Raw genomic sequence first — 54869 nt, 5'->3', positions numbered from 1 at the left:
CGCCGGCAGCGCGACTCCGCTGCCCACCGCGACCCCGGCCACCGCCCTGCTCCCCTGCGAGGACCTGCTCACGGCCGAGGAGGAGGCGTCGCTCGCCGAGGACGGTCTCGCCCTCTCGCCCGAGGCGACGGTCTACGACGTCGACTACCCCGTCGTGCAGGAGATCGCCGAGGACGGGGTGCTCTGCCGGTGGAGCGGCCAGGGCGACGTGTCGGTCGTGGTCGGGCAGCTGGCGGTCCCGGACGCGGAGTGGCCGGATCGGAGCGCCGCGCTCCTCGCGGATGGGTTCACCGCCGACGACACCGCGGCTCCGGGCTTCCTCGACGGGCCCGACGGACCGGACGAGAGCTACCCCGGCCGCGGCGTCCTCCACCGCGACGGCGTCCTCTACTACGTGAGCTACTCCGGGATCGTCGGCTCGATCGTGCCGCTCTCCGACTGAGGCGGCGGATCGAGAGCCCAGGGCGGGCGCCCGTGGTCGGCGCTGCTCCCCGTCGTCAGCTGCTCGCCGTGGTGGTCGAACGACAGCGGGACTCCCGCCTCGGCGCACTCACGGCCGATCAGGTCCATGGCGTTCCAGAAGTACTCGCTCGCTCGTCGATCCCCGGAGATCGCGGAGAGCAGATTGCTCGTGGCGAGACGAGCAGCGTCGGACGCGATCGAGTTCGAGGAGCTCTCGTCGAAGCCCTCGAGGGCTTCGCGAAACGGTGGACGCAGAATGGGATCGAGTTCCGGCGCGTAGTCGTTCCACGTGCGCTCGAGCGGGACACAGGGAGCGGCCTCCTGATCGCCTCCCGGCTCGGTGCAGCCCACGAGGAGCAGCACGGATACGAGTACCGCCGATGAGGCGGTCGTGCGGTCCACCATCGTTCATCGCTCGATGTGCATCGTCCCCGTCGTGACCCAGACCGCGCAGGCCTTCTTGCGATGTTCCGGGGCACTGGTCTCGAAGATGTGATCGCAGGTCGAGACGCCGGTGTACCACTTCACGCACCCCCCTTGGAACTCGTACTCGCAGTTCTTGTTCGGCTGAATCGGAGCGGCCGAGGCCACCTGCGCCCCGAGAACCGACGTCAGCGCCAGCGCGACGACAGCGAGACCGGACCCGAACCACAGAGAACTCTTCATGACGTCTCCTCATTCGCCGGCAGATCCATCGGGTCCTGGGACCGTATCCATCGCGGAGAGGGTGTCGGACGGTCGGCGCGAACTCGACACATGGAGGCGCGGGCCGGGCCCTCGAGAAGGGGTAGCGTCGACAGGTGCGATTCCCGTGGCGTTCCCGAGACAGCGAGCGACTGCCGCGGGACGTGCTCGTGCTGGGGGTCGTCGCCTTCTTCGTGATGCTGGGGTTCGGCGTCGTCGTGCCGGTGCTGCCGACCTACGTGCGCAGCTTCGGCGTCGACTACACGGCGGTCGGCGCGGTCGTCTCGGCGTTCGCGCTGATGCGGCTGGTCGCGAATCCGTTCGTGGGGCCGCTCGTCGACCGGTTCGGCGAGCGGGTCGTGCTCGCCGTCGGCATCGGCATCGTCGCGCTCTCCTCGGCGCTGGTCGGCTTCGCCTCCGACTACCCGCACCTCCTCCTGCTGCGCGGAGTCGGCGGCATCGGCTCCGCGATGTTCTCCGTCGCGGCGATGACGCTCCTCCTGCGCACCGCGAGCCCGGAGCGGCGCGGCCGCTCGATCGGCTTCTACCAGGGCGGTTTCCTGCTCGGCGGCATGGCGGGCCCCGCGGTGGGCGGCGTGCTCACGGCGATCTCGCTCACCGCCCCCTTCTTCTTCTACGCCGGCACGCTCGCGATCGCGGGGCTCGTCGGGCTGATCCTGCTGCAGCGGCCGGAGCGCGACGCGGCACCGTCCGCCGCGGCGAGGACGAAGCCCCTGCGCGAGGTCGCCCGCGACCGCCGGTACCAGAGCGCGGTGCTGGCGAACTTCGCCCTCGGCTGGTCGGCGATGGGAGTCCGCGCGACGCTCGTCCCCGTGCTCGTCGTCGAGGGGCTCGGCGGGCAGCCCGCCTGGACCGGCATCGCGTTCGCGATCGCCGCGGTGGTGCAGACGATCGCGCTAGCGCCCGCCGGCCGCTTCGTCGACACGGTCGGCCGGCGCCCGGCGCTGATCGGCGGATTCTCCGTCGCGGCGGTGGCGATGCTGGCGATGCCGTTCGTCTCGGAGCTGTGGCTGCTCGTCGTGCTGCTCTGCGTCTACGGAGCGGCGGCCGCCTTCATGGGCACGGCCCCGGGTGCGCTGGTCGGTGACGCCGCGGGCGAGCGCGGCGGCAAGCCGGTCTCGGTGTTCCAGGCCGCGTCCGACCTGGGCGGCGTGATCGGGCCGCTGCTCGCAGGCGCTCTCGCCGACGCCGCATCGCCGACCGCGGCCTTCGCCTCCGCCTTCGTGCTGCTGGCGGCGAGCGCGCTGCTCGGCCTGCGGATCCCGCGCTCGCGGATCGCCTAGCTGTTCCGCCCGCGGGCGTCGACGGGCCAGACGGCGCCGCCGCCGTCGCGGAGGAGGACGCGGTACTTTTCGGCCAGGTTCACCGCGACGCAGACGTGGTTCGGCGCGATCCGCACCCGCGTCCCCACGGGCAGGTCGACACCGGTGATCGTCGCATGGTGCTCCGAGAGCACCGGGATGCGCGCCTCCGGGTGCTCCGGGAGGCGGCCGAAGCCGCTCGAGGCCGCGCCGCGGTCGGAGGAGAGCACCTTGCTGCCCGCGTCGGCGATCAGGTGGTCGCCGCGGCGGGACACGATCGTGGCGAGGACGGTGACGGCGATGTCCTCGGGCGTCATCGTGCCGATCTCCCACTGCTGGGCGTCGCCGAGGGCCGAGACCCCGGGGCGCAGCTCCGTGAGCACCGAGGAGTCGGCGAACGCGGCCGAGGGGGTCGAGCCTCCGCTGACCACGCGGGCCTCGACTCCGGACGCCGCGAGCGACGCGACCGACTCGGCGAGCGCGCGCGCCTCGTCGCGGGCGGCCACCGCTCCGTTGCCGGCCGCGTAGCTGTGGCCGGGGAAGGTGAAGACGCCGGCGACGTCGAGCCCGGCGGAGACGGCGGCCGCGGCGATCGCGCCGGCTTCGGCGGGGAGCACGCCGCTGCGGTGGTGGCCGGAGTCGATCTCGACGACGACCTCGAGCCCCTCGCGCTCGGGCAGGGCCGCGGCCAGGCGCTCGGCCGACTCCGCCGAGTCGACGCCGACCCGCACACGGGCGCTCGCGAGGACGTGGCGGAGCCGCCCGGCGCGCTCGGCGTCGAGCCAGAGCGGGTAGGCGATGAAGAGGTCGCGGATCCCTCCCGCGGCGAAGACCTCGGCCTCCGAGACGGTCGCGACGGTGAGCCCGACGGCCCCCGCGGCGAGCTGGCGCCGGGCGATCTCGAGCGACTTGTGGGTCTTCGCGTGGGGGCGGAGCGCCAGACCCCGCTCGCGGGCAGCCGCGGCGACGGCGGCGATGTCGCGGTCGAGCACCGCCTCGTCGAGCACCAGCGCCGGAGTGGCGAGAGCGTCGAGCACGGCGGAGCGGGCGGAGGAGTCGGCGGCGGCGGCGGCGGTATCGACGGTCACGCGCCGAGCCTAGGCCGCACCACCGGCCCGCGTCCCGCCGTGAGGGCGGCCTCGGGCCGGTCCGCCGCCCGGTCGTCGAGCCCCGCGGAAGGCCCCGCGGAAGGATCCCGTCGAGCAGGACACGTCGTCGACCTCGGAGGCGGCCGCGCCGCTCCGACACCGTCTTCCGGATCGCCCACCTCTCCGCCGGGACGCTCTCGACGACGCTCCTGGGCTTCGGCGTGGTCGGGCTGAGCACTCTCGTCCACTGACCGTTCATCCTCCGCGGGATGCGGGAGGACCCCGGCGCTGCCAGGCTGAGCGGATGACTCCGCAGTCCTCCCGCCTCCGGCCCTTCGGCCCGTCCGGCGCCACCGTCACCCGGCTGACCCTCGGCACCTCCTGGCGCCCCGAGCGCGTCGCCGACCTCGACCGGGTGCCGGCCCTCGAGCGCGTCCTCGACTCCGACGCCGCCACCCGCGCCGTCTCCGTCGTCGACACGTCCAACGAGTACGCCGGCGGCCACAGCGAGCGCCTGATCGGCGAGGCCCTGCAGGCCCGCGGCGGCGTCCCCGAGGGGATCACCGTGGTCACCAAGCTCGACCGCGACCCGAGCACCGGCAGCTACTCGGCCGAGCGGATGCGCCGCAGCCTCGACGAGAGCCGCGAGCGCCTCGGGATGGACGTCCTCCCCCTCCTCTACCTGCACGACCCGGAGCGCATCTCGTACGACGAGGCCTTCGCCGAGGACGGCCCGGTCCGCGCGCTCGTCGCGATGAAGGAGGCGGGCGTCGCCCTCTCGATCGGGATCTCGGGCGGACCCGCGCCGATGCTGCGCCACTACGTCGACACCGGCCTCTTCGACGCCGTGATCACCCACAACCGCTTCACGCTGGTCGACCGCTCCTCCGAGGAGCTGATCGACGCGTCCGTCGACCGCGGCGTGATCGTCGTCAACGCGGCGGTCTACGGCGGAGGCGCCCTCGCGCGCTGGCCGGAGCCGGTCGCCTCCTACGCCTACCGGCCGGCGCCGCGCGAGATCGTCGATGCCGTCGCGGCGATGGGAGCGGCCTGCGACCGGGCGGGCGTGCCGCTCGCCGCCGCCGCGCTGCAGTTCTCGACGCGCGACCCCCGCGTGACGACGACGGTCGTCGGCGCCACCTCCGCCGAGCACTACGACTCCTTCGTGGCCGACGACGCGCTCGAGATCCCCGACGCCCTGTTCGAGGAGCTGGAGTCGCTCGCTCCGCCGAGCACCGTCTGGCAGGACGCGCCCGGGGCGACCTGGCCGCGCTGATCCGGGCATAGCCGGGCTCTCCTCCCGGTTGGAGCACGTGACCCCCTCCGCGAGATGCCGCCGGCGTGCGCCCTCACCGGCGTATCGCGTACCGAAGCGGCGTTCCGCGGAGAAGCACGACAGGAGAGACATGACCGACACCGCCTTGTTCCAGCCGCTGACGCTCCGCTCCAGGACCGCGCGCAACCGCCTCTGGGCGGCACCGATGTGCCAGTACTCGGTGGAGGCGCAGGACGGGGTGCCCACCTCGTGGCACCTCGTGCACCTCGGCGGGCTCGCGCGCGGCGGATCGGGCGTCGTCATAGCGGAGGCCACCGCCGTCGTCCCCGAGGGGCGGATCAGCCCCTGGGACACGGGGCTGTGGAACGACGAGCAGCGCGACGCCTGGGCTCCGATCGTCGATTTCGTGCACGGACAGGGCGCGCTCGCGGGCGTGCAGCTCGCCCACGCGGGCCGGAAGGCGTCGACCTACCGCGAGTGGAGCGGACGCGGATCCGTGCCGCTGGAGGACGGCGGCTGGCCGACCGTCGCTCCCTCGGCCGTCGCGTTCGAGGGCTACGCGGAGCCGCGCGAGCTGGCCGCGGAGGAGCTGCCCGGCCTCGTCGAGGCGTTCCGCGCCTCCGCCCGCCGCGCCGCGGACGCCGGCTTCGACGTGATCGAGCTGCACGCCGCGCACGGGTACCTGCTCCACCAGTTCCTGTCGCCGCTCTCGAACACCCGCGAGGACTCCTACGGCGGCTCGCTCGAGAACCGGGCGCGCCTGCTGCTCGAGGTCGTCCGCGCGGTCCGCGCCGAGATCGGGGAGCTCGTTCTGCTCGTCCGCTTCTCCGCGACCGACTGGGCCGAGGGCGGCTGGACACTGGAGGAGACGATCACCGTCTCGGAGTGGGCGCGCGCCGAGGGCGTGGACCTCTTCGACGTGTCGACCGGCGGACTCGTGCACGCCAGCATCCCGGTGGCGCCGCTCTACCAGGTGCCGTTCGCGCGCGACCTGCGGAAGGCGACCGGTGCGCTGGTCGGCGCCGTGGGACTCATCACCACGGCTGAGCAGGCGGAGGGCGTGGTCGCGAACGGCGACGCCGACGTCGTGCTGCTCGCCCGCGAGCTGCTGCGCGACCCGAACGCTCCGGTGCGGATGGCGCACGAGCTCGCCGCGGACCTGCCGGTGCCCCCGCAGTACACCCGGGCCTGGCGCTGAGCCTTCAACCGCGAGATGCCACCTGTGCGCACGCCTCGCGGCGTGTCGTGTGCACAAGTGGCATCTCGCGGAGGAGAGCGGTCGGGCTCCCCGGAGGAGAGCGTCAGCTCTCGGAGGGCTCCTCGGGAGCGTCCTCCTCGGGGTTGAAGTGCGAGTCTCCGGAGACCCCCACCGCCAGCCCGTCCTCGGAGTGCGGGATGGTCTCGTCGTCGCCGAGACCGTTCGCCTTCTTCTCGCCCTCGGACGAGGTGGCTGCGTCGGTCACGGCTCAGGCCTCGACGTCGCCGCGCCAGGCACCGTCGGGGGTGCCCTGCTTCTCGATGTACTCCTTGAAGTTGTTCAGGTCCTTCTTCACAGCGTGGCTGCCGGCGCCGACGAGCGAGCCGAGCGTCTCGAGGAAGCCCTTGGGCTCCCAGTCGAGCTGCACGGTGACGCGGGTCTCGGTGTCGGAGAGCTTGTGGAAGGTGACGACGCCCGCGTGGTCGGTCTCGCCGCCGGTGCTGTTCCACGCGACGCGCTCGTCGGGGTGCTGCTCGGTGATGTTCGCCTCGAACTCGCGCTCGACGGGGCCGACCTTCACCTTCCAGACGGTGAGGGTGTCGGTGACCTGCTGGATCGACTCGACCTCGTCGAGGAAGCGCGGGAACTCCTCGAACTGGGTCCACTGGTTGTAGGCGACGGACACGGGGACGTTGACGTCGACGGTCTCGATGATCTGCGGCACGGTGGTGCTCCTTGCTGTCTCACTCGGTGTGCGGCGTTCCGCTGCTGCGGTCGTCACGCTCGACGTTAGGCGGGAGCCGCCTGGGAACGCACCGGGTTGCGGACTGACCCGAACGTGGTAAACGGAGGCGGTGCTGCGGTGCGCGCGCCGGGACGTCCGCGGGAGGGCGGCGTCCGGACGGCACGGCGGCGTCTCGGGAGCGGCAGCGCCGCTCAGCCGGCCGGCTCCTCCATCGGTCGATCGCCCTCGGCATCGAACCTGACCGCGGAGAACAGCAGGTCGCTGGCGAAGAACGGGTTGTGATGACGGCGGAGGGGGCTGCCGCCTCGCCGCATCAGCGTCGTATTGAGCTTGTATGCGGCCTCGACGAACGGCTCGAAGTCGAGCGCCTCCCAGAACTGCTCCCACGACTCGAACTCCCAGGCGCTGACCTCCGCGCTCTTGTAGCTGGTCGAGTACTCGATGCCGAAAGCGGGCGGGAGCTCACTGACTCCCTGCTGACCCAGCCGCTCCGCGAACGTCGGTGCATCGACATTGACAGCGATGACGATCTCCCCGGTCTCCAGGTCCTCCTGAACGAAGACCGTCTCCAGCACTCCGCAGCTCAGAGTGAGGAGGCGGCGCCGCTTCTTCGTCCGCCTCGTGGACGGCAGAGCGGACACCGTCCACAGGATCTGCTGTGTTCCGAACGGATCGGGGACCGTTTCGCCGATGTACCTGCCCAGGGCGGCGGAGAGGTCGAGGTAGTCCTCGCGGCGGACCAGCTCCCAGAACCGGCCCGGCATCGTCGCCTCGCCCTCCTCGCCCACACGCGGACGGTCGGCCCTGTTCCAGGGCAGAAGGACGCTCCGCCCCTCCTCCAGGGTGACACCGAGGTCGTCGACGCCTCCCGGCCAGCCGGTGAGCGCGAGGTTGCGCAGGCTGTGCTCGGCCTCCTGCCTCCGGATCTCGGCCACTTCCGCGCGGTCGAGGTCGTCACGTCGACACGGAGCGAAGCGGAAGGCGACGACGTCGCCGTGGTGGCGTCTGTGCGTCGCGTACCGGCTCACGATGTTCGTGGTCTGACCGACGTACCGCTGGCCGTTCTCGAACTCCAGGACGTAGATCCCGCAGAGAGTGGTGCGGTCGAGGAACAGCGATGCCGCCGATCCTGCGGCGCTCATGTCGTAGCGGGTGAAGGAGAGCACGGGGACGAGGGGTTCGAGCACCCTCGAACCCTACGACCCGGGCGATCGAGGGACGCCGGCCCGTCGAAGCGACTCGCCGCACCCGGACACCGCCCTCAGCACCGAGACACCGCGTCGTGGCCGGTGCCTCGGCGCTGGAGCGGTGTCTCGGAGCAGGCCGCGGTCAGCGGTCCTGCGGGTCCCCGCCGAGCTGGCCGATGGCGGGGAGGGGGCCGCCGTCGTCGGCGCCGGTGCGGCGCCAGCGGGCGATGGCGTTGCCCAGGTGGTAGATCACGAGGGCGGCGCCGGCGCCGAGGACGATGCCGCCGAGCTCGAAGCCGCCGGAGGAGAACGAGAAGCCGGCGATCGCGATCACGAGGGAGACCGCGGCGGTGTACTGGTTGACCGGGCGCGAGAAGTCGACGCGGTTGTCGATCCAGATCTTGATGCCGATCACGCCGATCAGGCCGTAGAGCGCGGTGGTCGCGCCGCCCAGCACTCCGGCCGGGATCGAGTTGAAGACGGCGCCGACCTTGGGCGAGAGGCTGAGCAGGATCGCGGTGACGCCGGCGACCCAGTAGGCGGCCGTCGAGTACACGCGCGTGGCCGCCATCACTCCGATGTTCTCGCCGTAGGTCGTGGTGCCGGAGCCGCCGAAGGCGCCGGAGAGGGTGGTCGCCACACCGTCCGCGATCAGGGCCCGGCCGGTGCTGGCGTTGGCGGAGGCGTCGGTCATCGTCGCGACGCCGCGGACGTGGCCGACGTTCTCGGCGATGAGGACGAGCACGACCGGCAGGAACATCGCGATGCCCGACCACGTGGATCCGGAGGCGAAGTCGGGGAAGGTGAACGGCGGCAGCCCGAACCAGTCGGCCGCACCGACCGCGGAGTAGTCGATCTCGTTCCGCAGCAGGGCGACGACGTAGCCGATGACCACGCCGAGGAAGATCGAGACGCGGCCGAGGAAGCCGCGGAGGAACACGCTCGACAGGATGATCGCGGCGAGCGTGATCGTCCCGGTGATCGGCGCCTGCTTGAAGCTGAGGTACGCGGTCGGAGCCAGGTTGAACCCGATCAGGGCGACGATCGCGCCGGCGACGACCGGCGGCATCAGCCTGTCGATCCAGCCGAGGCCGACGACCTGCACCAGGACGCCGACGGCGGCCAGGAGGAGGCCCACGGCGACGACTCCAGCGAGCGCCGACCCCGTCCCTCCGACGGCGGTCGCGGCTGTGACGGGCGCGATGAACGCGAAGCTCGAGCCGAGGTAGCTGGGGAGCCGGTTGCGCGTGATCAAGAGGAACAGCAGCGTCCCGACTCCGGAGAAGAGCAGGGTCGTGGCGACAGGGAACCCGGTGAGCACGGGCACGAGGAACGTCGCTCCGAACATGGCGACGACGTGCTGGATTCCGATGGCGATCGTCGCCGGCCAGGCGAGCCGCTCGCCGGGGGCGACGACGGCGCCGGGCTCGACGGTGCGGCCGTCTCCGTGCAGGGTCCAGATGGGCATGGGGCTCCTCGGCGGGGAAGGGAGGCGGGGGTCGACGTTCACAGTAGCGAGGGGTCTGGCCGTGCCGCGGCACCCGACCTACGATCGGGCCATGGACGGAGCGCGGCGTCTCGGCGAGGAGGAGTTCTCCGCGCACCTCGCCGAGCGGGTCGCGCGGATCCGCGGGTCGTTCGGCGACCTCCCGCTCTGGGCGGTCTCGGGCTGGAGCGGTCCGCGGCTGCTGGCGGAGTGGACGCTGACGGGCGGCCCGCGGGGGCTCTCGTTCCTCGCCGACGACGCGGTCCCGGGCGGGCCGGGGCCCTCCGTCGAGATCCGCACGACCCTCGGCGATCCGCGGCACGACGTCGCGCTGCTCTGCTGCCGCGAGGAGGCGCCCGTCTCGTTCGTGCAGCCGGAGGCGCTGCCCGCTCCCACGCGGATCGCGGAGATCCCGGTCGACGGGGCTCCGGAGCCCTTCGAGGTCTGGGAGGGAGCCGGGGCCGTGCGCGCGGCCGCCTGGGTGCGGGGGCACGTCCTCACGCTGGAGTGCCGCGGAGTCGATCTGGACGCTCTCGCGCTGGACGAGGTGGACGACATCGAGCCGTTCGTGGCCGGCTGGCTGGAGTTCGTGGGCGCCTCGCGGCGTTGAGCGCCGACCCGCGCTCCCGCGCTGCTGGGAGAGCGCGGAGTCCCGCCCGGCGCGCCGGTGAAAGATGTGCGCCGATCCCGGACAGGAGGGAGCATGAGGCACATGCCAGCTCCCCTCGCGGGTCCCGACCGGTTCGCCGCGGTCGCCGCCGCGGTCGCCGATCCCGTCCGCCGCTACCTCTGGCGGCGCACCGACTCCGCCACCGCCGACGACGTGCTCGCCGCGACGCTCTCGGTGCTCTGGCGCCGCAGCGCCGACGTGCCCGAGGACGACCCGGTGCCGTGGGCGATCGGCGTCGCCCGGCTCCAGCTGCAGAACGCCCGGCGGATGCAGCGCCGCCAGGTCATGCTCGCCCAGCGGATCGCGGTCGTCGATCCGCCCCAGGTGCAGATCGACGAGGGCGAGGCGTCGGGCGCGGAGGAGACCGTGCGCCTCGTGCTCGCCCGGATGCGCGAGCAGGACGCCGAGCTGCTGCGCCTCTGGGCGTGGGAGGAGCTCGACGTCCGCGGGATCGCCGCGGTCCTCGGAGTCACGGCGAACGCCGTCTCGATCCGCCTCCATCGCGCGCGGCGCCGCTTCGCCGAGCTCTACGACTCCACCGACCCGCATGCACCCGAAGGGGGACTCCGATGACCGGAACCGACGACGAGGACGTCCGCCGTCTCCTCCGCACGGTCGACCCCGCGCGGAGCCTCCCCGCGCTCGACCGCGACGAGCTCGCCGAGCAGATCGCCGCCGCGACGGGCGAGGGCACGCGGACGGTGCACTCCCGCCGCCGCTCCCCCTGGCTGATCGTGGGAGTCGGCGCGCTGAGCGCCGGGGCCGCCGCCTCCCTCCTGCTGCCCTTCGCGCTCGGAGTGGGCGGGGGCAGCACCTCGACGCTGATCCTGCCGAGCACGGGCGGGCCGATGGCCGCGTGCTCGCCGGTGACGGCCGCCGCGCTGGCCCCCGCTCAGCTCGCGTTCCGGGCCGAGGTCCGCTCGATCGACGGGAGCACCGTCACCCTGCACGTGCTCGAGCGCTACGCGGGCGAGGTCGGCGACGGCGTCACGGTCACCCAGGGCAGGGAGACGGCGGTGGACGGGGCCCCGATCGTGTTCGAGACCGGGGTCGACTACCTGGTCGCGGCCGACGGCGACACGATCCTGACCTGCGGCCTCAGCGGCGAGAGCTCCCCCGAGCTCGCGGCGCTGTACCAGGAGGCGTTCTCGCGGCAGTAGGCGGAGGCGGGTAGCGGCCCGCGCGGGCGGTGGCAAGGGCCTCCCCGATCGGGGGGAGCGCCGCGCAGGCTGGGGCATGGGCCTTCCGGCCCTCCCCCTCCGGTCGCCCGGCGGCGCCCGCGGGCCCTCGGCGACACCGCCCCGCCCGCCCCGCAGGAGGCCCGCATGCCGGTGTTCCGGCTCCTCGAACCGCTCCACGCCGCCGGTGTCGCGCTCGCCGACCTCGCGAGCGATCGGCTCCGCCTCCACGGCGACGGCTCCGACGTCCGCATCACCGCGGTGACCGTCGCGCACACCGAGGCGGGCCCCGGCGCCCTCTTCGCCGCGCTCCCCGGCAGGAGGAGCCACGGGGCCCGGTTCGCGGCCGACGCGGCGGCGGCAGGAGCGGTCGCCGTGCTCACCGACGCGGGCGGGCTCGACGAGGCGCGCGCCTCCGGACTGCCCGTCCTCCTCAGCGACGACCCCCGCACCGCCCTCGGCCCGGTCGCGGCGCGGGTGTACGGCACGAGGAGCGGACCGGTGCTCCTCGGCGTGACCGGCACCAACGGCAAGACCAGCACCGTGCACCTCCTCGACGCGGTGCTCCGGCAGCTGGGCGTCGTCTCGGGGCTGAGCTCCACCGCCGAGCGCCGCAGCGCCGACCACGTCGTCGCCAGCCGCCTCACCACGCCCGAGGCCTCCGAGCTGCACGCGCTCCTGGCCCGGATGGCGGAGGACGGCGTCGAGGCGGCGGCCATCGAGGTCAGCGCCCAGGCGCTCGTGCGCTCCCGGATGGAGGGGATCGTGCTCGACGTCGCCGGGTTCACCAACCTCAGCCACGACCACCTCGACGACTTCGGCGACCTGGACGAGTACCTCCGCGCCAAGCAGCGCCTGTTCACGCCCGAGCGGAGCCACCGCGGCGTCGTGGTCGTCGACACCGAGGCGGGGCGCCGGGTCGCCCGCGAAGCCTCGGTCCCGGTCGTCACGCTCTCGGCCGGGGACGGAGCCGACTGGCGGATCGACGTGCTCGAGACCGCGGTCGACCGCACCCGCTTCCGGCTCACCGCCCGCGACGGCTGGTCGACGACCACCTCCGTCCCGCTCCTCGGACGCCACATGGCCTCGAACGCGGCCCTCGCGCTGGTGATGCTGATCGAGGCGGGCCACGCGCGCGACCGGGTGGCCGCGGCGGTCGGCTCCGGGATCGACGTCACCGTGCCCGGGCGGACGCTGCTCGTGTCCGGCGCCGACGGGCCGCGGGTCTTCCTCGACTTCTCGCACACGCCCGACTCGGTCGCGCGCACCGTCGACGCCCTCCGCGAGGTGACGCCCGGCCGCGTGCTCGTCCTCCTCGGCGCCGACGGCGACCGCGACCCGAGCAAGCGCGCGCCGATGGGCCGGGCCGCCGCCGAGCGCGCCGACCTGGTGATCGTCACCGACCACCATCCGCGCTTCGAGGACCCGGCGCGGATCCGTCGCGCCCTGGTCGACGGCGCCCGCCGCGTCGAGCGCTGCGAGGTGCTCGAGATAGCGGAGCCGGCCGACGCCGTCCGCGCCGCGCTGCACCGGGCCGGCCCGTCCGACTCCGTCCTCTGGGTCGGCCCCGGCGACACCGACTACCGCGTGGTCGGCGCCGACGACCTCCCATACTCCCCCCGCGCCGACACGGCCCGCGCGCTGGCCGAGGCCGGCTGGAGCGTCGACCTGCTTGACTGACCGGGTGTTCTCGACCCTCCCGGTGCGCCGCGTGCAGGCCCGACCCGAGCACCCCGCCGACCTCGCGCGCTGGCCCGCGACGCTCGCGCCCGTGCGGCAGGTGCTGGCCGAGGGCTGGGATCTCGGCCAGGTGACGGTGATCACCGGCGAGAACGGCTCGGGCAAGTCGACGCTGCTCGAGGCGGTCGCCCTCGCCTACGGGCTGAATGCGGAGGGCGGATCCACGGGTGCGATGCACTCCTCCCGCGCCTCGGAGTCGGACCTGGCCGAGCACCTCCACCTGGTCCGCGGGGCCGGGGCGTCCAAGCGCGGCTTCTTCCTCCGCGCCGAGACGATGCACGGCTTCTTCAGCTACCTGGAGGATGTGGGGATCGACGGCGGGTACCACGAGCGGAGCCACGGCGAGTCGTTCCTCGACATCGTGGCGAACCGCTCCCGGATCAGCGGACTCTGGCTCCTCGACGAGCCCGAGTCGGCCCTCTCGGTGTCGGGCTGCCTTGCCCTGATCGGGCAGCTGCGCGACCTGGTCGCCGGCGGCTCGCAGGTCGTCCTCTCCACGCACTCGCCGATCCTCGCCGCCCTCCCCGGAGCCGACCTCTTCGAGCTCGACGAGACGGGCCTGCGCCTTTGCCGCTACGACGACCTCGACCTGGTGCGGACCTGGCGCGGCTTCCTCGACCAGCCGGCCCGCTTCCTGCGCCGGCTGGAGTAGGTCGGCGGGCGCTCGGCCGCGCCGGAACGGGCCGTTCGTGTTCGCCACGAAGGGAGGTACGTCGGCAGGCCGCCTCGATCTCGCGCATCCCGAGCCGCCCGGGCGAAGCCCTCCTCCGGCACGAGCACTGTCAGGCCGCGGAGGCCGCCGTCGGCCGGGCGACCCGGGGCGCCCAGCCCACCGCGATCGCGGCGCCGGCGAGCGCGAGCTGTCCGAGCGGCGGCAGGACGGCCGAGACCAGGGAGCCGTCGCCGCCGGACGTGACGAAGGTGTCGGCGACCGACATCCCGAAGCCGAACCCGGCGAAGAAGCGGAAGACGACGGCGCCGGCGACCAGGGCGAGCATGAGCACCGCGATCCGCCGCGGAGTGAGCGGCGACCTCCGGCCGACGAGGGCGCCGACCGTCACGACGATCGCGGCGGCCGTCCAGAACGCGGCCCAGCCGGTGACCCAGATCGCGTGGGAGCCGAACTCGAAGCCGTCGCGCTCGGACATGGTCGCGTAGATCTCCGCCAGGGCCACGCCGGGGACCTTCGCCTGCGGATTCCAGACCAGCAGATCCACCGCGCCCACCACCGTGACGCCCGCCATGAGCGCGAGGCCCGCGAGGGCGACGGGGAGGCGCTGAGCGCGGGTCGCCGTCCGCGGTGCGAGAGCGATGGTCCGCGAGCCGCCGAGGACGATCGCCCCGCAGACGAGTCCGGCGAGGGAGACGGGCAGGCCGACGAGGGCGAGGGGTCCGGGGAGGAGGAGGCCGGCCGCGGTGAGCACCGGGCCGACGACGGCGCCGACCAGGGAGATCCGCGCGAGCACCGTGCGGGCCGACGCCGCGGCGCCGAGGAGGTGGACCGCGCCGAGGACCGCGACCGCGACGGCGGCGACGAGCACCGCGGTCTGCACGGCGCCGACGGCGGCCAGGGCGGTGTCGGAGGCGGCACCCGGCTCGGGGACGATCCCTCCGCCGGTCAGCGCGATGCCGCTGAGCATCAGCGCGGCCGCGGCGAAGAGCGCGAGTCCGCGGCGGGCGAGGCGGCGCGGGAGCGTGCCCCGCGCTTCGCCGGTGTGCGCGGGCAGGTCGCGGTCGACGCTCACCAGCAGGGCGAGCGCTCCGAGGACGACGCCGCGCCGGGGCAGTCCCAGCTCGGCGGCCCCGGCCAGGTCGGCCCGCCACTCCTCGAGGTAGCGCTCGCGGGCGAGCGGGGGCAGGAGCAGCGACAGGAGCCGCAGGAGCGCGCTCACGCGGTCGCCTCCGCCGCTCGCGGCGCCGTCCGCGCGGTCGACCGCATCCGCTCGACGGCGGCCCGGGCTGCCGGGGCGCCCTCCGCGGTCAGCTCGTAGAGCCGGCGACGCGGGCCGCTCCGCTCGCTCGCGGCCTCCCACTCCGAGACCACCCAGCCCGCTCCCTCGAGCCGCTCCAGGATCGGGTAGACGCTGCCCGCCGGTCGCCCGGTGGCCTTGATCACGACCATGCCCCAGGTCGGGCCGTCGGCGTCGAGGAGGGTCCGGAGGACGTCCGCGGTGGCGGACGTGAGGCGAGGGAGTGGCTGCACACGGATGACGCTACCTATGTAGAGATAGCGGGGTCAACACAGGCGGGACGGCATCTCTAAGCAATACCGCTCTCTGGATTCTCAGCTGCCTGTCAGCCTCTGACATACTCCGCAGATGACCGAGTTCAACCCCGCCGTATTCCCCGGCTCCGCCCCCTCCGCTCCGAAGAAGACCGGCAACGGGCTGGGCCTCGCCTCCCTCATCATCGGAATCCTCGCGCTCATCGGCGCCCTTATCCCGATCGTCAACTACGCCTCGGGCTTCCTCGCCTTCATCGGACTCGTCCTCGGCATCATCGGCCTCTTCCTCAAGGGCCGCTCTCGCGGCACGGCCATCGCCGGCACCGTCCTCAACGTGATCGCGCTTGTCCTCTCGATCATTCTCGCCATCGTCTACACGGCCGGATTCGCGAGCGGCGTCTCGAACGCGATCGCCACCGCGCAGGCCGAGAGCTCCGAGGCCGCTGCCGTGCCGCGGACGCTCGTCTATGAGGTCACCGGCTCGGCTACCGCGGCCTCCATCACTTGGTCGACCTACGACGGAGGAACCTCCGGCTCCGAGCAGGCCACCGGTCAGGCGCTCCCCTTCACGAAGGAGCTGCAAGTCCAGACCGGAGGCGACTTCACCTTCCAGAGCTTCACGCTGACCGCCTCGAACGGCATCGATGACGAAGGCGAGATCAGCTGCCGAATCACCCTCGACGGCGAGGTCATCGCCGAGCAGACCAGCACCGGGGCCTTCGCGTCGGCGCTCTGCTCGGCGACCCCGGAGTAGCCGCCGTGCGTAAAGCCCTTCTCCCTGCAGCTCTCAGTGCGGCAATGCTCCTCCTGACTGCCTGCACGGCTTCCCCGCCCGCAGCAGCTCCGGCCGAGTCGACGACCCCTGCACCTGCGGCGCCCGCGACACCTGCGTTCGTCGAGCTCGACACCGCACAAGCGGCGTCCCGTTATCTCGATCTCGTCTGCCCCAACAACATCGCGATCAAGAATCTGAGCGACGCCTTCTCATCCGGCGAGGACGAGCTTCTTAACGGTGGCGACCCGGACCCTTCCGGCGTGCACGCCGCTGCGTCTGCTCGGCTCGATCTGACAAGACGGACACTCACGCTCCTGGACGACTCGTACTACCACTGGCCGAGCGATGTCTCCGAGCAGATCGCGACGATCCGCGGCTCCTACATCGCCGAGATGTCCACTCTCAACACGATGGCCAACTCGGCCGATTTCAGTGACGCCTATTACTCGACGTTCCCTGAGGCCACGACTGAACAGCAGAGCGCCGGACAAGAGGTCCGCTACGCGCTGGGCATCGATCCGGACACGGTCGCCAGCTGTGTCGGGCACGAGAACGGGATCGACGCTCTGACGTCCGAGAAGGAGCAGCGGGATGCCGGAGCGTAGCGCCTGATCGAGAGGCAGCGATCGGTGGGCGCGTGTTCCCGGAGACGGTCGAAAAGGGGACCGAGGGCTCCGACGCCGACCAGGCGACGTGTTCGCAAGCGGGAGCCCTCGCGCTGACCGTCCGCCGCCGGCCCTCGCGCCGCTAGCCGGACCCCGCACGCAGAACGTCGGCCGAGAGCAGCCGCCCTCCACCCTCGGGGGGACGGCGGGCACTCTCGGCCGACGTTCTGCGCGCGAGCGCGGGGACTACTTGCGGAACATCCGCGCCGTGGTCTCGAAGAGGCCCTTCACGGGGCGCTGCTGCTCGCCCTGCTGGGCGCCGAGGACGATGATGACGGCGGTCAGCACGGGGATGGCCCACTGGGTGACCTTCTGCACGCGGAGGGCCGTGGTCAGCTCCTGCGAGTTCTGCTCCGACGCCTCGGTCACGCCGGGGGCGCCCTCGTCGGCGTGCTTGGCCTGCGTCGCTCCGGCGACCGCGGCGATCACCGAGGCGGCGCCGGCGAGCCCGGTCACGACGGTCTTGACGACGGTGTTCGTGCGGCTCTCCTGCTGGTTGGCCAGGCGGGTCTTGTTGGCGAGGACGAGTCCGATGCCGCCGACGCCGTGGGCGGCGATCGCGGCGAGCTGCACAGGGGTCCAGCGGGCCCAGCCGTTCGAGGAGAGGCGGAGGCGCTCCGCCGGGTCGGACGAGGTGGACGCGGCGCCGTTCAGGCCGACGGCGCCCATGAGCGAGCCGCCGAACCAGGCGGCGGCTCCGAGGTCGTGGAGACTGCGGACGAGGGTGTTGCGGGAGGGCATGTGGGCCTCTTCTCTGCCGGCGGCGGACGCCGGCGGTGGTCGGCTGGTGCGGACTCCTCCGACGCTACGCGCGCCCTGGAACCGCGCACGGGGCTTGACCTCTCCCCCTCCGACAGGCTCCGCTGGAGGTCACCGACCGACCCGGACCGACCGACCCGAGGAGCCCCGCGATGCCCACCGACGACGAGAAGCGGACGACCCGCGACGAGTTCCACGACGCCGTGAACATGACCGCGAAGGAGCTCGAGGAGTGGCTCGGCACCGACGAGTCGAAGGAGGTCGGCCAGAAGCCGGAGGGCGGCGGCGAGTCCGTCGGCCACGAGAGCGGGCGCCGCATCGTCGAGCTGCTGGGCACGAAGCAGGCCGACCTGAGCGAGGACGACTACGCCCACATGACGAAGGTCGTCGGCTACGTGCACCGGCACGCGAAGCAGCGTCCCTCGGGCGATGTCACCGAGACGAAGTGGCGCTACTCCCTGATGAACTGGGGCAACGACCCGCTGAAGGGCTGACCCGGTCCGAGAGCTGCGCTCAGCACATCCCGAAGAGGTTGCAGAGGGCGCCGCGGTCCTGGATCGACTCCATGCCGCCCGGCTTCTGCACCTTCGGCAGCTCGTAGGAGGCGGCGACCGTCTGCACGCCGGCGGACGAGGCGGCCTGCACGGGAGCGGCGGCAGGAGCAGCGGCGGGAGCGAGGACGGCTCCGAGGGCGAGTGCGGCGGCGGCGAGGATCGGGGCCATGGTCGTTCTCCTGTGATCAAGGGGTGCGATCGGCTCGACCGCACCACCAGCATGGCGACGCCCCGTCGCACCGCTCCTGTACGAAAGACCAGTCCGCCCTTGTACGGAAGGCCGACGGGGCTCGGAGAAGGCTTCGGTACCCTGGTCCCGTGGTGGGGACGACGCGGTGGACGAACGACGTGCGGACGCTGCCCGGCGGCTGGATCACCCGGTCCCTCCTGCTCGGCTCCTTCACGCTCCTCGTCGTCATCGACCTGATGGGCGGCAGCGTCGACCTCACGTCGGTCCGCGGCTGGATCGAGCTGGCGCTCCCCTACCTGCCGCTCCTGGCGCTGCTCGCCGGCGCGATCCCCGCGGCGGTCTCGCTCTACCTCGTCTACGCCGTCGTCCTGATGCTCGGCGCCCCGCCGCTGCTGCTCGCGGCGCTGATCTTCCCGACCATCGTGGTGGTCGGCTTCGTCACCTTCCTCCTCCCCTGGCGCGCGGGGCTCGTCTTCGTGCTCGGCACCCTCGTCCTCCTGCCCGCGGTGCTGCTCGTCGACCGCGCCATGGGCACGGCCGTCTACGTCCTGGGCGCGTTCGTCCTCTTCGGCGGCACCGCCGGGCTGGGCCTGAACGCCTTCCGGGGCCGCAGCGAGCGGAGCGAGCGCCGGGCCGACCGCATCCAGGAGGAGCAGGCGCGGATCCGCAACGAGGAGCGGACCCGGCTCGCGCACGAGCTGCACGACATCGTCGCGCACGAGGTGACCATCATCGCCATGCAGGCCCGCCGCGCGACCTCGGTCGAGGACCCGGCCAAGACCGAGCGCATCCTCGAGAGCATCGGCGACGCGGCGCAGCAGGCGCTGCAGGATCTGCGGAGCCTCGTGACGCTCCTCCAGGACGAGGACGAGGCAGGCGCTCCCGCCCGCGGCGACTCCGACCTGCTCGGGACCCCGGAGGTCTCGGGCGCCACGACCACCGCCGTCGGCTTCGTCCACGACGTGCGGAACGTCGCCGACGCGATCGAGCGCGCGGGCTTCCGAGTCCGCCTCGACGTGGCGGGCTCCGTGGCGCAGGTGCCCGCGAGCCTCCGCCAGGTGCTGCGGCGCACGGTCCGGGAGCTTGGCACGAACGTGCTCAAGCACGGCGACACCGCCGGTGAGGTGCAGCTCCGGCTCGAGGTGTCGGGGGGCGAGGTGCAGCTGAGCTCCTCCAACGCGATCGCCTCCGCGGCTCCGATCGTCTCCTCGCACCTCGGGATCGAGGCGATGTCGGCCCGCTGCGCCGTCTTCGGCGGGCGGCTGGACGCGGGAGCCCGCGGCGGCCGCTGGACCACGACCATGACCATCCCCCTCGAGGGCCGGGCGTCCGGTGCGCTCGTCGCGGGGGCGACCGACGAAGGACGAGAGCGATGACCCGCGTGCTGCTGGTGGACGACGAATCGATGACCCGCGAGATCCTCCGCGACTACCTCTCGCAGGACCCGGCGATCGAGGTGGTGGGCGAGGCCTCCGACGGGAGGATCGCGGTGCAGCAGGCGGCGACGCTCCAGCCCGACCTGATCCTGATGGACATGCAGATGCCGGTCATGAACGGCGTCGCCGCGACCGAGCGGATCCACGCCGAGCACCCGGGCATCGCGATCCTCGGGCTCAGCACGTTCACCACGGACCGCTACGTCGTCGACCTGCTCCGCGCGGGCGCCTCCGGCTACCTGGTCAAGGACACGAAGCCGCGGGAGATCATCGCGGCGGTGCACGCGGTGCTCGCGGGCGAGTCCGTGCTCTCCGCCGAGGTCACGCGCCACGTGGTGAAGGGGCTCGAGGAGTCGGTGCCGGCGGAGACGGTGCCGGACCCCGATCTGCTCGAGGCGCTCACCGAGAAGGAGCTCGAGGTGATCCGCCTGCTCGCCCGCGGGATGAGCAACCGCGAGATGGCGCAGGAGCTGTTCGTCACCGAGTCGACCGTGAAGGCGCGGTTCGTGAAGGTGATGGAGAAGCTGGGCGTGCGCGACCGGGTGCAGATCCTGGTCTCGGCGATCGAGCACGGGCTCGTCGACCTGGGGACGCGTCCCGGCCGGAGCTGATCGAGCCCGCCGGATTCAGCCCCAGCCGACCACGTCGGCGACGGGCCGCAGGAGCCCCGCGACCGCCCGCTCGAGCGCACTCTCGTCGACCGCGGCGAGCGCCGGCTCCGGATCGAGCACCAGGGCGCCGCCCCAGCCCATCACCTCGTACTCCACCAGGGTGCGCGCGAGCGTCTCGGGCGACCGCCAGGCGCGGAGGAGGTTCGCCCGTCCGAACGCGTGCGCGGCGCGTGCTCCCTCCCCGTGCGCGGCGCGGCCGTCGAGGACGGTGCGCAGCACGGTCTCGAGAGTCGGGATACCCTGGCCGGCCGGGGAGACGACCTGCCAGGTGAGGGAGGGGCGGCTCGAGCGCAGGCCCCGCGCGACCTGGGCGACCGCATCGCCGCCGGCGGAGCGCAGTGCGGCGGGGACGAGCGGCTCGGCCCCCGCGGTGAGGCGGCACAGCGCCAGGAACGTCGCAGCGTGGCCGACTTCGCCGGACGGGTCCGCGCCGGTGACGATCGTGCTCTCGTAGCCCTGCTCGCGGGACTGGTGCAGAGCGCTCGGCAGCGGAGCCGCGGCGGGCACGGAGACGGGCCGGGACGTCTCGCGGACGGCGCGTTCGGGCCCGACCACGGCGAGCACCGGATCCCCGGCTCCCTGGGCGCGCTCGAGCGTCAGGGCGGTCCAGGCCGCGGCGCCCTCCGGAGGGAGCACCGCGGTGAGGCTCTGCGCCCCGGCCGTCGCCGTCCACGCGAGCGAGACCGCTCCGGGGGGAACGGCCGAGCGGAGGCGGGCAGCGCGGTCGGGCCCGTCGTCTCCGGCCGGGGCGCGCCAGCCGAGGGCGACGACGGCGAAGCGGGAGCGCTCGTCGACGACGGCGAGCGGGGGTGCGGCGGTCATGGGCTCCTCCTTCCGGGACGGGTGGAGGCGGCGGGAACGCCCAGTGCGGCGAAGGGCTGCTCGGCGAGGCGGGCCGCGGCGTCCGCGAGCAGCGGGCGCGGCGGCCGCGCGGCGAGGGAGTCGACGAGCTCGCCCGCGAAGCCGGGCGCACCGCGCAGCAGGGCATCCCGGGCGACGGTGCGGGCCAGACGCTCGTCGTCGTGCACCAGCCGCTCCGCACGCAGCACCGCGCGGTGCCGGGCGTGCTCGAGGGCGGAGTCGTCGCTCACCGCGAGGGCGCGGAGGCGGTGCCACGGATCGACGGGCACGGCGGTGTCGTCGACCAGCACGAAGAGGTCGTCGGCGACGGTGTCGCCCGGGCCGAAGAGTCCGGCGCTCGCGTCGAGTCCGGCCTGCGCAGCGAGCGCCTCGGCGGCGATCAGGTCGCCGAGCAGCTCGTCGGAGACGCGGGTCGACGGCGCGGCGGCGGTCGCGGCGAGCCGGCGGGCGGCGGGCTCGGCGCGGTACTCGGGGCGGGCCGTCCCAGGTGGGACGGCGACCGGTCCTGCCGCGCGATCGGGCGTCTCCGCGAGGGCCGCGACCAGGCGGTCCAGGAGCCGGGCGGGGTCGTCGGCCGTGACGCCGACCAGCACGGAGCCGGCCGGGCGGTAGTGGCGCCTGTGCAGCGCGCGCAGGACGGGCTCGGTCGCGCGGCCCTCGAGGTCGAGGTCGCCGCTGCCGTCGTGCGCGTTCGGGGCGTCGGCCCAGTAGCGGGCGGTCAGGTGCGGCCACGGCAGCACGCCGCCCGGAGCGGGGGCGAGGCGCGCGGCCCGCTCAGAGGCGACCGCGCGGATCTGCTCCGCGATCTGCTCCGGCCGGAAGGCGGGGCGGAAGACCTGCTCGACGAGCCGCTCCGCGATCACGGCGGCCGACCCGGGAGAACCCGTCTCGAAGAACTCGGAGTAGTCGAGGCGCGTGTGACCGCCGAGGACGCCGCCGCTCTCGGCGACGCGGGTCTGCCGGACGAGACCGGCGACCCCCTCACTGTCCTGGTAGACGAGGTGCTCGATCAGGTGCAGCATCCCCTCCTCGCCGTCGCGCTCGTGGCGCATGCCGGCGGGCACGGCGAGGGCGACCGAGTCGTTGCGGACCTCCGGCCGGTGCACGACGAGCGCGCGGGCGCCGGAGGGCAGGGCGGCGGACAGGGTCGGGACGTCGCGGGCGCTCATTCCGCCCGCTCCCCCAGCTGTGCGGCGGACAGACGCAGCAGCAGCCGCGCCTGATCGCTGCTGGCGCCCCCGGAGCGGTGCCAGTCGACGGCGTGCTGGGCCAGCCGGAACGCGGTGCCGACGCGCAGCAGCTCGGCGTCGTGGTCCTCCTCGAGCGAGAGTCCGCGGCGGAGCGCGTCGAGGGCCGGGCGGAGCGCGGGGTGGAAGGCGTGCAGCTCTGCGAGCTCCCCGAGCACCCAGGCGGCGTCCCAGACCGGGTCGGCGAGCCCGACGTCCTCGCCCGTGAGCAGAGCGACGCGGGTCCCGTCGACGACGAGGTGGGCGAGGCCGGGGTGGCCGTGGACCACGACCGCGGCCGGCGAGGCGACGACCGCCTCCGCCCAGTCGGCGAGCTCGAGGAGACCGCCGGCGCCGAGCTCCTCGGCGGCGGGCGCCCAGCCACCGGCGAGCCAGCCGCGGGCGCGCTGCAGCGGACGCGGAGGGAGCGGCTCCCCGGCGGGCCGGGCGCCGTGGAGCGCGTCCAGCGCGCCCTTCCACTCGCGGCCGACGGAGACGAGCGCCTCCTCCGACAGCTCGTGGAGGAGCGCGGGCAGCAGGGCGCGGGCGGTGGTGCGGTAGCGGCGGATCGACGGGTCGGCGCCTCCCGGCACGATCCGGGGATCGGGCGCTGCGAGGCGGACGGGCACCGGCGAGAACGGCAGCGGCGCCTGCTCTCCGAGGCGGCGGGTCCAGACGGTGGTCCCGTCGGGTCCGGCCGAGAGCTCGGTGACGAGCAGCCCGGTGACGAGGGCCCGCGGAGGGGCGGTGGTGCTCACGCCGACCTCGCCTCCTCCGCGGCAGCCGGTGCCGTGCGCAGCGACTCCAGGTGGCGCAGCACCGCGGGGAACGCGGGCGGCACCCAGGCGAGCGCCGTGTCGCTGGACTCGCTCGGCCCGGGCACGGGGTCGATGACGGTGAAGTTGGCCGGCTCGCGCAGCAGCGCGAGGGTGGACTCGACGACCGGGTTGCCGAGCGCCCGCGGCGGGAGCGACGGAGCGATGCACACCGGCGCCTCCGTCGTGAGGGCCGCGAGCAGCGATGGGGAGTCGGTGATGCCGTGCGCGAGGCGCGAGGCGTAGTCGAGGGTGGCCGGGTAGATCAGGATGAGGTCGGCCCACTCGGCGAGGTCGACGTGGGCGACGACGATCTCGTCGTCCCAGCGGTCGTCCTGGATCCGGCCGCGCAGTCGCGACTCCAGGTTGTGCCGGGTGGTGAAGCGGTAGGCCGAGTCGCGGACGAGCACGCGGAACTCGGTCGCCGGAGCGGCGGCGCGCGCCCACTGGATCCAGTAGGGCATGACCTGGGTCATGGCGGAGCCGGTCAGGACGAGGGCCACCCGGGAGTAGCCGAAGCGGACGAGCGAGAGGTCGGAGAGTGCGGCGCTCTGCGCACCGGGCGGGGTGGTCATGGCGGTCTCCTCAGAGGGCGGCGGGCGGGAGGGCGGATCGGGTCACGGCCGGCGGTGAGGACGGCGGCGGACGGGCGGACCGTGCCCGCGGAAAGGGCGGACGGGGATGGGCGGACGGCGCGAGCGGACGGCACGCGCCCGGGAGGGGCCGGGGCGACGCGGTCGAGGACCGGTCGCCCCGTGCCCGTCAGCACCCTGCGGTGAGGGTGACGCCGATGATGACGCCGGCGCAGAACGGGGTGGTGGCGGGCGCCTCGGAGGCGGCGTCGGTGCCGATCTCGTCGGCGGCGGTGAAGGTGTCGTGGGCGGTGGCGAGCTCGGCGAGGTCGGCGGGCTGGACGGTCTGGGCGGTGATGGTCGACATGGTGTTCTCCTTGGATGAGTGGTGGCGGCGGATCCGCCGGGTCGTGCGGGGAGTGGTGCGGGTGGTCCGGCCGGAGGGCCGGGGAGCGGGTGCTGCGGGAGCACCCGGGCGGGAGGAGGGCCGGGTCAGCAGCCCGCGCCGAGGGTGGCGCCGACGATGATGCCGACGCACAGGGGCGTGGTGGCGGGCGCCTCGGTCGCGGCGTCCGAGCCGAGCTCGTCGACGGTGGCGAAGGTGTCATGCGCTCCCGCGAGGGCGGAGAGGTCGGCGGACTGGGCGTCGGTGGAGATGGTGGTCATGATGTGTCCCTTTCGTGGAGTACCTCGGGCTGAGGTGGTGGTCCCCTCGGGATCGAGGGGAGGTTCGTGGGGCCCTAGCGGGCGGTGAGTCCCGGGCGGTCCGGGTCGATGCGCGCGGCGCAGGCGGCGTCGGCCCAGGCGTCGGCGGCGGGGATCGTCTCGGCCGAGGAGCGCAGGAGCGCTTCGGCGAGGACGCGGGAGCGGTGCTGGCCGAAGCTCAGTCCGCGGTAGGAGGAGCGCTCGTCGGCCGGGTCCTCGGCGTAGGCGAGGCCGTCGGCGAGCCTCTCGGCGAAGGCCGAGACGGCGGTGCGGGGCGAGGGCCGGGCATCGAGCAGCGGAGTGATCCTCCGGGCGACGTCGTCGGCGGAGTCGGCGGGCAGGTAGACGACGAGGGCGTCGGAGCGGGGGAAGGCCCGCGGGTCCGAGAGCGCCTTGGCCTGGTGGCGGGCTCCGGAGGCGGCGAGCGCCTCCAGGAGCGGGCCCCACAGGGCGAGCGCGTCCTCCGCCGAGTCGGCGACGAGCGAGAGGCGCACGACCCGGTCGGCGGGATCGAGTCCCATCGGGCCGAGGGCGAGGAGGTAGCCGGGAGTGGTGTGGGTGCGCCAGCTCGGCAGCCGGACGCCGGCGACGGCCCCGTCGGCGGAGCGGACGAGATCGACCTCGGGCACGAGGACCCGGACGCGGCCCAGCTCGACGACCCGGCGCTCCTCCCCCTGCACAGTGGCGGAGCCGAGCACCCCGGAGGGAGCGGGCTGCAGGACCGTGCGGTGCGGGATCGCGTCGATCAGCCGGGGGGCGAGGTCCTGGCCGTCGCCTCCGGCGGTCTCGCCGAGCAGCGGGTTCCGGAGGTGCAGGTGGGTGTAGAGGGTGGCGGCGAGTCGGGCCCGCAGCTCGATCGGCCCGGTGGCCTCGATCACGGTCCCGTCGACCTCGGCCCGCAGCCGGGCGGCGTCGACGCTGATCACGGCCTCGTCGAGGACGGAGCGGGTGGTGAGGGCGGTCATCGCGGGCTCCTGTCGAATCCGAGGGCGGTGGAGTAGGCGGAGGGGGCGAGCAGGACGCGGCGGCCGATGCCGGCGGCGGCCCGCTCGATCCCGGGGAGGCGGGAGACCATCGAGGCCCGGGCGAGGGTGCGGTCGACGAGGTGCCAGCCCAGGTGGGCGGTGGCGCGGACGGCGAGAGCGTCGTCCGCGCCGGCGGTCTCGGCGGCGTAGGCGAGCCACATCCGCCGGATCCTCGGGACCAGTGCCGCCATCCGCTCCGCGATGCGGGCGTCCGCGGCCGCGGTGTCGAAGGCGAGGGGAGGAGCGGAGGCGCCCTCCCGGGTGGTCACGGTGTCGAGCACCGCGCGGTGGATCCACTCCCCCGCCAGCGTGCCGAGGTCGCGGGCCTGATCCCCGATCCCGAACTCCTCCCAGTCGAGCAGCTGGAGGCGCCCGTCGCGGAGGTGGAACTGGTCGAGGCGGAGGTCGCCGTGGATCGGGGCCGTGCGGTTGCCGCTCTCCCACTCGCGGAGATCCTCCGTGGCCGAGACGAGCTGCTCGTCGTGCTGCAGGTCGCCCCAGAAGGCGAGCTCGGCGAGGGTGAGGTCGACGTAGCGGGTGTGCGGGATGCCGACGCGCAGCATCTCGACGGGAGGGCTGGGGTGCGAGGTCGCGGTGAGGCCCGCCACCGGGCCGGCGTGCAGCCGGGCCAGGAGCCGGCCGGCCTGTTCGGGGAAGTCCGCGGGGACGCGCTCCTCCACGAGCAGGAGGGCCAGGCTGGTGCCGGGGCAGTGCTCGAACACCAGCAGGGAGTCGTCCTCGTGGGCCGCCAGCAGGCGGGGTCCGGCCGGGGCGTGCTCGGGGCTCCGGGCGGCGAAGCCGGCGAAGTCCCTGGAGCGGCGGAAGGCCGCGGGGCCCGCCGTCCGGGGCGAGACGTGCTTGACGAAGACGCGGGCGCCGTCGTCGAGGGTCATCGTCCACGACGCGTTCCGGCCGGCGAAGGCGGGGCGGTCGATCGCGGCGACGCGGTGGCGTCCGCCGCCGAGCAGCCGCTCGGTCGAGGCCGCCGCCCGGAGGGCCGCCGGATCCGCGGGGCGGTGCCCAGGGGTCGCGGGGCGGAGCCCGGGAGTCGCGAGGAGAGTCACGATCGTGTCCTTCGGTCGGTCGAGCGGATCAGAAGAGGTAGGTGACGACGAGGTAGGCGCCGCCCGCTCCCCCGACGAGGAGGGCGGTGTTGACGAGCAGCTTCTTGAGGGGCGAGGGGCGGGTCGAGGCGGTGCGCGAGGTGGTCATGGTGGTGTCCTTCCGAGGGGTGGTGGTGGTGGATATCGGGAGCCGGGCCTAGGAGGCGTCGGCGGCCCTGAGGGAGGCGCGGAGCGAGACGCGGGAGCCGGTGCGGAACGCGTTGTTGCGGTAGACGCGGACGACCAGGCGGAACAGCAGCGGCACCGTGATCGCGGCGACGACGGCGGCGATCACCATCTCGGGGGTGCCGACCGAGTCGAGGCCGAAGCGCATCGGCATGAGGTAGGAGGAGAAGAGGGGGACGAAGGAGAGCGCGTGCACCCAGGCCTCGTCGAGGTTCGCCGGCACCACGTAGAGCGCGATGATCAGCAGCGCCATCTGCACGACGGAGAGCGGCATGGCGGCGGTGCCCAGGTCCTCCTGCCTCGACACGGTCGAGGCGAGCAGGGTGCTGAGGAGCGCGAAGAGCACGTAGCCCTGCAGGAACCAGACGAGGAACCAGACCAGGCTCGGGCCGAGCTCGATCTCGAGGACCGACCACCCGCCGACCACGCTGAACCCGCCGACGACGGCGCCGCCGATCACGAGCAGCTGGGCCAGGGTCACCAGGCCGACGCCGATCATCTTCCCGGCGAGCAGCGGGGCGACGCCGATCTTCGTCAGCAGGATCTCGACGATCCGGGACGACTTCTCCTCGACCACCCCCGAGGCCAGACTCGACGAGGAGTAGACCATCGCGGCGAGCAGGGCGCTGATCATCGCGGTCGCGAACAGGATCCGGGTGTCGAGGACCACGGTCCCCGCCTCCCTCGTCGCGTCGACCAGGAACCAGCCGCCGATCCCGGCGCCGAGGCCGGCGATCGCGGCCAGCGCGAGGGTCGCGGTGAGGATCGTGCGGTTCCCGGTGCGGGTCAGGATCTCGCGGCGGACGATCGTCGCGGCTCCCCGGGCCGGCGTCGGAGGAGCGGAGCTCTCGGCGGTCCGGGCGTGGGCGGCGCGGGGGTGCGTGGTGGTCATCGTCCTGCTCCTTGGATCTCGAGGCGGCGCTCGGCCGCAGGGGTGGAGGCGGCGGTGAGCCGCTCGGACAGCAGCTCGGTCAGCGAGCGCTGCGCGGTGCGGATGCTCCGGAGGCCGCCGTGGCGGGTGAGGGTCGCGAGCACCTGCTCGGGGACGTCCCGGCCGCTGCCCTCGATCGAGACGAGCAGCGACTCCGGCTCCCCGGGGACCGGCTCGGCCGACAGTCCCGGTGTGACGCCGAGCTCGGCGACGAGCAGGTCGTCCAGGGGGCGGGAGAACTGCAGCTGCCAGCGGCTGCGGCCGTCGTCCTGCAGCTCGGCCACCGCTCCGCTCGCGGTCACGCGGCCGGAGTCGAGCACGCAGACGGTGTCGCAGAGGCGCTCGACCAGGTCGAGCTGGTGGGAGGAGAAGAGCACGCCGACGCCGCGGGCGGACTGCTGCCGGATCAGGCCGGCCATCGTCTCCACGGCGACCGGGTCGAGCCCCGAGAAGGGCTCGTCCAGCACCAGGAGCGACGGATCGCCCACCAGGGACACGGCCAGCTGCACGCGCTGCTGGTTGCCGAGCGAGAGGTCCTGCACCAGGGTGTCGGCCCGCTCGGCCAGGCCCAGCGCGTCGATCACCTCCTCGGCGGTCTCACGGGCTCCCCGGGCGTCGTGCCCCTCGAGCAGAGCGAAGTGGATCACCTGCTCGCGGACCCGCATCTGCGGGTAGAGGCCGCGCTCCTCCGGCATGTAGCCGATCGAGCGGCGGTCCTCGGCGGTGATCGGCGCGCCGTCCCAGGTGATGGTCCCCGTGTCGGGGGTGAGCAGGCCCAGGATCAGCCGCATCGTCGTGGTCTTGCCGGCGCCGTTGCCGCCGATGAAGCCGACGATCTCGCCGCGGCCCACGGACAGGTCCACGTCGTGCAGGACCCGGTGGCCGCCGAATGCACGGCTCACGCCGCTGAGCTGAAGCCCTCGCATGTCATCTCCTCGAAGTCGTTTCTCTTGACTCCTCAGACGCTACGGACGCTCTCGCGACGGGCTCCTGTACTTCGGTACAGCGCCGAGGTGGCCGAAAGTGCAGGTCCCGCATCACCGGACGTGCAGGTCCCGAGGCGGCCGCGCGTGCAGGTCCGGGGGCGGCCCGGGTGCGGGCCGCCGGCGTCCCGAGCACGACGGACGCCCCCGTGCTCGTCCGGTCGGCGACCGGAGCGCACAGGGGCGTCCGTGGAGGAGGAGGGGCGGGGTCAGGCCGTCGCGCAGCTCCCGTCGACCTCGCCGATGACGCCGTCCGTCACCGACACGACCGCGCAGTTCGGGTAGCCCCGCTGCGGCCGGTGCGCGGGGTCGAGCGCGCGGAGGATGCTCCCGAGCACCGCTCCGTGCGTCACGACCAGCACGTCCCCGTGCTCGGCCGCCGGCGCGAACCGCGCGATCGCGGCCTCCACGCGGGCGCGCACGGTGGCACCGCTGTCGGCCCGGCCGGAGGGGTCGTGGCGGTGGATCGCGTCGAGTACCGAGTCGAGACCGGCGTCGGTCATCCGCGGCCAGTCGGCGGAGGCGGGCACGTAGGAGTAGCCGTGGTCGGCGAACACCGGCTCCCAGAGCGAGGCGTTCGGCTGCCCCTCGAAGGCGCCGAAGTGCCACTCGCGGAGCTCGACCATCGGCTCGGCCTCGAGCGACGGGTGCCCGGCGAGCGCCGCCGCCGCCGTGGTGCGGGTGCGGGTGAGGTCGCTCGTGAACGCCGTGACGAGCGGCACGCCGCGCATCCGCTCGCCGAGGGCCGCCGCCTGGCGCTCGCCGCGCTCGGTCAGGGGCGAGTCGCACCAGCCCTGCAGCTGGCCGGCGACGTTGAAGAGGGTCTCGGCGTGGCGCACGAGGTGGATCGTGCCGCTCACGGGCGCGCGCTCGCGGGCGTCGTCGGGCGGGCGGGGGTGGTGCGGTGCATGCGGTTCTCCGGGGTCAGCGCGCTACTCCGGAGCGGCGCGCGCGATGTGGAGGGCCAGGAAGGCGACCTCCTCGTTGGGCAGGGCGGCCTGGTACTCGGCCGCCACGAAGGAGCGGACCCGCTCGGCGGAGGCGATCGCGCGCGGGTAGCGGGCGCTGAGGCTGGTGAAGAGGAAGTCGTCCTCGCTCTCGAGCAGGCCGCCCGAGAAGAAGCGCTCGGCGAAGTACTGCAGGTGCGCCACGAAGCGGGCGGAGCGGAGGTCGTCGCGGTCGAGCGCGGCTCCGCTGGAGTGCTGGATGATCGCGGTCACCGAGCGGATGAGCTGCACGATCCGGAGCGAGTCGATCCCGACCTTGCCGAGCTCCGCGTTGGCGAGGTGGAACGCGACGTTCGCGGCCTCGTCGGCGGGCAGCTCCACGTCCAGGCGCTCGCGCATCCGCTCGACCGCCCGCTCCCCCACCGCGTACTGCACGGGGTAGACCGTCCGCATCTCCCAGGCCAGCCGGTTGGCGACCGAGAGCCCGCGCCGCTGCCGCTCCACCGCGAAGTGCAGGTGGTCGGTGAGCGCGAGGTACACGTGCGGGTCGAGCTTCAGCCCCTGCTCCTCCGCGTCGGCGACGACCGCGCGGGTGAGCTCGACGAACTCCGGCGGGATCTGCGCCAGGAGCTCGACGAGGTTGCGCTGATCCGAGTCGTCCAGCGCCACGAACACCTGGTCGACGCTCGAGGGCTCGATCGCCTCGCCGGCCTTCGCTCCGAAGCCGATCCCCCTGCCCAGGAGCACGCGCTCGACGCCGCGCTCGTCGACGACGAGGACGACGCTCGAGTTGAGCACCTTCTTGATGGTCTGCATGCGTGTCTCCGTCGACGGCCGCGTCAGGGCTGGGGGTGGGGGTGGCGGGGCCTCTGCCCGGAGAGCCGGACGGCGCCTCCGGGCAGAGGAGGATCATCCCAGATCCGCGCCGTTGGAGGCGATGACCTTCTGGTACCAGAAGAACGAGTCCTTCCGGTAGCGCTCGGTGCTGCCGTGGCCGAGGTCGTCCATGTCGACATAGACGAACCCGTAGCGCTTCGAGATCTGCGAGCTGGAGGCGCTGATCAGGTCGATCGGCGCCCAGCTCACGTAGCCGAGCAGCTCCACGCCCTCGTCCACCGCCTGGATCATCTGCTCGAAGTGCGCGCGGAAGTAGTCGATCCGGTACGGGTCGTGGACCCGGCCGTCCTCGGTCAGCTCGTCGCGCATCCCGAGGCCGTTCTCGACGATGAACAGCGGCTTGCCGTAGCGGTCGTAGAGGTCGATCAGCGAGATCCGCAGGCCGACGGGGTCGATCTGCCAGCCCCACTCGCTCGACTCGAGGAACGGGTTCTTGACGCCGAGGACCGTGTTGCCGGGGGTGCGCTCGGCGTCGGGGCGCACGGACTCGGTCATCGACATGTAGTAGCTGAACGAGATGAAGTCGACCGGGTGCTCGCGCAGCAGCTCGACGTCGCCCGCCTCGAACGGGATCTCGACCCCGCGGCTCTCGAGCGCCCGCAGCGCCAGGCGCGGGTAGGCGCCGCCCGCCTGGACGTCGGTGCAGAGGTAGAGCATCCGCTCCTTGGCCTGCGTCGCCGCGACGTCGTCGGGGTGGCAGGTGTTGGGGTAGGTGGTCAGCATCGTGAGCATGCAGCCCATCCGCGACTCGGGCCACAGCTCCTTCAGCGTCCTCGTGACCGAGGCGGAGGCGACGAACTGGTGGTGCAGGGCCGTGTAGCAGGCCTGCTCCACGCTGCCCTCGACGGTCTCCTCGATGATTCCGCCCGAGGTGAACGGGTGGCGGATGATGCCGTCGATCTCGTTGAAGGTCAGCCACATGTCGACGAGGTGGCCGAAGCGCTCGAAGCAGGTGCGGGCGAAGCGCTCGAACAGCCCGACCGTGCGGCGGTCGACCCAGCCGTTGTGCTTCAGCGCGAGCGCGAGCGGCGGGTCGTAGTGCGAGAGCGTGACCAGCGGCTCGATCCCGAGGCGCCGCATCTCGGTGAAGAGGGCGAAGTAGTAGGCGATGCCCTCCTCGAGCGGCTCCGCCTCCTCCCCCGTCGGGTAGAGGCGGGTCCAGGCGATCGAGACGCGGAGGGTGGTGAAGCCCATCTCGGCGAACAGCGCGAGGTCGCCGGGGTAGCGGTGGTAGAAGTCGATGCCGCGGCGCTTGGGGTAGTACTCGGTGGCGTCGTCGGACATCGCCGCCGTGATGCTCTCCACCGTGTTGCGGTGGTGGATCGCGTACTCCTTCGGGTCCGCCTTCGGCTTGTAGGAGGCGACGTCGCTGACCGCCGGGCCGCGCCCGCCCTCGCGCCACGCGCCCTCGACCTGGTTGGCGGCGAGGGCGCCGCCCCATCGGAATCCGTCAGGAAGCGCCATCGGCGAGCTCCTTCTCTCTCTGCGTCACGGTCATGATCCGGTCGCCGGCGGTGATCCGCTCGGCGGCCTCGACGAGCACGGTGTACTCGGCGGAGTTGGTTACGAGCACCGGGGTCGTGGTGTCGTAGCCGGCCGCGGTGATCGCGGCCAGGTCGGCGGTGAGGAGCAGCTGCCCGGCCTCGACCCGATCGCCGACCGCGACGTGCGCCTCGAACGGCGCGCCGTCCAGCTGCACCGTGTCGATGCCGACGTGGATGAGCACCTCGACGCCGTCCGCGCGGCGGAGCCCCACGGCGTGGCGGGAGGAGAGCAGCGCGATGACCTCGCCCGCGAACGGCGCCCGGACGGCTCCGTCTGTGGGGCGGATCGCCAGCCCCTCGCCGAGCACGCCGGCCGAGAACACGGGGTCCGGCACCTCCGAGAGGGGGATGACGGAGCCGGTGAGCGGCGCCTGCAGCGCGAGCGGGCTCCCGGCGGCGGCCGCCACGTCGCCGAGCGCCTGGACGCTGGCGGAGGCGTCGTCGCGCCAGATGACAAAGGAGACGACGAACGAGACGGCGACCGAGATCAGCAGGCCGATCACGGCGTTGAGCAGGTTCCAGGGGTTCAGCCCGTCGATGAACATCGAGATGCTCGCGACGCCGGGGCTGACCAGCGCGAACGCGGCGACCTGCGTGGCGCCGATGTAGGCGCCTCCGACGACGCTGCCCGTGATGACGGAGACGAGGGCGCGCTTGTTCTGCAGCGTGACGCCGTAGAGCGCCGGCTCGGTGATCCCGAAGAGGGCCGAGAGGCCGCCCGAGAAGGCGGTGGCGCGGAGGGTCGCGCTCTTGGTGCGCAGGGCGATCGCGAGGCTGGAGCCGGCCTCCGCCGCGTTGTGGGCGAGCGAGGAGGCGAGGTAGAAGGTGTCCTTGCCCGCGCTGGCCATCGTCGCGATGGTCGGCGGGATGAACGCCTTGTGCATGCCGACCGAGATGATCAGCGGGAGCACGCCGGCCAGCAGCGCGACGGCCACCCAGCCGAGCGCCCCGTAGAGGCCGATCATCGCGCCGGTGAGCATGGAGCCGAGCCAGTAGCCGAGGGGGCCGAGCAGGAAGATCGTGGCCGGAGCGACGATCACGAGGCACATCAGCGGCACGTAGAACGTGCGGATCGGACCCCATGAGTGCTTCGTGAAGAAGCGCTCGACGACCGAGAGCAGCAGCACGGCCAGGATCGCCGGGAACACCTGGGCGTTGTAGGCGATGACCGGCACCGGGATGCCGAAGAGCGCGACGCCGCCCTCCTGGTTGAGCAGCGTCGTGAACGCCGGGAAGACCAGGACGCCGACGAGCCCGAGCGCGAGCGGCCGGTTCACGTCGAGCTTCTTCGCGCTCGTGTAGGCGACGAGCAGCGGCAGGAAGCCGAACACCGCGTCCGGGATGGCGGACAGCAGCTTGAAGTTGTCGGAGGCGGGGTCGAGCCAGCCCAGCGCCGAGGCGAGGACGAGGAACGACTTGAAGATGCCGGCGCCCGCGATGGCCGGGATGATCGGCGTGAACACGCTGACCACGAAGTCCATGATCGTCGCGCCGAGGCGCTTGAGGGACCGCGGCTGCTTCGCCTGCGCCGTCGACGTGGTGGTGCCGCCGCGCAGCTTCTCGACCGCCGCGTACATCTCGCTGACGCCGCTGCCGACGATGACCTGCGTCTGCGGGCCGGTGACGACGCCGATCACGCCGGGCACCGCCTTCAGCGCCTCGACGTCGGCCTTCGCGTCGTCCGCCAGCGCGAACCGCAGACGGGTCGAGCAGTGCTGCAGCTTCGCCACGTTGGCGGCGCCGCCGACGTGCTCGAGGATCGCCTTCGCGCTCTCCTGGGTACTCATCGGTACTCCTCCGGGTGTGTGGGGACGCGCGCTTCCCTGCGCTGTGCTGCCCGGCCGTCCGTCGCCGTCCCCGCCCCCTCCGGCACCGTCATCGGTGCTCCGGCGGAGCGTCAGGAGGCGTCCGGGCACAAAAAAAGGACCCGACGACGCTCATTACGCGTTTCGTCGGATCCTGCCTGCACGACCAGTCACATGTCCGAGAGCGACGCTAACACGGGGGTGGGTGGGGCGTCAAAGAGGGGGGTGCGCACGGCCATCGCGTATAGGGCGGTCGTTGCACCGGTGTCGGCATGATGGACACGTGGACACTCTCGACGTCGTTGCGGCGGTCATCAGCGATCGCGGCCGTATTCTCGCCTGCCGTCGGCGGGCGGACAAGGCGGCGGGCGGGCTCTGGGAATTTCCCGGCGGCAAGAGAGAACCTGGCGAAACGGCTGAAGGCGCCCTCGAGAGGGAGATCCGCGAGGAGCTGAGCGTGGAGATCGAGGTCGGCCCCAAGCTGACGTCAGACGAAACGGAGGTCGGCGCTCTCACCATTCGGTTGCACTGCTTCCGAGCCGTGGTTCGTGGCCCACGCCCCACGGAGAGCACCGACCACGACCAACTCCTCTGGCTCCTTCCGAGCGAACTCCCCGGACTGGAGTGGGCCCACCCCGATCTGCCGGCCGTTCGGCTTCTTTCCTCTACGGATCGATGAGGTCGAAGCCCTCGTCAGACCTGAACGCTGTGATGATCGAGAGGCTGCGGATGAGATCCAGCATGTCCTCTTCCGGGCGACCGGGAAGCAGGATGACGGGGACTGCCGCGTAGCCCTCGCGCTGCGCAAGATGGGCATAGTCGAGCACCTGCCCGATGGCCATGCGGACGAAGGACCGGGCGGTCGACTTCTTGGCTTCGACAATCCAGCCGCTCGATTGGACGTAGAGGTCCGGCTCGACCCGTGAGCTGCCGACCGGGAGCGTCAGACGACTGGGCGGCGTGCCGTTCTCGGTCAGCCAGAGCCCAAAGTCGGACTGCAGCTCGAACTCGATTCGGGAGACGACCCGGTCATCGAGAGGGCTGACATCCGCACCCGCGATGACGATGTCGGAGTGCTCGGGAGGCGTCCAGTCGCCGAGCGAGGCGGCGGACTCCTGTGTGCCACCGTAGGTCGGCAGCCGAGTGATGTCCGCCGCAAGCGGCAGGAGAGTGAAGATGATGCCGCGTCGCTGCGTCCCTTCGGTGTCCGGGATGATCTCCCACCGGTAGGTCGGAGTCCCTGTCGTGAAGGCACCGATATAGGTCACGCTCGTTCCCTGCACCGTGAACAGCCGAAGCACCCGCCCATCCTGCGCCGCGTCCCGGAGAGCCTTGTTGCCGCGAAGAAAAACCTGGTCACCGACCTGCCCTTCTCCCGTGTAGGAGTAGGACCCGTCCTCGCGAAGTCCCTCGAACCGGTCGTAGCCGTATCGAGCTCCCTTCGCCGGATCGGTGAAGATGAAGATTTCACGGAGCGCTCGCGGCGTCACGATCCCCTGCTGCTGCTGCCCTCCGTAGGCGCGGTGAATATCACGCCGGAGGACCTGGTCGCCCACTTCCAAGGTGAACCGACGCTCGGTGGTGTCTCGTCGAAGCAGACGGGAGCGGACAGCCTCCGCCTGCTCTTCGGTCAGATCCCACCGAGATTCCTCAGCGGGAAGAGTTCCGTAGGAGGAGCGGAGGAGGCTTCGGATTCGACGCTGAGAAACGCCCAGTTCAAGTGAGAGTGTGGCGGGAGTAACGGGAGGCATCTCGCGAGACTAGGAATGCTCGGAGCGCGTTCTGTCGAGGTGCACTCGTGTTAGCGACAGAGTTACTCATTTTGCGTAAATGCTGGACTTTGTGCCGCATAGGTCCCAGAAAAGAGGTCACGGAAGAGACCATTACTCACTATCGCCACGGTTGAAAGACCGTAATGCGGTCGCGTCTGCCGCTGCTGCGGCGCCGGGACGACCCTCCATCAGAGGAAAGAGGTTCTCCCCCTCACTCCCCGCACCCCGCCAGCACCGCCTCCGACGCCGCCCGATCCCGGGCGCCGATCCCGAGCCCGTAGTCGCTGAGCACCGCCACGAACTGCTCCACGTACCCGCAACGCAGCTCCGCGGCCGGTGGCAGCCACTCCCCCGGGCCGGCGTCGCTCTTCGCGCGGTTGGTCTGCTCGGACGCGGCGACGAGGTTCGCGGGGTCGTTCGCGAAGGCGAGGCGCTGGTCGTCCGTCCACGACCAGGCGCCGTGGTGCCACGCCCAGCCCAGGGCGACGACGTGGTCGATCTGCACGAGGCGGGACGTGTCGGTCCCGGAGACGAAGGCGACCGAGGCGCCGTCGTAGGGGTCGATCAGGGTGCCGGTGAGGACCTTGCAGTCGCGGGTGCCGGGCTTGAACACGGGGGCGAGCAAGTCGCGGCCGAGGACGTCGTTGCGGGTATCGCAGCCGTTGCGGTCGACGTCCGACCACGCCTGCCCGAAGAGGTCGCGGTCGTAAGGGACGGCGGCGGGGCCTTCGACCGAGGGGAGAGCGGCCAGCGTCGCGAGGGACGGAGCGGACGGCTCCGTTTCCGGAGCCAACGGCTCGACGTGCGCCGAGGGGCTGCTCGGCGCGGGAGCAGCGGGACTGCTCGACGCCGCAGAAGCACCGGCCGAGGAGGACGCCGCCTCCGGTCCGCCTCCTCCCGCCGTGTCCGACAGTGCGACGGCTGCGACGGCGAGCGCCGCAGCCCCCAGCAGAGCGAGGATCGCGCCGGCCCGTCGACGAGGGCGCCGGCGCACGGGGGACGTAGGCCAGTGGCGCATGATCGACCCCTCCTGCCACGAGACCCGCGATGCGGTCGACGCGACGCGCCTCCTCAGTATGCGGAGTGACCCGCTCCGGGCTCGACGGTCGGGCGGAGGGTCGGGAACAGGGGTGGCGGCCGCGCGGAGCGACGGCGTCGACGGCCGGGATCGAGCGTCGCGGAGGCCACCTCGTCGCGCCCGCGCCGTCGACCCGCGCCTGCTTGACTGCTCCCATGGAGATCTTCATCGGAGTGGTCGGCCTGCTCGGCGGGCTGGTCATCGCCGGGCTCGCGGTCGTCGCGGTGGTCATCGGACGGCGGCGGGCGGTGCCGGCATCGCTCGTCGACGTCGAGGTGCGGCTGACGCACGCCGGGGACGACTGGTGGCGGGTGGGCGCGCGGGTGCGCAACTCCGGCCGGTCGCTCGTGCCGGTGACGAGCTACAGCGACGGGCGGCCGATCTCGGTCGATCTCGGCGGGGCCGTGTCGGCGGAGTGGTACGGGTCGGCTCCCCGGTCGGACGCGTGGCGGATCGATCCGGCGGTCGGGCTCCTCCTCGGACCCGTCGCGCTGGAGCGCGGGGCCGACCTGGGGGCGACGATCGTCGTGCGCGGGCGCCCGCAGGTGCGGATCGACGCGCCGCTGCGCTACGTGCCGGTGCGCGAGAACGTGATCGAGTCGCAGACGCCGGACGCCGCTCCGGTCTGGGGCGTGTCCGAGGCCGCGGCCGCTCCGGCAGCAGCGCCGTCGTCGGCTCCCCCCGCGCCGATCCGCCCGCGCCAGCAGCGTCCGATGGACGCCGACCCGTCACGTCCCGAGCCTGAGAGCGTCCTCCGCGGCGGATTCGGCGTGTGGGCGGCCATGATCGCGGGCGGCGCAGGAGCCGTCGGCGTCGCGATCGGGATCGCCCTCGAGCTGGCCGGCGTCGAGGCGTCGGGGCTGGGCGGCGCGGGCATCATCCTGATCGCGGCCGGCTTCCTCGGCCTGGTCGGCACCCTCGTGATCCGGCTGCTGCGCCGCTGGCTCGAGCCGCCCGCCCTCTGGCGGACGCCCGCGCAGCGCCTCCGCCGCCCCGGGACGATCACCGTCCTCATCCTGAGCTACGCGGGGCTGGCGCTGTTCTGCACCGAGTTCGCGGCTCAGTCGGTGACCGGCGACACGACCTGGGTGGCCGGTGTCGCCGTGCTGATGCTGATCGCCGCACTGATCGGCATGGGACTCGTCGGGTTCCTCCGCCTGGTCGTCCTGCTCGGCGTGCGCCGCGGCTCCCGGGAGACCCCGTGACCCGAGAGGTCGTCGTCGTCGGAGCCGGCCTGGTCGGAGCGGCGACAGCCCGCGCCCTCACCGAGCGCGGCGATCGCGTGGTGCTCGTCGAGCAGTTCGAGCGGGGCCACGACCGCGGCTCGTCCCACGGCGAGACGCGCATCTTCCGCCGCGGCTACCTCGAGGACGACTACCGCGCCCTCACCGGACGGGCCGGGCGCGCCTGGGCACGGCTGGAGGCCGGGACCGGCCGCCGCCTGCTGCACCCGGTCGGCGCGATCGACCACGGCGACCCCGCCGTCCTGGCCGCCGTCGAGGCTGTCCTCCTGCGCGACGGGATCACCGTGGTGCGGATCGGGGCGGACGAGGCGCAGCGGCGCTGGCCGGGACTCCGCTTCGAGACCGACGTCCTGCTGCACCCCGAGGGCGGACGCCTCGACGCGGCGGCCGCGATCGACGCGATGCTCGACTCCGCCCTCGGACGCGGCGCCGTCCTCCGGACGCAGACGCGCGTGCTGGGCATCGAGGAGCGCGCCGACGACGTGCGCGTGCTGACCACCGACGGCGCCCTCGACGCCGACGCGGTCGTCGTGGCCGGCGGATCCTGGACGCCTCCGCTCGTGGACGGCCTCGTCCGCGCGGCCGGCCGACGCCTCCCTCCGCTGCGCGTCACGCAGGAGCAGCCCGCGCACTTCGCGACGGAGCTCCCCCTCGACTCGTGGCCGAGCTTCGCCCACCACCGCGCCGGCCTGCCCGTCGTCTACGGGCTCGCAACGCCCGAAGTCGGGGTGAAGGTGGGCGAGCACAGCACCGGAGTCGTCGTCGATCCGGACGAGCGCACCTTCGAGCCCGAGCCCGGAGCGCTCGCCCGCCTCGTCGGCTACGTCGCGGAGTGGATCCCGGGCGTGGACGCGGCGAGCGCCGCTCCGATCAGCTGCCTCTACGACAGCACGCCCGACGAGGACTTCGTGCTCGACCGCGTGGGCCGCGTGACTCTGGCGACCGGGTTCTCGGGGCACGGCTTCAAGTTCGGCCCGGTCCTGGGCGAGCTGCTCGCGGACCTCGTCGCCGGCGGAGCGGCGCGGGAGCGGTTCCAGCTGCTGCCGGCGTGAGGGGCGGGTGCGTCCGGAGGAGCGGCTTCCGACCGGGGAGCAGCGGATGGATTCCGACGCAGCAGCGTCTGCTCAGCGGCCTGCGGGGCCCGTCCCGTGCTGCTCGCGGCCGTCCGGGTCGAGGAGGACGGCGTCGTCCCAGCCGCTCGCCGCGTCCGTCGTACGGGCCTTCGCCGGCGGGCGCCGCGCGACTGCGACGACGATCAGCGCCCCCAGCATCACCAGGGCAGCGGTCTGGAGCGGCGGCGCGACCATCGCGAGCGCCTGCCGCACGTAGAGCTCCGGCGGGACCGTGATCGAGTCGCCCTGGTACTGGTTCGGCAGCAGGAGGACCACGACCGGGAGCGCGAGCACTGCGGCCCAGAGGACGACGGTGACCGCGATCGCGGCGGCCCAGAGCAGGCGGACCCGCGTCATCGGCGGGGAGCCCTCAGCAGCGGCACCACGACCGCCAGGCCGAGCGCGATCAGGCCGACGGTGAGGAACGGTCCGATCGCGTTGTCGCTGAGCACGCGGAGGTACTGCTCGGGCCCGAAGGCGCTCTGCGACGGCGAGTAGTCGTACCAGCTGTGGGAGCTGTTCCAGAGGGCGAGGAGTCCGACGAGGACGCTCACGGCGCCGACGACCGCCAGGGTTCCGGCGATGCGGCGAGTGGAGACAGCGGGGCGGGGGTCGGTGTCGGTCGCGTCGTGACGGTCACCGGAGTCGGGTGCCGCATCGCCGGGAGCGGAGTCGGGTTCGGTGGGGAGCGGGACGGTCGGCTCGGTCGGGAGTGGGACTGTCGGCTCCGCGGGTCGGGACGCGGTCGGCTCCGCGGGTGTCGGGACGGCCCGCACCGCCGCTCTCGCGCGCTCCGGAGCGGTGAGTCGGCCGGAGACTCGGGAGCCCGTCGGGCCGCCGACCGATCGCACGTCCTCGTGCTCGGGAGCGGACCCGCCGCCTCTCCGGCCGGCCGAGCGCCCGGTGCCCGCGGCGCCGCCCGACAGGAACGGGGAGCGGAGGCGCTCCTCTCCGCTGCCGCGCCGCTCGGCGCCGCGTCCGTCGTAGCCGCGCTGGAAGCCCGCGTGGTAGCGGGGGTCGGTGCCGTCCTCGTCCGTCCCCCCGCTCTCGCGTGGGGAGCCGTCCGCTCCGGTGCTCCGCGCCATGCCGTCCCCCGCTTCGTGCAGTCGGGCCATCATGTCGCACCTCGCCCGCTGCGGGGAGGTGCCGGGCGGAGCTCGGGGTGCGGTCGGCGGAGGCGGGGGTTCAGCGCCCGGCCGCGGTGGTGCGCGACGGGAGGCTGACGATCCCCGCTCCGACCAGCAGCAGGCCGATCGTCACCGCCGTCAGCGCCGGCCAGCCACCGGCTCCGACGGCCAGGCCGAGGAGCCAGCCGCCTGCGGCCGAACCCGCGTAGAAGGCGATCGTGTAGACCGCGCCGGCGTGCCCGCGGAGTGCCGGAGCCGCGCGCGCTCCCGTCCAGGTGGCGCCGGTCGCGTGCAGGGCGAAGAAGCCGGCCGTGAAGACGAGGAGTCCCGCGATCACCACGGCGACGTTCTCGGCGAGCATCACCAGCAGTCCGACGATCATCAGGGCGACGCCGATCCGCATGACGAGGCGGGGGCCGATCCGCGGCCCCCATCTCCCCGCGAGCCGGGAGGAGACGGTTCCCGCGAGGTAGGCGGCGAAGAGGAGGGAGACGAGCGCGGGCGCCAGCGCGAACGGCGGCGCCTCGAGCCGGAACGCCAGGTAGTTGTAGACCGCGACGAACACGCCGACCGCGAGGAACGTCTGCAGCGCGATCGCGACGAGCATCGGATCGCGGAGCACCTGCGCCGTCTTCGCTCGCCAGCCGCCGGGGGCCGCCTCGCGCGCGCCGCCGCCCCGGGGCGCGAGCACGGCGAAGACGATCGCCGCCGCCGCGCAGACGGCCGTCACGACGAGCAGGGCTCCGCGCCATCCGAGCGCCGCCGCGAGCGGTCCGGCGAGCAGGCGTCCGGCGGCACCGCCGATCGTGGTCCCGGAGACGTACGCCGTCGCGGCGGCCGTCGCTCCGGCGCCTCCGACCCGGTCGTGGATCGCCGCGACGGCGAGCGCCGGGACTGCACCCAGTGCCGCTCCCCCGAGGAAGCGCAGGACGAGGAGGAGCTCGAAGGTCGGGGCGACGCAGGCGAGCAGCGCCAGGACCACGGACGTGAGGACCGCGATCCGCATGGATTCGAGCCGTCCGATGCGCTCGGCCACCGAGGCCCACGGCAGCACCGAGAGCGCCAGCCCGAGGGTCGCGGCCGAGACGGTGAGCGCGGCGTCGGACGGGGCGAGGGCCCATTCCCGCGCGAGCTGCGGGAGGACGCTCTGCACTGCGTAGAGCTCGGCGAAGGTCGCGACTCCGGCGGCGAGGAGGGCGATGGTCAGCCTCCGCTGCGAGAAGGGTGCCGCTGCGCGCATCGGTCGGAGGCGTGCGGCGGTGCTCATGATTCCGACGGTAGACCGCCTACGGTTGCATGACTAATGTCCTTTCTCGTACTGTTCATGCGTTCTGGTCATGTCCGGATCTAGGGTGGTGGCGTGTCCGACGACTGGCCCGCGACCCTCCGCCTCCTGCCCCTGCTCGTCGCGGTCGCCCAGACAGGGAGCGTCACGGCGGCGGCCGCCGAGCTCGGGATCCCGCAGCCGACCGCGAGCCGGTCGCTCGCCCGGCTGTCCGCCCTGGTCGGCACCCCCCTGGTCCGCCGGGAGGGACGCGGGGTGGTGCTGACGGAGGCGGGGACCCGTCTCGCCGAGGTCGCTCAGGACGGCATGTCGGTGATCCGCGCCGGGCTCGCGGAGGTGCGGCAGGCGGGCGACGTGGAGCACGGCCGGATCGACCTCGCCTTCCAGACGCTCCTCGGGGAGAGCTTCGTGCCGGATGTGATCCGCCGGTTCCGCCGCCGCTGGCCGCAGGTCGGCTTCGGGCTCCGGCACGGCTCCCGAGCGCTCTGCCTGCGGGCCGTGGCGGAGGGCGAGTCCGAGCTGGCGATCGTCGCGGATCCGCCCGATCTCCCCGGCACCACCACGACGACTCTCTACTCGGAGCCTCTCCTCGCGGTCGTGGACCCTCGTCATCCGCTGGCCTCGCGCCGCTCGGTCACGGTCGAGGACCTCCGCGGCCTCGACCTGATCATGCTGGCGCCCGGCTACGGCCTCCACGAGTCGGCCCGGCGCCTGCTCGCCGTGGACGGCCGCGACCCGGTGCCGGCGTTCGAGGTCGGCGACTACCGCGCCGCCCGAGGACTCGCGGCGGCCGGCCTCGGACTCACGATCCTGCCGCCGAGCCCGTCCTCGGTCGACGACGACGTCCGCGAGATCCCGATCGACGATCCGGGCGCGAGCCGTGAGATCGGTGTGCTCGCCCGAGACACCGGGAACCCGGTCGTCCCCGAGTTCCTGCGGGCCCTGCACGCCGCGGCGGCCGCCCGGCGCCGGTGACCGGTGCTCGGCTCTGCTGTCAAGCACAGGAAGCGGAGGCCCTTCGTGCAGCAAGCTTCGAGAGGATCCCCCGCACCGCCAGCGACACCCCCCTCCCCCCGCTCCTGCACCACGTCACCGAGGACGGCCCCGGTCATGATCCTTCTCCGCACTCACGCCAACCGCTGGACCGCGCGCGCCCGCCGCAGCGGCGTCGTTCTCGGCATCATCACCCTGGTCTCCGATCTCCCCCGCCCGGCCTACCGGACGGTCCGCCTCGACCCGACGAGCGGCGAGCGCTTCCTGCTCCGCGACACCGCCGAGCTCGAGGAGGCCTTCGCCGTGCTCCTCGCCGGGCTCGAGCGCTCGCGCATCGCGGCCTCGGCATCCCCAGCCGAGTCGGCTCCCCCGTGCGCCCCGGTCGACGCGCCCGTCGCAGTCGAGGACGACCTCGAGGAAGCCGCCTGACCTGACGGCGTCCTTGCGGGGAGACCCTCACCGCGCATCAGGTGCCGAGCTCTCCGCCCGCCTCCTTCACACTCGACGTGTCGGATCGACGTGCCGTGACACCTCGACCGGCGGATCCGTCCTCGGCAGGTCCCGCGGACCGATGACCCGTCGGAGCCGGGCCGACCTGCGCGACCGCAGGAGAGCCCGGCGCCAGCGCGGATCAGTGCGGGCTCGGAGGTGGGGGTCGAGCGGGCGGAAGCCTCCCGCGGTCCGCTCCTCGATCAGCACGATCGTCGCGGTCGCGAGGTGCAGTCTCCGGACCGGCTCCCTCTCGGGATGCGGATGCCCGGAGCGCGTGCGGAGCTGCTGCTCCAGCTGCTCCGGGTCGGCGGACCACCAGGTGCTGACGCCGACGCGTCCATCGGGGAGAGGGAAGCGCTCGGTGATGCGGTACGGGAGGCCGTGCTCGGTCATGCAGTAGTGCCTTTCGAGGAGAGGGTCCGGGAGCCCGGGCCGCGCTGCAGCGGCCCGGGCTCCGGTTCACGAGGTGCGGGTCGAGCGACGGCGCAGCGCCGTCAGGGCGCCGCCGGCCAGGAGCAGAGCGCCGGCTCCGGCCGCGAGGGGCCCGGCCGCCGCTCCCGTCGAGGCGAGGACCGTCGGCACGAGTCCGACCGGAGGCACCGCCACCTGGGCGCAGCTGGCTCCGCCGTCGTCCGCGCACGGGTGCAGGACGGTCGTCGGATCGAAGCCCTCCGGGACCTCGGTCAGGCGCGCCCGGTTGGGGATGATCCACGCGTCCACGCCGTCGGCGACCCGTCCGGTCACGGTGAACGTCGTCGACGCTCCCGGTGCCAGAGACAGGTTCTCGACAGTCAGGTCGGACGACGCCGGGCCGCCGTCCCGGGAGATCGTGACGTCGCTCAGGTGCGCGAGCTCGGGGATGTCGGTGAGGGTCACCCCGTCCGCCGGCCGAGCCCCCTCGTTGGCGACCACGATCCTGAACCCGGCACGCCCGCCGTGGTCGACCTGATTCCCGATCGCCGTCTTCTCGATGGAGAGCCTTCCCTCGACGGGCGGCACTGGGATCTCGGCGCAGGACGAGGTCGCATCGTCAGCGCAGGCGTTCTCGACCGTCGGCGGGTCGAAGCCCTCGGGCTGGTGGGTGATCGAGACGCGGTTGGGCAGGGTCGCGGCGTCGTACCCGTCGGCGACCCGGCCGCTGACGTGCAGCGACACCTGGCCGCCGGCGGGGATGTCGAGACCTGTGACGGGCTCCGTGGCCGGCTGCGTTCCTCCGGCGCCGTTCTCGATGGTCGCCTCGAGCAGGTGGTCGAGCGTCGGGACGTCGGTCACGGTCACGTCCGTCGCGTCGACCGTTCCGGTGTTCGCCACGACGATGTCGAAGCCCGCCGTGCCGCCGTGCTCGGCGCTCGCCTGGGACGCGGTCTTCCGGATCAGGAGCGACCCCTCGCCGATGTCGTGCGGGACGGTGGCGCAGGGGTTCGCGTCGGTCCCCGTGCCGGACGAGGCGGGAGCGAAGGGCGCATCGGCGAGGCAGGCCGTGTTCGTCAGCGCGCGGTCCCCCTCGCCGGTCACGATCACGTCGAAGGTCAGCTCGGCCGTCGCCCCGACCGGCAGGCTGCCGGCCGCCCAGGAGATGCGGCCCGTCTCCGCGTCGATCGTGGCCGTGCCCTGCGAGGCGCGGAGGGAGCCGGAGTCGAGCTCGGCGTCGTCGAGCACGCCCTTGTCGAGGTAGTCGATGACGGCGGCGTCGGAGTAGTCCCCGGTCCCGTCCGAGGTCAGCGTCACCCGGTAGGGCACGCGGGCGCCGCGGAGCAGCGGAGTGGCGGAGTCGACCGACGAGGTCTTCGCGATGGTCACGTGCGGCGCGAGCGGATCGAGGCGTGCGACCGCGACCGCACCGTCCGAGCCGTAGGCCCAGTCGTCGATCGCCCGCAGGTCGCCGTAGGAGCCGTGCACCGAGTCGTTGGCGTTGGGGATGCGGCCTCGCCCGGAGTCGTCGCCCTCCCAGCGGTGCACCCCGCCGGACGAGTCGGTGCCGCCGTCGCCGGACGTCACCGCGGAGGTGCCGGAGTACCGCTCCGAGTTCGATCCGGCGAGGAGCGAGTCGTCCCAGTGGACCATCGACGGGTCGTCGCCGCCGCCGGTCGACCTCACGACGGACACGCCGCCGGCGGACGTCTCGGCGTCGACCCGCGTGAAGTGGAACTCGTTCGTGCGGCCGATGGAGGCGCGGAAGGTGACGTCGGGGTCGGTCACGTCGACCGTCCCGCCCTTCGCGTCCCGTCCGTCCCAGTCGACCGAGAAGGGACCGGTCGTCCCCGCGATCCGAGTGAGGTGCACGTCGCGCTCGCCGTCGTAGGAGCCGTCCCCGTCCGCATCGACGTCCACGACGACGGTGCCCGGCTGCGTCCCCAGGACGCCGGTCAGCGTGCCCGCGTCGGAGCCCGCGGTCGACCGGCGGAAGGCGAGGCCCTCGATTGTCGGCGCCTGGTAGGCCGGAGCGATCGACTCCGGCAGGTCGGACGACGGCGGGTCCAGGAAGAGCTTGTAGGTCTGCAGGCCGTCGATCCCGGAGCGTCCGGACGCCTGCACGTACTGCGCCCCGATGCCGCCCGCCTCGCTCGACTGCGGCATGGGGACCGAGAGGTAGGACGGATCGGACGACCCGACCTTCACGTTGCCCTTGTTCGTGGCCTGGACCGTCGAGGCGACCCCGTCGTAGCCGCGCAGCCCCAGCTCGTAGCGGGCGCCCGTCTCCGTGACGGCGTGGAGCGTGAAGGAGGAGCGCCGCTCCTCGGGCGAGGAGTAGGACTCCTTCGCCCCGGACTGGATCGCATAGGAGTCGGACCAGACCCGGCCCGCGACCGCCGCGCCCCGCGCGTCCTGGACGCCGATGCTCCAGACGAGGTTCACCGGCGCCGTCACGTCGTCGTCGGACACCCGGATCTGGAAGATCCCGGTCTCGTCCGCCACGAACGAGCCGCCGGCGGACACCGAGGGCGCCGCTCCGGGCGCGAAGTCCTGCTCGTCGAGGACGGCTCCGCCCGGAGCCGTCACCCGGGCGGTACCGCCGCCGGTCTCGCCCTCGCCGGTGCCCGAGCCCGCCTGGAGCGGGTGGAGGTCCACCCGGAGCGTCTCGCCCTTCTGGACCCAGGCCGAGACGGTCGTCACGCCGGCGTTCGTCGCGCCTCCCTGCAGGAGGGTGTTCTCGATCGTCGTGTGAGGACCGTCGGCGGCGAGGGCGGGCGGCGGCGCGAGGCCTCCGCCCAGCAGCCCGCTCACGAGCACGCAGCCCGCCGTCGTGCCGACCAGCGCTCGCGCCGTCCGCGCTCGGGGTCGTCCGCGCTCGTCCCGCCCCGACTGTTCCGTTCGACTCATCCGATGTCCTCTCCTCTGCCGACCGAGCGCACTGCGTCGGCGGCGACCGTTCAGCCCCACGGAAGGAGAGTATTGCTCGGTTCGACGTCACCGCGGGCGGGACGGCTGCATCCGTGGAGAACGGCGCGAGATGGGCGCTGTGGAGGAGGAAACGGCGCGCGAGAAGAGCCGAGCGGCGTGCTCGCGACGGGTGATCGCGGAGCCTGCGCGGAGTGACCGCGAGCGCGGGCGAGGACTGATCGCGGATGCGGGCGGAAGACGGTCGGCGCCGTCGACGGCGCGAAGAGGCGTCCTGCGAGACGGAGGACCGGCCGTTCCGTCGCCCCGCGCTCTCCGGGAGACCGACGCCGACAGCCACCGGAACGAGCGACCGTTAAAACGAGAACGGCCCGCCGAAGCGGGCCGTTCTGCTCTGTCTCAACCAGAGTGCGCCCGGAGGGATTCGAACCCCCAACCTTCTGATCCGTAGTCAGATGCTCTATCCGTTGAGCTACGGGCGCAGTCCATCGCGTGGGCCAGAGGCGCACGCAACGAGGTACGACTATACATGCCGGGAGCCCCCTCCGCGAATCGGCGGCGGCGGCGCAGACGGCTCCGTCTCGGGACGCCGCCGCAGCCACGAGAACCCAGGCTCCGTCGCGGTGTCCCGGAACGCGCCGCAGAGCCTCCGACGGGCGGATGCCGCTGCTCCCCCTCACGGCGTACCGTGGGCTCATGGAGGCCGCCGCGATCGAGCTCGTGGGCTTCGTCGTCTCTCCGCTGCACCGCTACGAGGGCCGCCCCGCCGATGGCCCGGTGCCGTCCGAGGGCAACGAGCAGCCCGAGCGGATCGAGATCCGCGCAGGCCTCGGCATCGTCGGCGACCGCTTCTTCGCCCAGCGCGCGCACCGCCCCGCGGCGATCACGCTCTTCGCGGTCGAGACCCTCGAGCACATCGCCGCCGAGCTCGGCGCAGGGCCCTTCGACCCCGCCGACGCCCGCCGCAACATCATCGTCCGCGGCGCCGACGTCGATGCGCTCGCCGGCCGCACGTTCGCGATCGAGCAGGGCGGGGAGCGGATCGAGTTCCAGGGCGGACGACCAGCGAACCCCTGCGCCTGGATGGACGTCGTGCTCGCCCCCGGGGCGTTCCGGGCGATGCGGAGGCGCGGCGGCGTCCGGACCGCTCCTCTGACGAACGGCGTCCTCCACACCGGGCCGGCCCGTCTGATCCTCCACAGGTCGGACGACATGCTGATCTGAGCCCGGCGGCGAGCGCCTAGGCTCGCAGCGACCGACTCCCCCGATCGAAGGAGGCCCCGTGCTCCGCCCGAGCGACCTCCTCCCCACTCTCGCCACGACTCTCCGGCGCGGAGTCCGCGACGTCTTCGCGACCACGCGCTCCCGGGGGCGGGATCCTCACCGCCGCACCCGCAGCACCGACGTCTCGGTCCAGCGCGTGCACCATCGCGACGTCTGGGCGCGGGTGAGCACGGTGGGGCGCGACGGCGAGCGCACGTTCGTCCTCGTGCCGGGGATCGGAGTCGCGGCCACGTACTTCGAGCGCCTCGCGCCCGCGCTCAACGAGTTCGGTCCGGTGCACGCCCTCGATCTGCCGGGGTTCGGCGGCGTGCCGCACCCGATCGACGCGCGGCGCATGGACATCGGCGACTACGCCGAGCTGGTCGGCGCGGTCATCGACGAGCTCGGCCTCGACGATCCCGTCGTCCTCGGCCACTCGATGGGGACGCAGGTGGTGGCCGAGCTCGCCGCCCGCCGTCCGGAGCTGACCACCATCGTCCTGCTCGGACCCGTGATGAACCGGCACGAGCGCCGCCTCCCGACCGCCGCGCTCCGCTTCGCCCAGTCGAGCGTCCGCGAGCCCCTCAAGGTCGCGATCCTCGCCGCGGGCGCCTACCTCCTCTGCGGACCGCGCTGGTTCTCCCGCGTGCTGCCCGAGATGATGCACTACCGGATCGAGGAGACCGTCCCCCGGATCCGCGCGTCCGCCCTCGTCATCCGCGGCGAGTTCGACCGGCTCGTGCCGCGCGAGTGGGCGGAGGAGATCGCCCGGTCGATGCCGCACGCGCGGGCCTGGGAGATCCCCGACGCCTCCCACTCCGTGATGCACGCGCACGCGGAGGAGGTCGCCCGCCTCTGCGTCGAGCACGCGCGGGCGCCGCAGCCCGACCGGGACGAGGCCGCCCTCCGCCGCTACCCCGACTCGGAGGTCGACCACTCCGAGGAGGACGCGCCCACCGAGGACCCGATCGGCGCTCTCCGGGGACGCATCACCGAGCTGGCCGGGATCCTCGTGGACGACGACTCCCTCATCGCCGAGGGCAAGACCCTCCACGCCGAGGCGAGCGATCCCGAGGCACTGCACCAGGTCGCTGCCGACCCGGGCGACGGCGAGCTCGTCGAGGGCGGCGGACCGAGGAAGGACGGCGAGCAGGACGGCTGACCACCACAGGCCACCACGACCCGCACGTCGCGCGGCGTGAGACGCCGAGCGCAGCAAGAGCAGCCCTCCCGCCGACGCCACTCGGCGCCCGCCCGTCAGGACTCCGCGCCGACGATCTCCTCGCGGATGCGCCGCAGGTCCTCGGCGAGCGCCCCCAGCAGGATCCAGTGCTGCGGATGCGGAGTCGCGATCACGAGCGGCGCGGTGAGAGCGGGCAGCTCGTCCGTGATCGCCTCCGGCTCGGGAACGTCGACCGACGACTGCACGAGGAGCCGCAGATCGTGGGCGGCCCGGTGCAGCTGGACGGCGATGTCGGCGATCGTCGGCTCCCCGACGAGCTCGTCGTCGTAGAGGTCGTGCACGGTCCGCGTCATGCCCCGGACCCGGGTCACGATGCGCCCCAGCCGCGGGACGACGGAGTCGAGGGCCAGCAGCCGGTCGCGGTGGGAGGAGCGGCGCGGGTTGAGGCGGAGGGACTCCTCGCCGGTCGCGATCGCGTCCTCCGCCTTGCTCTGCATGGTCTGCAGCAGCCGGGCGTTGATGAGCAGCTCGTCGAGCCGGCGGCGCGGGACGGGGGCCTGGAGGGCGTCGCCGAGGTCGTCGAGGGCAGCGGCGAGCTGAGCGGTGAGGTCTCCGATCGCCCGCTCGGCCGGTGCCAGCACGACCGGAGGGACGATGAGCACGTTGATGACGACTCCCACCGCCGCGCCCAGCAGGGTCTCGAGGATGCGGTCGAGCGCGTAGTTCGGCGTGACCGCGCCCACCGAGAGCACGAGCATCGCGCTGATCGGGATCTGCACCGCGGAGGCGGGGGTCAGGCGCACGGCCCACCCGACGGCGATCGCGGCCACGATCGCGAGGAGAACGATGATGCTCTCGCCGCCGAGAACCGTGCCGATCACTGATCCGACGATCACGCCGATGATGACGCCGACCGAGCGCTCGAGGGCCTTGGAGAACGACTGGTTGATGCTCGGCGCGACGACGAGGAGCGCGGCGATCGCGCCGAAGACGGGCAGCGTCCCCGGGAAGACGACGCCGGCGAGGAGCCAGGTGACGACCGTGGCCGCCGCCGTCTTGACCAGCTGCAGCACCGGCGGCCGCGTCGGCACGGTGAAGCTCGAGGTCAGGCGCATGGGACCACGGTAGCGAGCACCCGCCGCCTCGCGGTCCCCGCGCGCATCACCGGCTCGCGGCCGCCTCGACGCTCGCGAGCACCGCGCGGAGCGAGCGCGACGCCTCCGCCCGCAGATCGGCGGGCACCCCCGAGAGCAGCACCCGCTCGGCGTCGAGCACCTCGGGGAAGGCCCGGTCGACCAGCTCCTCCCCCTCGCGAGTCAGCGTGATGAGCGAGCCGCGCCCGTCCGCCGGGTTCGCGGCGCGCCGCACCAGGCCCCGCCGCTCCAGCGAGTGCACGCGCTTGGTGATCGCGGGAGCGGAGGCGAGGGCGATCGTCCGGAGGGTCGTCGGCGACTGCGGAGCGCCGGCGCGACGCAGCGTGGAGAGCACGTCGAACTCGCCGCGGGTCAGCCCGTGGGCGGCGAGCAGCTCCTCCGTCGCCCGCACGATCAGCGCGGAGGCGCGGATCACCCGCCCGACGACGTCGACGGCGGAGGTGTCGAGCTCGGGCCGCAGCACCGCCCAGCCCGCCCTGATCTCGTCGACCGCGTCGCCCGGCTGGCTTTCAGACTGATTCACACGTAAAGTATATCTGCTTCACCCGTGAAACACTTCTCCGGCCGCCGCCGCTCGGACCCCGATCAGAGGACCCGATGGCCGCCACCCCCGTTCTGCCCCACCCCCGCGAGCTCCTCGCCTTCGGCCCGCACGCCGGCGCCCATCGCGTCGCCCTGCGCGCCGGCGTCTCGATCGCCGTCCCGCTGCTCGTCCTCTGGGCGCTCGGCCGCACCGATCTCGCCCTCTACGCGACCTTCGGCGCCTTCACGACCCTCTACGGTCGCCAGCACACGCACCGGCCGCGCCTGCTGATGCAGCTGTCGGCAGCCGCGTTCCTCGTCACCACCGTGACCCTCGGCACCGTCGTCTCCCTCTCTCCTCACCGCGACTGGCTGATCATCCCCGTCGTGGTCGCCGTGACCGTCGCGGCGGCCTACCTCAGCGACGCCCTGCACTGGCACCCGCCCGGCCCACTGTTCCCGGTGTTCGCCGTCACGGCGTGCGCGTCCGTCCCGTCCGAGCCCTCGCGGATCCCGCTCGCCGTCGCTCTCGCCGCGGGCTCCGCCGCCTTCTCGCTCGTCGTCGGCCTGAGCGGTCTCGCGCTCCCCCGCGCACGCCGCCTCGCCCCGACGCCGTGGCGCACCTCGTTCCGCGCAGCGGCGGCCCGTCCGGCGACGCGCGCCGCCCTGCTCCGCTTCGGGACCGTCGTCCTGGTGGCGGGCACCGTCCCGACCGCGACGGGCCTGGGCCACCCCTACTGGGCGATGGTCTCCGCCGTCGCAGCCGTCTCAGGAGCGGACGCCGGCGCCCGGCTCGTGCGCGCGGGACACCGGATGCTCGGCACGATCGTCGGAGTGCTGATCGCGGCCGCGCTCCTGGCCCTGCCGCTCTCCCCGCTCGCCGTGATCGTGGTGGTGGTGCTCCTCCAGATGACCGCCGAGCTCGTCGTCGGCCGCAACTACGGCCTGACCCTCGCCTTCGTCACTCCGCTCGCGATCCTCATGGTCGAGCTCGCGCATCCCGTCGACGAGCTCGTGCTGCTGCGCGACCGGGCGCTCGAGACCGCGCTGGGCGTGCTCGTCGGAGTCGTGGCGACGCTCCTGACCCACGCCGCCTCGCAGCGCTCGCGCTCCCGCTCCTAGGCTCAGGAGGATGGACCGCACGATCCCCGCTGTGCTCGCCGAGATCACGGCGGCCGTCGCCGAGGTGCGCGACGTCGCACGGTCTGAGCAGGACGGCGCGCGGGCCCGCGTCGCGGACCGGCTCGACGAGCTGTTCGCCGGAGCGACGACCCGCCGAGACGTCCGGGCGGCGGCCGCCGACGCGCTCGGGCTCTGGGGCGGGGCGGGCTCCTTCTCGAACGTCGGCTCGGCCGAGGCCGACCACGCGATCAGGCGCCTGTACCGGGCCCTACGCGCCGGCCGCTCCTGGCTGCTCCACACCGGCTGACCCGCACGTCGCGACCGCCGGAGCTCGCCGGGAACGACGAAGGCCCCCTGCTTCCGTGGAAGCGGGGGGCCTTCTCGTTGGCGGTACCGGTGGGATTTGAACCCACGGTGGACGCAAGCCCACACATGTTTTCGAGACATGCTCCTTCGGCCGCTCGGACACGGTACCGGGGTCGAGTGTACGCGACGGCCGGAAGTCGCGCCAATCGAGAGGACGGGCCGCCGTCAGGCGGGGAGGAGGAAGCCGAGCACGCGGTCCCACTCCGGGATCGCGAGCAGGTGGCCGCGGCCGGGCACGACTTCGAGGCGGGAGTCGGGCAGCCGCGCGGCGTACCACTCGGCGTGGCGGCGGCCGGCGACCGCGTCCTCGGCGCCGTAGAGGAGGAGCGCGGGCGGCTCGGCGGACTCGACGGCGAAGCCCCACTCCTGCACGCCGTAGCCGATGAGGTCGGCGGCCATGCCGAGGGCGCCCTGGGCGGCGGCGCGCTCGAGCATGCGCGAGAGGCGCTCGCGGACGCCGGGGGTCTCGACCACCGCGGTGTCGGCGTCGCCGGAGCCGAGCATCCCGAGCAGGGCGTCCGGGGCGGGGGTCGGGCCGAAGGCCCCCTCGAGCGTGCGGGTGAGCGCGCGGACGGCCTCGTCGAGCGGAAGCTCGGCCAGGCGGGCGAGCTCGGCGCGGTTCTCGTCGCCGACCCACGGCACGGCAACGTCGGGAGCGGGCGTGCCGATCACGGCGACTCGCTCCACGAGGCCGGGGTAGTTCGCGGCGAGCGCGAGGGCCACGCGGCCTCCCGCCGACCAGCCGGCGGCGCTGACGGAGGCGATGCCGACGGTCGCGAGGTACTCGGCGATGTCGGCGGCGGCCTGCTCGGGGCTGGCTCCGACACCCGCTCCGGCGGGGTCGAGGTCGGTCAGGAGGGAGGAGGCGCCGTAGCCCGGGCGGTCGAACGAGAGCAGGCGCACCCCGTGGCGCGCGGTCGCCTCCGGGTCGGGGTCGAAGTCCGAGGAGCCGGGAGCGGGATGCGCCAGGACGACGACCCGCTCGGCGCCCTCGGGGCCGGACCAGCTGACTCCGAGCGGGCGGCCGGACTTGAGGACGTGCACTGTCGAGGGCATGTCCCCCAGTCTCCCGCAGACGTCCGACGCCGACGGAGCGGCGCTCGGGGCTGAGTCGTTCTCCGAGGCGCGATCCTCCGCCTCCGCCCCTCCGCGACGACGCTCCTCCACAGACGGCTTCCACGAGACCTCTCCCCGGGCCTGGCGCGCCCCGCTCCCGGCGTCGGTGGTCGACGGTACTGTCGAAGACACGTTCGAACGAGCGGCGGTGTCGGGGGTCCCCCGTAGCGTCGCGCTCGTCCCCCTCCTCCGCCCCGAAAGGACCTCATGGCCTCCTCGAAGACGCGCACCGCCCCGTACCGCTGCTCGGAGTGCGGATGGACGACCGCGAAGTGGGTAGGCCGATGCGGCGAGTGCCAGCAGTGGGGCTCCGTGATCGAGAGCACCGAGCGCACCGGCCTCGTCCGTGCGGTCGCCGCTGTGGCTCCGGCCGCCGGCCGCATCGCGCGGCCCATCACCGAGATCGAGACCACGTCGGCGGCGCACCGCCCCACCGGCGTGGGCGAGCTCGACCGCGTGCTCGGCGGCGGGATCGTCTCCGGCGCGGTCGTGCTGCTCTCGGGAGAGCCCGGCGTGGGCAAGTCGACCCTCCTGCTCGAGGTCGCGAGCCGCGCCGCGGCCGAGGGCCAGAGGGTCCTCTACGTCAGCGCGGAGGAGTCGGCCGCGCAGGTGCGCATGCGGGCCGAGCGCACCGGCGCGATGCACGACAGCCTCTTCCTCGCGGCCGAGACCGACCTCGCCACCGTGCTCGGCCAGATCGACGAGGTCCGGCCGGACCTGCTCATCGTCGACTCGGTGCAGACGGTCGCGAGCGACACCGTCGACGGCCTGCCCGGCGGTCCCAGCCAGGTCCGCGAGGTCGCCGCGACCCTCATCCGCGTCTGCAAGGAGCGGGCGCTCCCCCTCGTGCTCGTCGGACACGTCACGAAGGACGGCTCCATCGCGGGGCCGCGCCTGCTCGAGCACCTGGTCGACGTGGTCTGCCACTTCGAGGGCGACCGGCAGACGGCGCTGCGCTTCGTCCGCTCGCTCAAGAACCGCTTCGGCCCGACGGACGAGGTCGGCTGCTTCGAGATGACCGCCGAGGGCATCGCCGAGATCCCCGACCCGAGCGGTCTGTTCCTCAGCCGCACCCGCTTCCCCACCCCGGGCATCTGCGTCACGGTCGCGATGGAGGGACGCCGCGCGCTCCCCGTCGAGATCCAGGCGCTCGTGATCGCGAACGACGGCGAGCACCCCCGCCGCGTCACGAACGGAGTCGACGCGTCCCGGGTCGCGATGATCCTCGCGGTCCTCGAGCGGCAGGCGGGCATCCCCCTGCGGCGCTGCGACGTCTACGTGTCGACCGTCGGCGGCGTGAAGCTCATGGAGCCGGCGGCGGACCTGGCGATCGCGGTCGCCATCGCCTCCGCCCACGCCTACACGCCGCTGCGGCCCGGGATCGCCGCGTTCGGCGAGATCAGCCTCTCGGGAGACATCCGGCCCGCCTCAGGAGCGAAGCAGCGCGCCTCCGAAGCGACACGACTCGGGCACTCCTCGCACCTCGACTCCAGCGCCTTCACCCTCTCGAGCGCGATCACCCACGCGCTCGTCCCCGTTCCCGAGCGCATCCGTCCGGAGCGGGTTCCCACGCACTGACGGCCGCGTCCCCGGCACGCTGCACAGGCACCCGTCCACCGCTCGGAGCCGCGGGTGCCCCCGTCCACCGCATCGTCGAGCATCGACAACGGAGGCGAACACCGGCTCCGTGGGCACTTCCCGACAGCTCCCGGCGACCACCGCACGCGTCCGCTCCGCCGCGGCCGCCCGTCGCAGCCTGCCCCTAGACGCCGCCCCCGCCGCCGCTCGAGG

58 protein-coding genes and 2 tRNA genes (1 of these 60 only partly in view) are annotated in these 54869 nt (G+C 73.3%); 24 read left to right on the top strand and 36 right to left on the bottom strand.

Annotated features, from left to right (window positions below):
• On the top strand, nt 1–442 hold the 3' portion of the coding sequence (locus C5C25_RS03495) for a hypothetical protein (protein WP_146079420.1). Its footprint begins 170 nt before the window's first position; the window shows 442 of its 612 coding nt (coding positions 171–612); its start codon lies off the left edge, out of view; the stop codon is at nt 440–442.
• Here C5C25_RS03495 and C5C25_RS03490 read toward each other — a convergent pair.
• Together C5C25_RS03490 and C5C25_RS03485 are read right to left on the bottom strand one after the other, a co-directional pair.
• A complete protein-coding gene (locus C5C25_RS03490) occupies nt 400–867 on the bottom strand; it encodes a hypothetical protein (RefSeq protein ID WP_104249742.1) in 468 nt (155 codons plus the stop codon). The two genes, C5C25_RS03495 and C5C25_RS03490, sit on opposite strands and share 43 nt — an antisense overlap.
• A 3-nt stretch (nt 868–870) precedes the next feature.
• A complete protein-coding gene (locus C5C25_RS03485; RefSeq protein WP_104249741.1) occupies nt 871–1128 on the bottom strand; it encodes a hypothetical protein in 258 nt (85 codons plus the stop codon).
• 134 nt (nt 1129–1262) lie between these two features.
• Here C5C25_RS03485 and C5C25_RS03480 point away from each other — a divergent pair, with 134 nt between their 5' ends.
• Nucleotides 1263–2450, top strand: coding sequence for an MFS transporter (locus C5C25_RS03480; protein ID WP_244229579.1), 1188 nt, complete (start codon nt 1263–1265; stop codon nt 2448–2450).
• Here the strand turns inward: C5C25_RS03480 and C5C25_RS03475 are convergent.
• Complete coding sequence (locus C5C25_RS03475) at nt 2447–3556, bottom strand: alanine racemase (RefSeq protein ID WP_258069324.1); 1110 nt, start codon at nt 3554–3556, stop codon at nt 2447–2449. The genes C5C25_RS03480 and C5C25_RS03475 overlap by 4 nt on opposite strands.
• Nucleotides 3557–3860: 304 nt before the next feature.
• Between C5C25_RS03475 and C5C25_RS03470 the strand changes: the two genes are divergently transcribed.
• On the top strand, nt 3861–4832 hold the full coding sequence (locus C5C25_RS03470) for an aldo/keto reductase (protein ID WP_104249740.1): 972 nt from the start codon (nt 3861–3863) through the stop codon (nt 4830–4832).
• A gap of 130 nt (nt 4833–4962) precedes the next feature.
• On the top strand, nt 4963–6030 hold the full coding sequence (locus C5C25_RS03465; RefSeq protein ID WP_104249739.1) for an NADH:flavin oxidoreductase/NADH oxidase: 1068 nt from the start codon (nt 4963–4965) through the stop codon (nt 6028–6030).
• Nucleotides 6031–6133: 103 nt separating this feature from the next.
• Here the strand turns inward: C5C25_RS03465 and C5C25_RS16405 are convergent, their stop codons facing one another.
• The 4 genes from C5C25_RS16405 to C5C25_RS03450 all read right to left on the bottom strand — a co-directional run bounded on the left by C5C25_RS16405 (nt 6134) and on the right by C5C25_RS03450 (nt 9430).
• Nucleotides 6134–6295 (bottom strand): hypothetical protein, encoded by a 162-nt coding sequence (locus C5C25_RS16405; RefSeq protein ID WP_167299017.1) that lies wholly within the window; start codon nt 6293–6295, stop codon nt 6134–6136.
• A gap of 3 nt (nt 6296–6298) precedes the next feature.
• Complete coding sequence (locus tag C5C25_RS03460) at nt 6299–6754, bottom strand: SRPBCC family protein (protein WP_104224157.1); 456 nt, start codon at nt 6752–6754, stop codon at nt 6299–6301.
• A gap of 212 nt (nt 6755–6966) precedes the next feature.
• Entirely contained in the window at nt 6967–7962 is a 996-nt protein-coding gene (locus C5C25_RS03455; protein ID WP_104249738.1) for a GIY-YIG nuclease family protein, read from the bottom strand.
• 142 nt (nt 7963–8104) lie between these two features.
• A complete protein-coding gene (locus C5C25_RS03450; protein ID WP_104225956.1) occupies nt 8105–9430 on the bottom strand; it encodes a uracil-xanthine permease family protein in 1326 nt (441 codons plus the stop codon).
• A gap of 91 nt (nt 9431–9521) precedes the next feature.
• On the opposite strand from C5C25_RS03450, the gene C5C25_RS03445 reads away from it, so the two are divergent.
• The 5 genes from C5C25_RS03445 (at nt 9522) to C5C25_RS03425 (ending at nt 13688) form a co-directional block, all read left to right on the top strand.
• A complete protein-coding gene (locus C5C25_RS03445; protein WP_104246989.1) occupies nt 9522–10058 on the top strand; it encodes a hypothetical protein in 537 nt (178 codons plus the stop codon).
• Nucleotides 10059–10160: 102 nt separating this feature from the next.
• Nucleotides 10161–10691 (top strand): RNA polymerase sigma factor, encoded by a 531-nt coding sequence (locus C5C25_RS03440; protein ID WP_160033683.1) that lies wholly within the window; start codon nt 10161–10163, stop codon nt 10689–10691.
• Nucleotides 10688–11278, top strand: coding sequence for a hypothetical protein (locus C5C25_RS03435; protein ID WP_104237812.1), 591 nt, complete (start codon nt 10688–10690; stop codon nt 11276–11278). The genes C5C25_RS03440 and C5C25_RS03435 overlap by 4 nt, the downstream gene beginning before the upstream one ends.
• Nucleotides 11279–11443: 165 nt before the next feature.
• On the top strand, nt 11444–12976 hold the full coding sequence (locus C5C25_RS03430) for a Mur ligase family protein (protein WP_104249737.1): 1533 nt from the start codon (nt 11444–11446) through the stop codon (nt 12974–12976).
• A gap of 4 nt (nt 12977–12980) precedes the next feature.
• Nucleotides 12981–13688 (top strand): AAA family ATPase, encoded by a 708-nt coding sequence (locus C5C25_RS03425; RefSeq protein ID WP_258068113.1) that lies wholly within the window; start codon nt 12981–12983, stop codon nt 13686–13688.
• 130 nt (nt 13689–13818) lie between these two features.
• Here C5C25_RS03425 and C5C25_RS03420 read toward each other — a convergent pair whose 3' ends face one another.
• On the bottom strand, nt 13819–14928 hold the full coding sequence (locus C5C25_RS03420; RefSeq protein ID WP_104249736.1) for a hypothetical protein: 1110 nt from the start codon (nt 14926–14928) through the stop codon (nt 13819–13821).
• On the bottom strand, nt 14925–15239 hold the full coding sequence (locus tag C5C25_RS03415) for a PadR family transcriptional regulator (RefSeq protein ID WP_104249735.1): 315 nt from the start codon (nt 15237–15239) through the stop codon (nt 14925–14927). Before C5C25_RS03415 ends, C5C25_RS03420 begins: the two co-directional genes overlap by 4 nt.
• Nucleotides 15240–15354: 115 nt before the next feature.
• Here C5C25_RS03415 and C5C25_RS03410 point away from each other — a divergent pair, with 115 nt between their 5' ends.
• Nucleotides 15355–16014, top strand: coding sequence for an MmpS family transport accessory protein (locus C5C25_RS03410; protein ID WP_104233472.1), 660 nt, complete (start codon nt 15355–15357; stop codon nt 16012–16014).
• A gap of 44 nt (nt 16015–16058) precedes the next feature.
• Complete coding sequence (locus tag C5C25_RS16245; RefSeq protein WP_146079419.1) at nt 16059–16640, top strand: hypothetical protein; 582 nt, start codon at nt 16059–16061, stop codon at nt 16638–16640.
• A 246-nt stretch (nt 16641–16886) separates the two neighbouring features.
• On the opposite strand, the gene C5C25_RS03400 is transcribed toward C5C25_RS16245, so the two are convergent.
• Nucleotides 16887–17441: a hypothetical protein gene (locus C5C25_RS03400; protein WP_104225093.1), complete on the bottom strand. Its 555-nt coding sequence runs from the start codon at nt 17439–17441 to the stop codon at nt 16887–16889.
• A 170-nt stretch (nt 17442–17611) separates the two neighbouring features.
• On the opposite strand from C5C25_RS03400, the gene C5C25_RS03395 reads away from it, so the two are divergent.
• On the top strand, nt 17612–17953 hold the full coding sequence (locus C5C25_RS03395; protein ID WP_104249733.1) for a DUF3140 domain-containing protein: 342 nt from the start codon (nt 17612–17614) through the stop codon (nt 17951–17953).
• Between the two features lie 19 nt (nt 17954–17972).
• Here C5C25_RS03395 and C5C25_RS03390 read toward each other — a convergent pair whose 3' ends face one another.
• The gene (locus C5C25_RS03390) at nt 17973–18182 is read right to left on the bottom strand and encodes a hypothetical protein (protein ID WP_104225965.1); all 210 of its coding nucleotides are present in this window, start codon (nt 18180–18182) and stop codon (nt 17973–17975) included.
• A gap of 149 nt (nt 18183–18331) precedes the next feature.
• Here C5C25_RS03390 and C5C25_RS03385 point away from each other — a divergent pair, with 149 nt between their 5' ends.
• Nucleotides 18332–19579 (top strand): sensor histidine kinase, encoded by a 1248-nt coding sequence (locus tag C5C25_RS03385; RefSeq protein ID WP_258059356.1) that lies wholly within the window; start codon nt 18332–18334, stop codon nt 19577–19579.
• Entirely contained in the window at nt 19576–20250 is a 675-nt protein-coding gene (locus C5C25_RS03380; protein ID WP_104225096.1) for a response regulator transcription factor, read from the top strand. The genes C5C25_RS03385 and C5C25_RS03380 overlap by 4 nt, the downstream gene beginning before the upstream one ends.
• 15 nt (nt 20251–20265) lie before the next feature.
• Here C5C25_RS03380 and C5C25_RS03375 read toward each other — a convergent pair whose 3' ends face one another.
• The 14 genes from C5C25_RS03375 to C5C25_RS03320 all read right to left on the bottom strand — a co-directional run bounded on the left by C5C25_RS03375 (nt 20266) and on the right by C5C25_RS03320 (nt 33892).
• Nucleotides 20266–21132, bottom strand: coding sequence for a hypothetical protein (locus tag C5C25_RS03375; RefSeq protein ID WP_104249732.1), 867 nt, complete (start codon nt 21130–21132; stop codon nt 20266–20268).
• The gene (locus C5C25_RS03370) at nt 21129–22340 is read right to left on the bottom strand and encodes a pitrilysin family protein (RefSeq protein WP_104249731.1); all 1212 of its coding nucleotides are present in this window, start codon (nt 22338–22340) and stop codon (nt 21129–21131) included. Before C5C25_RS03370 ends, C5C25_RS03375 begins: the two co-directional genes overlap by 4 nt.
• Nucleotides 22337–23155, bottom strand: coding sequence for a hypothetical protein (locus C5C25_RS03365; RefSeq protein ID WP_104225099.1), 819 nt, complete (start codon nt 23153–23155; stop codon nt 22337–22339). The genes C5C25_RS03370 and C5C25_RS03365 overlap by 4 nt, the downstream gene beginning before the upstream one ends.
• Nucleotides 23152–23787, bottom strand: a complete 636-nt coding sequence (locus tag C5C25_RS03360; protein WP_104249730.1) for a flavoprotein — start codon at nt 23785–23787, stop codon at nt 23152–23154. Before C5C25_RS03360 ends, C5C25_RS03365 begins: the two co-directional genes overlap by 4 nt.
• 187 nt (nt 23788–23974) lie before the next feature.
• The gene (locus tag C5C25_RS16400) at nt 23975–24151 is read right to left on the bottom strand and encodes a hypothetical protein (protein ID WP_181028725.1); all 177 of its coding nucleotides are present in this window, start codon (nt 24149–24151) and stop codon (nt 23975–23977) included.
• Between the two features lie 125 nt (nt 24152–24276).
• On the bottom strand, nt 24277–24450 hold the full coding sequence (locus C5C25_RS16395) for a hypothetical protein (RefSeq protein WP_181133622.1): 174 nt from the start codon (nt 24448–24450) through the stop codon (nt 24277–24279).
• Between the two features lie 74 nt (nt 24451–24524).
• A complete protein-coding gene (locus C5C25_RS16390; protein WP_181133621.1) occupies nt 24525–25454 on the bottom strand; it encodes a T3SS effector HopA1 family protein in 930 nt (309 codons plus the stop codon).
• Nucleotides 25451–26578, bottom strand: coding sequence for a class V lanthionine synthetase subunit LxmK (gene lxmK / locus C5C25_RS03350; protein ID WP_104249729.1), 1128 nt, complete (start codon nt 26576–26578; stop codon nt 25451–25453). The genes C5C25_RS16390 and lxmK overlap by 4 nt, the downstream gene beginning before the upstream one ends.
• Nucleotides 26579–26774: 196 nt before the next feature.
• Entirely contained in the window at nt 26775–27695 is a 921-nt protein-coding gene (locus C5C25_RS03345; RefSeq protein ID WP_104249728.1) for an ABC transporter permease, read from the bottom strand.
• Nucleotides 27692–28636 carry an ABC transporter ATP-binding protein gene (locus C5C25_RS03340; protein ID WP_258059757.1) on the bottom strand — a complete coding sequence of 315 codons (945 nt, stop codon included), beginning with the start codon at nt 28634–28636 and terminating at the stop codon, nt 27692–27694. Before C5C25_RS03340 ends, C5C25_RS03345 begins: the two co-directional genes overlap by 4 nt.
• A 290-nt stretch (nt 28637–28926) precedes the next feature.
• Nucleotides 28927–29577, bottom strand: coding sequence for a histidine phosphatase family protein (locus tag C5C25_RS03335; protein WP_104249727.1), 651 nt, complete (start codon nt 29575–29577; stop codon nt 28927–28929).
• A 72-nt stretch (nt 29578–29649) separates the two neighbouring features.
• Nucleotides 29650–30480, bottom strand: coding sequence for a PRD domain-containing protein (locus tag C5C25_RS03330; protein ID WP_104225973.1), 831 nt, complete (start codon nt 30478–30480; stop codon nt 29650–29652).
• 93 nt (nt 30481–30573) lie between these two features.
• The gene (locus C5C25_RS03325; RefSeq protein ID WP_104249726.1) at nt 30574–32025 is read right to left on the bottom strand and encodes a glycoside hydrolase family 1 protein; all 1452 of its coding nucleotides are present in this window, start codon (nt 32023–32025) and stop codon (nt 30574–30576) included.
• Entirely contained in the window at nt 32012–33892 is a 1881-nt protein-coding gene (locus C5C25_RS03320; RefSeq protein ID WP_104249725.1) for a beta-glucoside-specific PTS transporter subunit IIABC, read from the bottom strand. Before C5C25_RS03320 ends, C5C25_RS03325 begins: the two co-directional genes overlap by 14 nt.
• Nucleotides 33893–34193: 301 nt before the next feature.
• On the opposite strand from C5C25_RS03320, the gene C5C25_RS03315 reads away from it, so the two are divergent.
• Nucleotides 34194–34589, top strand: a complete 396-nt coding sequence (locus tag C5C25_RS03315; RefSeq protein WP_104249724.1) for a (deoxy)nucleoside triphosphate pyrophosphohydrolase — start codon at nt 34194–34196, stop codon at nt 34587–34589.
• Here the strand turns inward: C5C25_RS03315 and C5C25_RS03310 are convergent.
• Nucleotides 34576–35466, bottom strand: coding sequence for a hypothetical protein (locus C5C25_RS03310; RefSeq protein ID WP_258069323.1), 891 nt, complete (start codon nt 35464–35466; stop codon nt 34576–34578). The two genes, C5C25_RS03315 and C5C25_RS03310, sit on opposite strands and share 14 nt — an antisense overlap.
• A 427-nt stretch (nt 35467–35893) precedes the next feature.
• Nucleotides 35894–36475, bottom strand: a complete 582-nt coding sequence (locus C5C25_RS03305) for an HNH endonuclease family protein (protein ID WP_258069322.1) — start codon at nt 36473–36475, stop codon at nt 35894–35896.
• 440 nt (nt 36476–36915) lie between these two features.
• Here C5C25_RS03305 and C5C25_RS03300 point away from each other — a divergent pair, with 440 nt between their 5' ends.
• Nucleotides 36916–37965: a hypothetical protein gene (locus C5C25_RS03300; RefSeq protein ID WP_104249721.1), complete on the top strand. Its 1050-nt coding sequence runs from the start codon at nt 36916–36918 to the stop codon at nt 37963–37965.
• Nucleotides 37962–39056 (top strand): FAD-dependent oxidoreductase, encoded by a 1095-nt coding sequence (locus C5C25_RS03295; RefSeq protein WP_104249720.1) that lies wholly within the window; start codon nt 37962–37964, stop codon nt 39054–39056. Before C5C25_RS03300 ends, C5C25_RS03295 begins: the two co-directional genes overlap by 4 nt.
• A 72-nt stretch (nt 39057–39128) precedes the next feature.
• Here C5C25_RS03295 and C5C25_RS03290 read toward each other — a convergent pair whose 3' ends face one another.
• From C5C25_RS03290 to C5C25_RS03280, 3 genes are all read right to left on the bottom strand, one after another.
• Nucleotides 39129–39473, bottom strand: a complete 345-nt coding sequence (locus C5C25_RS03290) for a hypothetical protein (RefSeq protein WP_104249719.1) — start codon at nt 39471–39473, stop codon at nt 39129–39131.
• Nucleotides 39470–40234, bottom strand: coding sequence for a hypothetical protein (locus tag C5C25_RS03285; RefSeq protein WP_146079418.1), 765 nt, complete (start codon nt 40232–40234; stop codon nt 39470–39472). The genes C5C25_RS03290 and C5C25_RS03285 overlap by 4 nt, the downstream gene beginning before the upstream one ends.
• A 67-nt stretch (nt 40235–40301) precedes the next feature.
• Nucleotides 40302–41510, bottom strand: coding sequence for an MFS transporter (locus tag C5C25_RS03280; protein WP_104249717.1), 1209 nt, complete (start codon nt 41508–41510; stop codon nt 40302–40304).
• 93 nt (nt 41511–41603) lie between these two features.
• Here C5C25_RS03280 and C5C25_RS03275 point away from each other — a divergent pair, with 93 nt between their 5' ends.
• Both C5C25_RS03275 and C5C25_RS03270 read left to right on the top strand, forming a co-directional pair.
• Nucleotides 41604–42503 carry a LysR family transcriptional regulator gene (locus tag C5C25_RS03275; protein WP_104225991.1) on the top strand — a complete coding sequence of 300 codons (900 nt, stop codon included), beginning with the start codon at nt 41604–41606 and terminating at the stop codon, nt 42501–42503.
• A 135-nt stretch (nt 42504–42638) separates the two neighbouring features.
• Nucleotides 42639–42950, top strand: a complete 312-nt coding sequence (locus tag C5C25_RS03270; RefSeq protein WP_104249716.1) for a hypothetical protein — start codon at nt 42639–42641, stop codon at nt 42948–42950.
• 522 nt (nt 42951–43472) lie between these two features.
• On the opposite strand, the gene C5C25_RS03260 is transcribed toward C5C25_RS03270, so the two are convergent.
• Both C5C25_RS03260 and C5C25_RS03255 read right to left on the bottom strand, forming a co-directional pair.
• Nucleotides 43473–46334: a DUF11 domain-containing protein gene (locus C5C25_RS03260; protein WP_146079417.1), complete on the bottom strand. Its 2862-nt coding sequence runs from the start codon at nt 46332–46334 to the stop codon at nt 43473–43475.
• Nucleotides 46335–46761: 427 nt separating this feature from the next.
• Nucleotides 46762–46834, bottom strand: a tRNA-Arg gene (locus C5C25_RS03255).
• 214 nt (nt 46835–47048) lie between these two features.
• Here C5C25_RS03255 and C5C25_RS03250 point away from each other — a divergent pair.
• A complete protein-coding gene (locus C5C25_RS03250; protein ID WP_104248232.1) occupies nt 47049–47576 on the top strand; it encodes an MOSC domain-containing protein in 528 nt (175 codons plus the stop codon).
• 58 nt (nt 47577–47634) lie between these two features.
• Nucleotides 47635–48777 carry an alpha/beta fold hydrolase gene (locus C5C25_RS03245; protein ID WP_181027267.1) on the top strand — a complete coding sequence of 381 codons (1143 nt, stop codon included), beginning with the start codon at nt 47635–47637 and terminating at the stop codon, nt 48775–48777.
• Nucleotides 48778–48872: 95 nt separating this feature from the next.
• Here C5C25_RS03245 and C5C25_RS03240 read toward each other — a convergent pair whose 3' ends face one another.
• Together C5C25_RS03240 and C5C25_RS03235 are read right to left on the bottom strand one after the other, a co-directional pair.
• On the bottom strand, nt 48873–49913 hold the full coding sequence (locus tag C5C25_RS03240) for an aromatic acid exporter family protein (RefSeq protein ID WP_104249714.1): 1041 nt from the start codon (nt 49911–49913) through the stop codon (nt 48873–48875).
• A 46-nt stretch (nt 49914–49959) separates the two neighbouring features.
• Complete coding sequence (locus tag C5C25_RS03235; RefSeq protein ID WP_104225997.1) at nt 49960–50475, bottom strand: MarR family winged helix-turn-helix transcriptional regulator; 516 nt, start codon at nt 50473–50475, stop codon at nt 49960–49962.
• 74 nt (nt 50476–50549) lie between these two features.
• Between C5C25_RS03235 and C5C25_RS03230 the strand changes: the two genes are divergently transcribed.
• Together C5C25_RS03230 and C5C25_RS03225 are read left to right on the top strand one after the other, a co-directional pair.
• A complete protein-coding gene (locus C5C25_RS03230) occupies nt 50550–51596 on the top strand; it encodes an FUSC family protein (protein ID WP_104249713.1) in 1047 nt (348 codons plus the stop codon).
• A 10-nt stretch (nt 51597–51606) separates the two neighbouring features.
• The gene (locus C5C25_RS03225) at nt 51607–51903 is read left to right on the top strand and encodes a hypothetical protein (RefSeq protein ID WP_104248056.1); all 297 of its coding nucleotides are present in this window, start codon (nt 51607–51609) and stop codon (nt 51901–51903) included.
• A gap of 78 nt (nt 51904–51981) precedes the next feature.
• Here the strand turns inward: C5C25_RS03225 and C5C25_RS03220 are convergent.
• Together C5C25_RS03220 and C5C25_RS03215 are read right to left on the bottom strand one after the other, a co-directional pair.
• A tRNA-Ser gene (locus C5C25_RS03220) sits at nt 51982–52071 on the bottom strand.
• A gap of 56 nt (nt 52072–52127) precedes the next feature.
• Nucleotides 52128–53018 carry an alpha/beta fold hydrolase gene (locus C5C25_RS03215; RefSeq protein ID WP_104249712.1) on the bottom strand — a complete coding sequence of 297 codons (891 nt, stop codon included), beginning with the start codon at nt 53016–53018 and terminating at the stop codon, nt 52128–52130.
• Nucleotides 53019–53285: 267 nt separating this feature from the next.
• Here C5C25_RS03215 and radA point away from each other — a divergent pair, with 267 nt between their 5' ends.
• A complete protein-coding gene (gene radA / locus C5C25_RS03210) occupies nt 53286–54656 on the top strand; it encodes a DNA repair protein RadA (protein WP_104224086.1) in 1371 nt (456 codons plus the stop codon).
• The last annotated feature ends 213 nt before the right edge of the window (nt 54657–54869 follow it).

The organism is Rathayibacter sp. AY2B9 (assembly GCF_002931595.1).
Classification (GTDB): domain Bacteria; phylum Actinomycetota; class Actinomycetes; order Actinomycetales; family Microbacteriaceae; genus Rathayibacter.
Note: the sequence above shows the minus strand (reverse complement) of the source record. Positions and strands in the feature narration are given on the sequence as shown.

Bases quoted from the DNA above. Each gene is read 5' to 3' on its own strand.
- C5C25_RS03490 (WP_104249742.1), bottom strand. From the start codon at position 867: ATGGTGGACCGCACGACCGCCTCATCGGCGGTACTCGTATCCGTGCTG.
- C5C25_RS03485 (WP_104249741.1), bottom strand. From the start codon at position 1,128: ATGAAGAGTTCTCTGTGGTTCGGGTCCGGTCTCGCTGTCGTCGCGCTG.
- C5C25_RS03470 (WP_104249740.1), top strand. From the start codon at position 3,861: ATGACTCCGCAGTCCTCCCGCCTCCGGCCCTTCGGCCCGTCCGGCGCC.
- C5C25_RS03465 (WP_104249739.1), top strand. From the start codon at position 4,963: ATGACCGACACCGCCTTGTTCCAGCCGCTGACGCTCCGCTCCAGGACC.
- C5C25_RS03450 (WP_104225956.1), bottom strand. From the start codon at position 9,430: ATGCCCATCTGGACCCTGCACGGAGACGGCCGCACCGTCGAGCCCGGC.
- C5C25_RS03445 (WP_104246989.1), top strand. From the start codon at position 9,522: ATGGACGGAGCGCGGCGTCTCGGCGAGGAGGAGTTCTCCGCGCACCTC.
- C5C25_RS03440 (WP_160033683.1), top strand. From the start codon at position 10,161: ATGCCAGCTCCCCTCGCGGGTCCCGACCGGTTCGCCGCGGTCGCCGCC.
- C5C25_RS03435 (WP_104237812.1), top strand. From the start codon at position 10,688: ATGACCGGAACCGACGACGAGGACGTCCGCCGTCTCCTCCGCACGGTC.
- C5C25_RS03430 (WP_104249737.1), top strand. From the start codon at position 11,444: ATGCCGGTGTTCCGGCTCCTCGAACCGCTCCACGCCGCCGGTGTCGCG.
- C5C25_RS03410 (WP_104233472.1), top strand. From the start codon at position 15,355: ATGACCGAGTTCAACCCCGCCGTATTCCCCGGCTCCGCCCCCTCCGCT.
- C5C25_RS16245 (WP_146079419.1), top strand. From the start codon at position 16,059: ATGCTCCTCCTGACTGCCTGCACGGCTTCCCCGCCCGCAGCAGCTCCG.
- C5C25_RS03400 (WP_104225093.1), bottom strand. From the start codon at position 17,441: ATGCCCTCCCGCAACACCCTCGTCCGCAGTCTCCACGACCTCGGAGCC.
- C5C25_RS03395 (WP_104249733.1), top strand. From the start codon at position 17,612: ATGCCCACCGACGACGAGAAGCGGACGACCCGCGACGAGTTCCACGAC.
- C5C25_RS03390 (WP_104225965.1), bottom strand. From the start codon at position 18,182: ATGGCCCCGATCCTCGCCGCCGCCGCACTCGCCCTCGGAGCCGTCCTC.
- C5C25_RS03380 (WP_104225096.1), top strand. From the start codon at position 19,576: ATGACCCGCGTGCTGCTGGTGGACGACGAATCGATGACCCGCGAGATC.
- C5C25_RS03375 (WP_104249732.1), bottom strand. From the start codon at position 21,132: ATGACCGCCGCACCCCCGCTCGCCGTCGTCGACGAGCGCTCCCGCTTC.
- C5C25_RS03370 (WP_104249731.1), bottom strand. From the start codon at position 22,340: ATGAGCGCCCGCGACGTCCCGACCCTGTCCGCCGCCCTGCCCTCCGGC.
- C5C25_RS03360 (WP_104249730.1), bottom strand. From the start codon at position 23,787: ATGACCACCCCGCCCGGTGCGCAGAGCGCCGCACTCTCCGACCTCTCG.
- C5C25_RS16400 (WP_181028725.1), bottom strand. From the start codon at position 24,151: ATGTCGACCATCACCGCCCAGACCGTCCAGCCCGCCGACCTCGCCGAG.
- C5C25_RS16395 (WP_181133622.1), bottom strand. From the start codon at position 24,450: ATGACCACCATCTCCACCGACGCCCAGTCCGCCGACCTCTCCGCCCTC.
- C5C25_RS16390 (WP_181133621.1), bottom strand. From the start codon at position 25,454: ATGACCGCCCTCACCACCCGCTCCGTCCTCGACGAGGCCGTGATCAGC.
- C5C25_RS03345 (WP_104249728.1), bottom strand. From the start codon at position 27,695: ATGACCACCACGCACCCCCGCGCCGCCCACGCCCGGACCGCCGAGAGC.
- C5C25_RS03330 (WP_104225973.1), bottom strand. From the start codon at position 30,480: ATGCAGACCATCAAGAAGGTGCTCAACTCGAGCGTCGTCCTCGTCGTC.
- C5C25_RS03325 (WP_104249726.1), bottom strand. From the start codon at position 32,025: ATGGCGCTTCCTGACGGATTCCGATGGGGCGGCGCCCTCGCCGCCAAC.
- C5C25_RS03320 (WP_104249725.1), bottom strand. From the start codon at position 33,892: ATGAGTACCCAGGAGAGCGCGAAGGCGATCCTCGAGCACGTCGGCGGC.
- C5C25_RS03300 (WP_104249721.1), top strand. From the start codon at position 36,916: ATGGAGATCTTCATCGGAGTGGTCGGCCTGCTCGGCGGGCTGGTCATC.
- C5C25_RS03290 (WP_104249719.1), bottom strand. From the start codon at position 39,473: ATGACGCGGGTCCGCCTGCTCTGGGCCGCCGCGATCGCGGTCACCGTC.
- C5C25_RS03285 (WP_146079418.1), bottom strand. From the start codon at position 40,234: ATGATGGCCCGACTGCACGAAGCGGGGGACGGCATGGCGCGGAGCACC.
- C5C25_RS03280 (WP_104249717.1), bottom strand. From the start codon at position 41,510: ATGAGCACCGCCGCACGCCTCCGACCGATGCGCGCAGCGGCACCCTTC.
- C5C25_RS03270 (WP_104249716.1), top strand. From the start codon at position 42,639: ATGATCCTTCTCCGCACTCACGCCAACCGCTGGACCGCGCGCGCCCGC.
- C5C25_RS03260 (WP_146079417.1), bottom strand. From the start codon at position 46,334: ATGAGTCGAACGGAACAGTCGGGGCGGGACGAGCGCGGACGACCCCGA.
- C5C25_RS03250 (WP_104248232.1), top strand. From the start codon at position 47,049: ATGGAGGCCGCCGCGATCGAGCTCGTGGGCTTCGTCGTCTCTCCGCTG.
- C5C25_RS03240 (WP_104249714.1), bottom strand. From the start codon at position 49,913: ATGCGCCTGACCTCGAGCTTCACCGTGCCGACGCGGCCGCCGGTGCTG.
- C5C25_RS03230 (WP_104249713.1), top strand. From the start codon at position 50,550: ATGGCCGCCACCCCCGTTCTGCCCCACCCCCGCGAGCTCCTCGCCTTC.
- C5C25_RS03225 (WP_104248056.1), top strand. From the start codon at position 51,607: ATGGACCGCACGATCCCCGCTGTGCTCGCCGAGATCACGGCGGCCGTC.
- C5C25_RS03215 (WP_104249712.1), bottom strand. From the start codon at position 53,018: ATGCCCTCGACAGTGCACGTCCTCAAGTCCGGCCGCCCGCTCGGAGTC.
- radA (WP_104224086.1), top strand. From the start codon at position 53,286: ATGGCCTCCTCGAAGACGCGCACCGCCCCGTACCGCTGCTCGGAGTGC.